We start from the raw sequence: 55,422 nt of genomic DNA on the forward strand, positions 1-55,422 counted from the left end.
CGAGGACGGCCTGCCGCTCATCGGCAGCGGCACGCTCGGCGAGCGCCTGTGGAGCGGTCCCGCGATCACCGTCATCGGCCTCGACGCCCCCGCCGTCGAACACGCCGCGTCCGCCGTCGTGCCGTACGCCCGCGCCAAGCTCAACCTCCGCTTCCACCCGCTCCAGGACCCGAAGGAGGCGCAGGCCAGGCTCGTCGACCACCTGAGCTCCCTCAAGCCCTTCGGTATCCCGCTCACCATCACCCCCGGCGACACCGGCCCCGGCTACGAGGCCGCGACCGGCGGCCCCGCCTACCGCGCCGCGCTCACCGCGCTGAAGGAGGCCTGGGGCACGGACGCCTCCTACGTCGCGACCGGCGGCTCCATCCCGCTCGTCAACGGCCTCGCGAAGGCCGCCCCCGGAGCCGAGGTCCTCCTCTTCGGCGCCCAGGACAGCATGTGCAACCTGCACGCTCCCAACGAGCGCGTCCTGTTCTCCGAGCTGCGCAGCACCGTCGTCGCGATGTGCGCGTTCGTCCGCGAGTACGCCGCCGGCTTCCGCGCCGGAGCCGCCTCATGAGTGCGCCCACCGACACGAAGGCACCCCAACAGCCGCAGCCGAAACGCAAGTTCACCTTCCCGAGCGCCCTGACCGTCCTCGCGATCGTCACGATCGCCGTCTGGGCGCTCGCCTTCCTCATCCCCTCGGGCCAGTACGACCGCAACGACTCGGGCGCCCCCATCCAGGGCACGTACCACCGCGTCGACTCCGGGCAGACCATCGTCGACCGCCTCAACGACCTGTTCCTGTCCCCGGTCAACGGTCTCTACGGCATCCTGGACCCCGAGACGGCCGTGGTCGCCCCGGACAACACCGGTGACCTGTACGGCAGCGCGGGCGTCTTCCTCTTCGTGCTCGCCATCGGCGCCTTCATCACCGTCGTCTTCGCGACCGGGGCCCTCGACCGCGGCATCGGCAGGCTCGCCCACCGGCTGCGCGACCGAGGCGCACTGCTCATCGCGGGCATCATGGTCGTCTTCTCCGTCCTCGGCACGGTCGAGGGCTTCGCCGAGGAGACTCTCGGGTTCTACGGCCTGATCGTGCCGCTGATGCTCGCGCTCGGCTACGACCGGATGACCGCCGTCGGCGCGATCATCCTCGGCGCGGGGGTCGGGGTGATGTGCTCGACGGTGAACCCGTTCGCCACCGGCGTCGCCTCCTCCGCCGCCGACATCTCGCTCGGCGACGGCATCATCCTGCGCTTCATCATGTGGATCGTGCTGACTGCCGTCACCGTCGCCTACGTCATCCGCTACGCGAAGCGCGTGGAGAAGGACCCCGAGCGCTCCCTGTCAGGGTTCCTGCCGGGGGACCGGGACCAGGCGCAGGCCGAGGCCCACGCGGTCGAGGTGCCGGAGCTGACCGGCCTGCACAAGGCGGTCCTGACCGTCACCGCCCTCGTGTTCGCCTTCATGATCTTCTCGGTCGTGCCGTGGTCGAGCGCGCTCACCGGGAAGGCCGACGCGACCCCGTACGGGTTCGAACTCGGCTGGTCCTTCCCGCAGTTGGCGGCCCTGTTCCTCGTCGCGGCCGTGCTCGTCGGGATCGTGGCGCGGATGGGGGAGCAGAAACTCAGCGCGACGATCATCCAGGGCGCGGCCGACTTCATCTCACCCGCGCTCGTCATCCTGCTGGCCCGCGGTGTCACCGTGATCATGAACAACTCGAAGATCACCGACACGGTCCTGCACTCCATCGAGGGCGTCGTGAAGGGCACCTCGTCCGGCGTCTTCGCGATCATCGTCTTCGTCGTGAACCTGCCGCTCGCCTTCCTGATCCCCTCGACTTCCGGCCACGCCACCCTCGCCATGCCGATCCTGGCGCCGCTCGCCGACTTCGCGGACGTCTCGCGCGCGGTCGTCGTCACCGCGTGGCAGGCCGCCAGCGGCTGGATGAACCTGTGGGTGCCGACCACGGCCGTGACGATCGGTGGCGTGGCCCTCGCGAAGGTCGGTTACGACAAGTACCTGCGGTTCATCTGGCCGCTGCTGGCCATCCTGTTCGTGCTGATCTGCGGTTTCGTGGCGGCGGGGGCGGCGTGGACCTGACGTGACGTGACGGGTACGCGTTGTTCCAATGGGCCATGGGCCATGGGGCTACGGGCCATCGGGCCTTCGGCCGTCAGCGGCGCGTGCGGCGGCGGGTCCGTTCGCCCGGGGTCTCGATGAACTGCAGCTCCAGGGCGGCCGGGGCAGGCGCGATCCCGGGTCCGCCCGCCTCGGCCCAGCGCAGGATCTCGTCCGTCGCGTCGTCCCCCATCGACCAGCCGATCCACGCCGGGCGCCCGCCCCGCCGCCGGCCCTCACCCGAAGGCTGCACGACCATGACGTTCGCCTGGTCGCACGGGCCCAGACAGTCCGTCACCCGCACCGCGACCCGCCCACCGGACGAGCCGGCCGCGGCCCGCAGCCGCTCCAACTGCCACGCGTGGTCGTAGCCGGGGTACTTCGCCGCATTGCCGCAGCAACAGCCCCGGCAAACGACCAGGGTGCAGGGGCGGACGCGGGCGGCGCCTATCGGTGTGCGGGTGGGCACAGAACTCCTCTTCGTCCGGGCAGGTTCCGGAAGAGCGGTGCTCAATCGGCCGTGCGCAGCAGCAACTTGCCGGTCGATGTTCGTCCGCCCATCAGCCGGTGGGCCTCGGCCGCGTCCGGCAGGGCGAACTCCGCGGTGACCGGAAGGATCACAGTACCGTCGGTGACCGTGCGGAAGGCACGCTCCGCCAGCGAGCGCAGCGCCTCGGGTGCCGTCTGCGCGACAGTCAGGATGGAGAAGCCCGCGACGGAACGGCCCTGCGCGTCATGGCGAACCGGACTGCAGGCGGCAGTCACCGCGCGGCGCCGGTGCACACGGATCCCGATGAGGTTTCCATCCTGGCCGCGCTGTCCGCGCTCGCCGACCCCGTACGCATCCAGCTGGTCCGCGAGCTGGCGGGCTCCACGGACTGGACGCGCAGCTGCGGCAGCTTCGACGTACCGGTCGGCAAGGCCGCACTCAGCCACCACTTCTCGGTCCTGCGGGGCGCCGGACTTGTCGAACAGCGCGACGCGGGGCCGAGGCGGGTCAACCGACTGCGCCGCGAGGAGTTCGAGGCGCGCTTCCCCGGGTTGCTCGCTCTGCTTCTCCGCGACGATCTCGCCAACTGAGCAATCGGCCCGTGCGCCCGCCTGAGCGCTCAGGCCGGCCCCTTCCGCTGGGTGGAGTGCGGCCCAGATCGTCTTCCCGGGGGCGGACGGGCGAGGACTGACGCCCCAGTCGTCCGCGAGCGCGTCGACGAGGAGGAGGCCGCGGCCCGACTCGCCCTCCGGGTCCGGGATTCCCGTGACGGGGAGCCTCTCGGCGCGGGTGTCGGTGACTTCGACACGTAGGGCACCGTCGGCTTCGGCGGTCAGCCGGAGGTGGAAGTCCCGGCCGGGGACATGGCCGTGCCGGACCGCGTTCGCGGTCAGCTCCGCAGTGATGAGGGTGACGGTCTCGTTGGTGGGCGAGGTGTAGGGGTGGCCCCAGTCGTTCAGGCGGTGCGAGATGAGACGGCGGGCGAGTCGTGCGCCGCGTGGGGTCGAAGTGAACCGCATGGCGAACTCGTGTACGGGCACTGTGGGTTGGGGCATATGCCTTTGTGGGGGAGTCACGGGCTTCATGCCGTCAACGGTCGTGGCCCGTGCGTAGCTTTGAACAGGCACGACGCGCTGACCGGTGGTCGTTGTACGTGGCCGGCGCGCCGTTGTACGCGCGCTGAGGCGTGACCGGCCCTCCGTACGGCGCGTTGATCGCGGGAGCGGTTGCAGTGACGGTTGCGTGGTGTTCGGTGGCGGCGGTGGAACGTACGGGAGGTGCCGGGCGTGGGGGAGCAGCAGGCGGAGGGGGAGTACGAGTCCGGGGCGGGGATTCTGCATGTGTTCGGGCGTCAGTTGAAGCTGTGCCGGGAGCGGGCGGGTTTGGACCGGGCGGAGTTGGGGGCGCGGACGGGGTACTCGGCGTCGACGATCGCGTCGTTCGAGCAGGGCAGGAGGATTCCGCCGCCCAAGTTCATCGACCTCGCCGATGAAGTGCTTGACGTGGGCGGGGTGTTGAGGGTGGGGAAGGAGGAGGTTGCTCGGGCGCAGTATCCGGCGTTCTTTCGGGATGCGGCCAGGTTGGAAGCGGGCGCGATTGAGCTTCACGTGTACGCGAGCCAGGTGGTACCGGGCCTCTTGCAGACGGATGAGTACGCGCGTGCTGTGTTCACCATGAGGCGCCCACTGCTGGACGAGGTGATCGTTGACCGGCGTGTTGCGGCACGCCTGGCCCGGCAGGAGATCTTCTCCCGGGCGCCGTTGCCCACCATCAGCTTTGTGATCGAGGAGTCCGTTCTGCGGCGTCCACTGGGCGGCAGGGCAGTGATTCGTGGCCAGTTGGAGCAGATGCTGCTTCACGGCCATCGGCGTAACGTCGAGATCCAGGTGATGCCCACGGAGCGCGAGGACCACGCCGGACTGGCAGGTCCGTTCACCTTGATCGAGACCAGGGAAGGGCGGAGGATCGCGTATGCAGAGGTGCACAAGGACAGCCGCCTCTACACGGAGCGGAAGTCGGTCCGGGAACTCGAAGAGCAGTACGGGATCCTGCGCGCCGAGGCACTCACTCCGCGCGAATCGCTGGCCTTCATTGAGAAGTTGCTAGGGGAGAGATGAGCGTCGAAGACTCTGTCGGGACCGTGCCTGAGTCGGCCTGGGTCAAGAGCAGCTACAGCAGCGGGGAGGGCGGCGAGTGTGTCGAGGTCGCGTCCCGGCTCGGTCTCACACACGTCCGTGACTCGAAGGACAAGACAGGTCCCGTAGTGAGCCTGACGGCGACCGCTTGGACCGAGTTCGTCGGGTTTGCCGCCCGGCACACCGCGTCATGCCCGTAGCGCGCACCATGACCGATGACGTCTTCCCCGACCACGTCGCCGAGCGGCTCGCCGCGCTTCCCGGTGTGCGGGCCGTCGCGCTCGGTGGGTCGCGGGCCCAGGGGACTCAACGGCCCGACAGCGACTGGGACTTCGCGGTCTACTACCGGGGTGATTTCCGGCCGGACGACCTGCGGGGCGTCGGGTGGGAAGGGGAGGTCTCCGAGCTCGGCGGGTGGGGCGGCGGGGTCTTCAACGGTGGGGCCTGGCTGACCGTCGACGGGCGGCGCGTGGACGTCCACTACCGGGATCTCGACGTGGTGGAGCGGGAGCTGGCCGAGGCCGAGCGGGGGCGGGTCCGCTGGGAGCCGCTGATGTTCCATCTGGCCGGGATCCCGACCTACCTCGTCGTCGCCGAGCTCGCCGTCAACCAGGTGCTGCGCGGTACGGCGCCCCGCCCCGACCGCTACCCCGAGGCCCTGCGCAAGGCCGCCCCCGAGATGTGGTGGGGCCGGGCCTCCGGCACGCTGCACTACGCGAAGGCCAACAACGCGCCCATGGGCGGAAGGGCCGAGGTCCACGGAGCGGTCGCTGTGGCCACGATGTCGGCCGCGCACGCCGTCCTCGCCGCCCGCGGCGAGTGGGTCACCAATGAGAAGCGGCTCCTGGAGCGGGCGGGCCTGCTGGGCGTCCACAGCCTGCTCGCGGGCGCGTCGGGCGACCTGACGGACGTGGTCGACCGGACCCAGCTCCTCCTGGAGAGCGCCGTCGACTCCGCGCGCAGGACCTGAGCGGGCGGTGCGAGGGGAGCCGGGCCGCGTCCCGGAGCAGCACGCCGAACGGACCGACGTGCTGCTCGCGGAACTAACCGTCCAGGAAGGGATGTTCAGGACGGCGAGTTGCGGCTACGGCTACGGCTACGGCTTCGGCAGTTCGCAGCCCGCCGCGCTCAGGTCGATCTTGTTGCCGATCCCGACGCACGGCACGATCCCGTACGTCTCCTGCGCGTAGTTGATGCCCTTGCGGACCGTGACGTTGCCGTTCTCGTCGACCTCGCACGGGTTGTTGTCCGTGCAGCGGGCGCCGTCCTCGTTGCCCGTGTTGTTGACCGCGACGACCTTGCCGGACGCCTGGTCGACGACGGGGGAGCCCGAGGTGCCGCCGATCGTGTTGCAGGTGGAGGTGTAGCGGACCGAGTCCTTCCAGGTCCACTCGCCCTCCTTGAGGCGGTACGCGAAGCCGTCGACGTTGCAGCTGTAGGTCTTCTTCCAGTAGCCGGAGACGACCGTGATGGCCGTGCCCGCCGTGGGGTGCGAGGCCGACAGTTCGAGGGCCTTGATGCCGTACGAGCTCTCGATCTGCTTGTAGGTGCTGGTGAGTTGGTAGAGCGAGACGTCCGTGTCCGTCATCGTGCCGTACGCGATCTTGTTCGCGCGGAGCGTCGCGACCTTGCTGCCCGCGGAGTTGAGCAGGCTGAAGGTGCGGGACGACGGCTGGTCGACGATGACCTCGCCCGGGCCGGGGAAACCGCTCTCGAGGCAGTGCCCGTTGGACATGACCAGGGCCGGGTCCGTGGGCTGGGAGTCCGGCACGCGGACGACCGAACCGGAACAGTTGCTGAGCGCCACCGTCCCGGCGAAGGTGACCGCCTTGGCCTTGGCCTTCGCCTCGTGCTGGGCTCCGACTGCCGTGGCGGGCGCGGCTGTTGCTCCTATGAGGAGCAGGCCGAACACCGCACCGACGAGAGGCTTGTTCATGTGGGGGTCCTCTCCCGTTGCTTGCTGAAACCGTCAACTACCGGCTTTGACATGTGCATTGTGGTGGTGTCGGCGTCAGCGGACAACAGTGCATGCTCAGCGAACACAGCGGATCCCCCGGAAGAAGTTCGAAAGTTTTCTGCCGCCGAGCGATGAGTTCGGCGAAGACCCCCGGTCAACCACCTGAGGAGTGCCAACCCGAGGAGGACCCATGGGGCTGCCGAACGTCGTCACCCGCGAGGAGTGGCTCGGCGCGCGCCAAGAACTGCTCGCCAGGGAGAAGGCGGCGACCCGCGCCCGCGACGCGCTCAACGCACAGCGCCGCGAACTGCCCATGGTGGAGATCGAGAAGCTGTACGCCTTCGAGGGGCCCGACGGCAAGGCGGAGCTCCTCGACCTGTTCGAGGGCCGCTCCCAGCTCGTCGTCTACCACTTCATGTTCGGCCCGGACCAGGACGCGGGCTGCCCCGGCTGCTCCGCGTTCCTCGACCAGATCGGCCACCTCTCCCATCTGCGCGCCAGGAGCACGGAGTTCGCCGCCGTGTCGCGCGCCCCGTTCACCAAACTCCTGCCGTTCAAGGCCCGCATGGGCTGGACCGTGCCCTGGTACTCCTCGGCCATGAGCGACTTCAACCAGGACTTCGGCTTCGCGTCCGAAGGAGAGTCGCGCGACCTGCCCGGACTCAGCTGCTTCCTGCGCGACGGCGATCGGGTCTACCACACGTACTCCACGACGGGCCGGGGCCTCGAAGGCGTCGGCTCCATCACGAGCCTGCTCGACCTGACCGCGCTCGGCCGGCAGGAGGAGTGGGAGGAGCCGCGGGGGCGCGCGTCGGCGCTCGGGGCCCCGGCGGGCAGCGCGCGGGTCCGCCACCACGACGAGTATCTGGACTGACGCGGCGGCCGGTCGGCCTGACGCGGCGGCCATCTGCTGTTCACGCAGCGGCGCCGTGCGTCTCAACTCGGTTTCATTGTCGTCATGTTGCGAGCCCTCGGGCGCCTCGCGGGCGTTCTTCTCCGTAAGAACGCGCGACAGCGCACGTACGACGACGGGGGCAGGGGTGCACGATGATCGACGGACGAGTGGTACTTGAACGCTTTCCCGCGGGGGGACCGCGCGGGTCGTGGCCGGCCGAGGAGTTCGCGCAGGACCGGCGCTTGGAGGGCCAGTCCGCGGAGGTCGTCATGGACCTCGCGACGGACGCCTTCCTGGTGATCGTGCCCTGCGCCGAGTCCGTCGCGGGCTGAGCCGGGAGGGTGGAGCCTGCGGCTCAGGCGGCGTCGGCCGCGCCCGCGCCGATCGAGCGGGACCAGGCGGGCGTCGCACCGGTGACCCGGCACAGCGCGAGATAGAGCGGGATCGGCGGGGTGTACGGGACGCTGCCGTCGGGCCGGTGGATCAGTCCGGGCGCGCGCCGCGCGTCCGGCACCAGGGCCCCGGCCGCGTAACTGGCCGGAGCCGGCCACTCCAGGGCGACGTCCGAGTCCGACGGAACGATCCACCACCAGCGGTCACCGTCGGCGTACACACACCCCATGCGCGGCAGCCGCGCGACCATGGCGCGCCCGTATGCCTCGGGGACCGCCACGGCGTCGCAGCCGAGCGGGGCGGTCATGCCGTCGGGGACGGTGAGTCTGAGCGGGGCGTTCCGCAGGATCTGCCGCTGCCGTGAGAAGCGGACCAGCGAGTCGAGATCCATCGTGCGCGTCGTCACCACACCCATCCGGTTCCCGCCCCTGTCCCCGTACCGGAGTCGGTGGCCGGGCCGAAGCCGGTGCCGAACCCCGTGTCGAACTCTGACTCGAACTCTTGCGTGTCGAAGTCCGGGCTCTGTCCGGCGCCCGGTCCCGCACCGGCGGAGTCGGACGCTCCACCGGCGTGGGATTCACTGCTGTGGTGCGGCCCGGGAATGCCAGGGGGTTCCGCGACGGCCGACTGTCCTGGGGCGTCGGTGGCGCCCGTGTCCTGCGTGCTGCTCCCGTCGCGTGCGAGCTCGGCCCACACGACGAGTCCGGGGCCGGTCTCCTGCGCGCCCCACGCCGTACTCACCGCCGCCACGAGCAGCAGGCCCCGCCCGTGCTCCTCCTCCGGCGCGACGCGGCGGGAGGGATGCGGCTCACCGGGGGCCCAGCCCTCGTCACGCACAGCTATCCGGACCCGGTCGGCACTGTCGTGGAGCTCGCACACTATGCGGCTGCTCGCGGTGTGGACGATCGCGTTCGTGACCAGTTCGGAGATGATCAGGGCGGCCGCGTCGCAGGTGTCATCGCACACTGCCCAGCCGCTGAGGTGGGCGCGCGTCAGCTTCCGGGCCTGAGCGGCGGAGCCCGGGTGGGGAGCCAGTTCGAAGCTGCTGCGGCGCACGGACGCGGCGCCGGAGCGCGCCTCGGTTTCGTCACCGAGCGTAGCTTCGCCGACTTCTGTTCCTAACGGCACGGACGGAGTCACGCTTGCCACTATCTCCCCGTCGTGAACACTTGGCAAGAGCCACTCTGAAAAGTGCAGAGTGCAGTGTGCTCGGACACCGAGCCATGGCACACTGCTGACGGCGGTGTGCCGTACGGCGCCCGCCATGGCGAAATTGCCTACGATTTCAGGGAAGTTGCCCGGAATGAGCGGGCGTCGGGGCAGCCCGGCTTCACCTGGGAGCGCGACCACACGCGCGACCGCAACAGGACCACAGCACCAAAGGGACGACTGGGAGGTTGAGGGGCGTGAGCGAACCGCGGTCCGCTCCGACCGTTGGCCAGGTCGTCCTCGGCCGGCGCCTCCAGGACCTGCGTGAACGCGCCGGGCTCAAGCGCGAGGACGCCGCCAAAGTCCTCCGCGTCGCCCCCGCCACCGTCCGCCGCATGGAAATGGCCGAGGTCGGCCTGAAGATCCCGTACCTCCAACTGCTCCTGAAGTCCTACGACGTCACCGACGAAGAAGCGGAATCCTTCGTCAGACTCGCCGAGGAGGCCAACAAGCCCGGCTGGTGGCAGCGGTTCCACGACATCCTGCCCGGCTGGTTCTCGATGTACGTGAGCCTGGAGGGCGCCGCCAGCCTCATCCGGTCGTACGAGCCCCACTTCGTTCCCGGGCTCCTGCAGACCGAGGACTACGCGCGTGGCGTGCTGCTCTCCGGAGCCGTCGGCCGCGCCCTCGCGGAGGACCCCGACCTCGTCGAGCGGCACGTCGCGCTCCGGATGCAGCGCCAGGCGCTGATCACCCGCGAGGATGCCCCGCGCCTGTGGATGGTCATGGACGAGACCGCGCTGCGCCGCCCCGTCGGCGGCCCCGACGTGATGCGCGGCCAGATCGACCGGCTCCTCGAAGTCACGGAGCTGGCCAACGTGACACTGCAGATCGCCGAATTCGCCTCCGGCCCGCACCCCGGCACGTACGGCCCCTTCGTGTTGTTCCGATTTGCCATGTCAGAACTGCCGGACATGGTCTACAGCGAGTACCTGACCGGCGCGGTCTACCTCGACGCGCGCCCCGAGGTGGCCACCCACCTGGAGGTCATGGACCGCATGGCGGCGCACGCCGCGACGGCACATCGCACAAAGGACATCCTCCGGGATTTCCGCAAGGAGCTGTGAATGGATCGGATCAAGGCCCGCATACGAGGTGTCGACGGGGAGGTCATCTACAACGGGATGCCCGCCCGCGAACTCGGCACCGAGGGCTGGCACAAGCCCTGGAGCGGGGGCAACGGGGGCAACTGCGTGGAAGCGATGAAGCTGGCCGACGGCCGGGTCGCGATGCGTCAGTCGGCCGACCCGGACGGGCCCGCCCTGATCTACACCCCGGGCGAGATCACCGCGTTCATCGAGGGCGCGAAGGCCGGGGCGGCGGACTTCCTGCTTTCGTGAGCCGGTGGAGTCTGCGCTTTCGTGAGCCGGCGGGGTGCGCGGGCCGTGGGTCCGGCGGCCGATGTCGGGGTCTCAGTCCGGTGGCAGCACCCCACACAGGGCGTCCAGCGCGGCGCCGTAGGCATGGTCCGACGGCGTCGAGTACCCCACCACCAGGCCGTCCGCGTGCGGCATCGTCGCCTCCGGGTGGCGGAACTCCGCGAGGCCGTCGAGGGCGACACCGCCCCACGAGGCGGCCTTGACCACCGACCGCTCGGTCCCCGGGGGCAGCCGCAGCACCGCGTGCAGTCCGGCCGAGATCCCGGTGACCGCCACTCCGGGCGCCCGTTCGGCGAGCGCCTCCACCAGACGGTCGCGCCGTCCCCGGTACCGCTGCCGCATCCGGCGCACATGCCGGTCGTACGCCCCCGAGAGCAGGAAGTCCGCGAGCGCCAGCTGGTCCGGCACGCTCGCCCAGGCCTCCCGCTCCCCCTTCACCGCGACGGCGTCCCCCACCAGACCCCGCGGCAGCACCATCCAGCCGAGCCGCAGCGCCGGCGACAGGCTCTTGCTCACCGAGCCGACATAGACCACCCGTTCGGGGTCCAGGCCCTGTACCGCGCCGACGGGCCTGCGGTCGTAGCGGAACTCGCCGTCGTAGTCGTCCTCCACGATCAGCCCGCCACGCGCGCGTGCCCAGTCGACGGCCGCCGCACGCCGCTCCGCGTGCAGCGGGCCGCCCGTGGGGAACTGGTGCGCGGGCGTCAGCAGCGCCGCCCTCGCCCGGCCCGCGCCCGCCGTCAACTCCCCGACGCGCGCGCCGTGTTCGTCGAGCGTCAGGGGCAGCGTCCGTACCCCGGCCGCCGCCAGGATCTCGCGGTGGAAGCCGAGCCCGTACGACTCCACGGCGAGCGGCCCGCGCAGCACCCGGCCGTCGAACAGAAGCCGCAGGGCGTGTGCGAAGCCGGAGCAGATCACGATGCGGTCCGGCTCCGTGCGCACGCCGCGCGCGCGGGCCAGATACTCCGTGAGCGCCTCCCGCAGCTCGACGCGGCCCTGCGGATCGCCCGGCCCGAACGCCTCGTTCGGCGCGGCCTGGAGTGCGCGCCGGTACGCGGCCGTCCACTCCGCGCGCGGGAAGGACGACGCGTCGGGGGTGCCCTGGCGGAGGTCGTGCCGCGGCCCGTGTGCGCGGGCCGGACCCTTCTTCGGGACGCGGCCGGGGGAGGGTGGCCCGGCCCGCTCGGCGACGCGCGTCCCCGAGCCCTGCCGCGCGGTCAGCCAGCCCTCGGCGACGAGCTCCGCGTACGCGTCGGCGACCGTGTTGCGAGCGACGCCGAGGTCGGCGGCGAGCGAACGGTAGGGCGGCAGCCGGGTGCCGGGAGCGAGCCGCCCCGAGCGGACGGCATCGCGCAGCGCCCCCATGAGAGCGGCCCTGCGGCTGCCCGCCCCGGACAGGTCCAGATGCAGGTCGGCGCCGATGCGCTCCGCGGAATTGACCCATGAATCTGCCATGGAAATGCACCCTACAAGAGGTCTTTCCGGCCCGTAGATTCATGGTCATGACGACGAACACGAACACCGCAGCGAACACCACCGCCCACACGCACACCACCGGCCGCATCGACTTCGCGAAGGCCGCCCCCAAGGTCTTCCGCGCGCTCATCGGCTTCGACGCCGCAGCCCGCGAGGGCCTCGACCCGGCCCTGGTCGAGCTGATCCAGATCCGCTCCTCGCACCTCAACCACTGCGCGTACTGCCTCCACATGCACACCAACGACGCGCGCAAGGCCGGCGAGAGCGAGGACCGGCTGCACATGGTGGCCGTGTGGCGCGAGGCCCAGCACTTCTTCACCGCCCGGGAGCGCGCGGCACTAGCGCTCACCGAAGCCGTCACGCTGATCGCCGACGGCGGCGTCCCCGACGACGTCTACGCCGAGGCCGCCGCCCAGTTCGACGAGCAGGAGCTGGCCCACGTCCTGTCCCTGATCCTCACGATCAACACCTGGAACCGGGTCGCCCTGGCGACCGGCAAGGTCGCGGGGACCGACGAGCGCCGTTGAGCGGCGAGCGTGACCGGCTGCGAGCGCCAGCCGGCTGCGGGCTCAGGTCGTCATCGGACGGTCGTACGGCCCGATCGGCGCGGGCAGCTGCGTCGAGCCGGTCAGCCAGTGGTCCACCGCGGCGGCGGCCGAGCGGCCCTCGGCTATCGCCCATACGATCAGCGACTGGCCGCGGGCCGCGTCACCGGCCGCGAACACGCCGGGCACCGAGGTCGTGAACCGCGCGTTCCGGGCGAGCGTGCCGCGCGCCTCCACGGTCAGGCCGAGCTGGCCGACCGGGCCGTCGGCGCCGCGCTCGGGCCCCGAGAAGCCGAGGGCGAGCAGCACGAGATCGGCGGGCAGCTCCCGGGACGTGCCCTCCCGGGGCCGCCGCGCCTCGTCGACCTCGACGAGATGCAGCGCTCTCACCCGGCCCCACTCGTCCCCCTCGAAATGGAGCGTGGACGCCGCGAACAGGCGCGCGTCGGCGTCCGCCGCGGGCGCGGTCCGCAGCTCCCCGGCCTCCTCGTGGGCGGCCGAAAGCCGGTAGATCTTCGGATACGTCGGCCAGGGCTCGGTCAGCTCGTCGCGCTCGGCGCCCGGCTGCCCGTAGATGTCCAACTGCGTGACGGACGCGGCGCCTTCGCGCACCGCCGTGCCCAGGCAGTCGGCGCCGGTGTCGCCGCCGCCGACGATCACGACGTGCTTGCCGGCGGCCGACAGGGGAGAGGCGTCGAGGTCGCCCTGGCACACGCGGTTGGCCAGCGGCAGATACTCCATCGCCTGCACGATCCCGTCCAACTCCCGCCCAGGCACGTCCAGTTCACGCCACGCCGTGGCGCCGACCGCGAGGACCACCGCGTCGTAGCGGGACCGCAGCTCGGCGGCGCCGATGTCGCGGCCCACCTCCGTCGACGTACGAAAATGCACCCCCTCGTCCCTCAACTGCGCGAGCCTGCGGTCCAGATGGTGCTTCTCCATCTTGAATGCGGGGATGCCGTATCGCATCAGTCCGCCCAGCCGGTCGTCCCGTTCGAACACCGCGACCGTGTGTCCGGCCCGCGTGAGCTGCTGGGCGGCCGCGAGTCCCGCCGGGCCAGAGCCGACCACGGCGACGGTGCGGCCGGACAGTCGGTCGGGCGGCTTGGGCGGGGTGAGGCCGTCCTGCCACGCGCGGTCGGCGATGGCGACCTCCACGTTCTTGATGGTCACGGCCGGCTGGTTGATCGCCAGGACACAGCCCGCCTCGCACGGCGCGGGGCACAGGCGCCCGGTGAACTCCGGAAAGTTGTTCGTGGCGTGCAGCCGGTCGCTCGCCGCCCGCCAGTCGTCGCGCGACACGAGGTCGTTCCACTCAGGGATCAGGTTCCCGAGGGGACACGCCTCGTGACAGAACGGGACCCCGCAGTCCATGCAGCGGTCGGCCTGCGCCTCGATGATCGGAAGGAGCGCCCCGGGGACGTACACCTCGTCCCAGTCATGGACCCGCTCGCCGACAGGGCGGCGCGGCCACTCCTGCCGCGGGGTGGTGAGGAAGCCCTTGGGGTCGGCCATGGCCGTCTCCCTTGCCGTGTCCTTCTCGCCACGATACGTCCGTTTCCTTTGGTGTGCAGAGGTGTCGGTAGCGGCATCGGTAGAGGCATTGGTAGAGGTGCGGCAGGGCGCGGAGGGTCAGGTCAGAGCCAGGATGAACGAGGCCGACGCGGCCAGCGACGCACCACCCCTGATGTGGTTCCACATCAGCCACTCGGACACGTACGTACGCCACGGTCCCGCGCTCTCCGGCGCCTCGGGGTCGAGCTTCGCGAGCGCGTCGTTGCGCGGAATGTTCGCGGCGACGGTCACGCCGAACGCGCCGACGAGCTGGAGCGCGCTGCCGAGCAGCAGCTCCACGGTGCCCTGCTCCGGCCAGAGCACGAACGTCACGACGGCGAGCACCAGACACAGCACCGCGGCCCCCATGAACACCACCATGAACGCGGGGCTGACCGCCGCGACGTTGATCGCCTGCATCGCCGCGATGCCCTGCGCGGGCGGCAGCGCCGCGAGCCCCTTCATCACGAAGGCCGAGAACGCGATGAAGACGCCCGCCGACACCCCGCAGGCGAGCGCGCCCAGGACGGTGAGCACGAAGTACGGTCCCTCGATCATCACAACTCCCCCCGCCGGCGGCGCCGTTGGCGTCGCGGTCCGGTCAAGATCCTGCCGCACGGGGGAGACGGCCGCCACCGTGCCGTGTACACGTACGTGTATGTGTACATGTACGTGTGCATGTTGGTGTATGTGTACGTGCGCATGTTGGTGTACGTGTACGTACGCATGTACGTGTATGCGTGTCTCACGATTCCCGCGCGCGCCAGGTGGCCAGTACGGCCTCCATCGGTGCGTCGATTCTCCGCCTGGCCTCGCCCCGCCGCACCCCGCTCATCAGCAACGCGTCGTACTCGGTCTCCGTGTGCCGCACCGCCGCCCGCACCGCCGCCGTGACCGCGGCACGGGACAGGGCGCGGCCCGCCGCGCTGCGCCCCACCCGGCCGCTGCCGCGCAGGGACGCATGGGCCGCGATGGCCTGCGCGCGGTCCGGCGGGCAGCCGGGGAAGAGCCGCAGGATCTCCCGCGCGAACGCGGCCGTGAAGGACGCGTCCTGCGCCGCCCTGCGCGCCGCGTCCCGCGCCCGGCGCCTGGTCCGCGCGTCGGCGTCCGCCAGGCACCGTTCCTCGGCACGGGCCAGCGCCGCCTCCTCCACGAGGACGCCCTGACGCTCGTAACGGCCGCGCCGCCGATGGAAGCGCACGACCACCGCCGACAGCGAACTGCCTTCCCTGGCGCGGCGGGTGAGCGCCCAGTCGCCGCGCGGCAGATACACGAGATGCCCGAGGTCCGCGCAGTCCAGACAGCGCGGCGCCCCGTCCTCCAGGGTCAGCAGGTCCAGTGGCCCCCGCCGGCACTCCGCGCACTGCCGGCGCTTCAGCGGCTGTACGACGACCGGCCCGCCGGGTCCGGTGTGCGGCGGGGGAGTCCGGTGGTGGGGGACCCGGTCGGGCCCGGCCGTGGTGGTCATACGCGGTTCATTCCCCGCGTGCGGGCGCGAACGCGTCGCAGGGATCCGGGGTTCGGGGTGCGGGGCCCGGGGCTCGGGGCTCGGGTTTGAGGTTCGGGGTCAGGATCCCCTTCGGCTCCCGTGCGGCGTGCGAGGCATCATGAGGCGCGTGCGACTCGAAGCGATCACCTGGGAACGGCTCGGCGACGCCCTCGCCGAGCGGCTGCTCGAACTGAAGCCGGCCGAAGGGAGCCCGTGGCCCCGGATCGCCGTCGACGGCCCGCCGGCTGCCCGCCCCGGTGACCTCGCCGAACTCGTCGGCGAGGCGCTGCGCGTGCGCGGCCGCCCCTCACTCGCCGTCGGCACGGGCGGATTCCTGCGGCCCGCCTCGCTGCGCTTCGAGTACGGGCGCGAGGACGTGGAGGCCTACTACAGCGGCTGGTTCGACACGGCCGCACTGTGGCGCGAGGTCTTCGGGCCCCTCGAACCGGGCGGCACGGGACGGGTCCTGCCGGACCTGTGGGACCCGGCGGCCGACCGCGCGACACGCAGCGCCTACGTCGAACTGCCGCCAGGCGGCGTCCTGTTGCTGCACGGGCCGCTGCTGATGGGGCACTGGTTCCCGTTCGACCTGACCGTGCACCTGAGTCTGTCGCCGGGCGCCCTGCGGCGGCGTACGGCCGACGACGAGCAGTGGACGCTGCCGGCCTTCGAGCGCTACGAGAGCGAGACGGACCCGGTCGGCACGGCGGACGTGGTCGTACGGGCGGACGATCCCCGGCATCCGGCCTGGAACGGGCTGCCGTCGTAACGGGCTGCTGCCGCCCGGGTACGGGGCCGCACCCAGGTGCGAGCCCTGGGCAGCCCGGAGAGAATGGATTGCGCCGGGACCTGCGGCGCCTCCGTGCCGCGCCGGCCACCGGCACCGGGAGGTACTCATGACCACCGCCGGAGACATCATGCACCGGGGTGCGCAGTGGATCCCCGCCCACGAGACCCTGGACCGCGCCGCCCAGCTCATGCGTCAGCTGAACGTGGGAGCGCTGCCCATCAGCGACGAGAACGAACGCCTCTGCGGGATCCTCACGGACCGCGACATCGTGGTCGGCTGCGTGGCCATGGGCCACGACCCCTCCAAGATCACCGCCGGCGACCTCGCCCAGGGGACGCCCCGCTGGATCGACGCGGGCGCCGACGTCGACGACGTCCTCCAGGAGATGCAGGACCACCAGATCCGCCGGCTCCCCGTCATCGAGAACAAGCGCCTCGTCGGCGTGATCAGCGAGGCCGACCTCGCGCAGCATCTGACCGACGACCAGATGTCGCACTGGGCCGAGAGCGTCTACGCCAGGAGCTGACCTTCACGATCATGTGCCGGCGGCGGCTCCCAGAGCACGACCGCTAGGAGCGGCCCGCCGCCACCGAGAACGGTCCGCTGTCCGTCACCGCGTACAGAACCCCGCCCACGGACAGGGGAGCGACCGGGCTCTGTGACCGCTCGTCCACCGTGCCGCTCTCCCTGCCGTCCGCAGCCACCGCGGGCTTCGTCCGCCAACGCTCCCTGCCCGTACGGGTGTTGATCGCGACGATGCTGCTGTCCGGCGTCGTCGCGTAGAGCGTCGTGCCCCGCACCGACGGCTCGCTGAAGACGGGCAGCTCCCGCGACGTCGTCCACGGCGCCTTGCCGCGCTTCAGGTCGAGGGCGAGCACCATCTCGTTCGCGTCGTGTGTACGACCTTGACCGGCGACCGCTCTGCCCGAGGCGGACCGGCCGAGGTAGCCGACACCCATACCGCCGGTGCCGATCCGCGACTCGATCGCGTACTCGCCGATCGACTCGGGATTCCCCTCGCGCAGAGGCATCGGCCGCCCTCCCCGTGGCTGACATGGACGGTTCAGGGTAGTGGCCCCACGGTACGGGGTCACAACCACCCGTTGCGCCGGAAGGCGCGGTAGAGGATGAAGCAGATGCTCGTGATCACGGCCAGGAACAGCGGGTACCCGAACTGCCAGTGCAGCTCCGGCATATGGTCGAAGTTCATCCCGTACACGCCGCAGCCCATCGTCGGCACCGCCACGACCGCGGCCCAGGCTGTGATCTTGCGCATGTCCTCGTTCTGGGCGACCGTCACCTGGGCGAGATGGGCCTGCAGGATCGAGTTCAGCAGCTCGTCGAAGGACGCTATCTGTTCGACGGCCCTCATCAGGTGGTCGGAGACATCCCGGAAGTAGGCCTGTATCTCCGGCGCCACCACCTGGAAGGGGCGGCTCGAGAGCTCCGCTATCGGCCGGGCGAGCGGCGCCACGGCCCGCTTCAGCTCGAGCAGCTCGCGCTTGAGCTGGTAGATCCGGCCCGGGTCGGCGTGCGCCCCGTCCTCGGTGAACACATCCGTCTCGACCTGGTCGATGTCGGACTGGACGGCGTCGATCACGGTGAGATAGTCGTCGACCACATGGTCGGCGATCGCGTGCAGCACGGCGGCCGGCCCCTTGGCGAGCTGCCCCGGGTCCGCCTCGAGACCCTCGCGCACCGGACCGAGCGAGCCGTGCCGCCCGTGCCGCACGGTGATCACGAAGTCCCGGCCGATGAACACCATGATCTCGCCGGTGTCGACGACCTCGCTGGTCGCGGTCAGCTCCGCGTGCTCCACGTAACAGACGGTCTTGAACACGGCGAACAGCGTCTGGCCGTACCGCTCGACCTTCGGCCGCTGGTGCGCGTGCACCGCGTCCTCGACGGCCAGCGGGTGCAGGTCGAACAGCTCGGCGATGTCCACGAACTCCAGCTCCGTCGGCTCGTGCAGGCCCAGCCAGACGAAGCCGTCGTCGGACTTGCGGACCCGGTCGACGGCGTCCACGAGATCGCGCCCGGCCTCCTCACGGACTCCGTCCCGATACGTCACGCACTTGACGACGGCCGAACCCAGCGGCGAGCGGGCGGGGTGGCTCAGGTCGACGCGGGGGCTCCGCCGAGCCAGGCGCGCCACTCTTCTCAGGCCTCCGACCTTGCGCAGGTCGGACACCTTCCGGAGGTCTCCGACCTTCCGCAGGTTGCCTGCCATCGACATGCGGGGCTCCTCGCGCGGCTTGACGTCGTGTTTCGGTGACTCGGCGGGCCAGTCTGCCAGCTCATGGCGACAAGGCCTACGGCCCCTGGGGGAACGGAACCCTCCCCTTCGGAACGCGCGGAACCGCCTCCCTGGACCGGGCCGGACAACTGGGATGATCGCGCCATGACGCGATCCGAGGGCTATCTCCTGGACAACCGGCAGCAAGAGGCGGGCCGGCGCTTCGACGCCTTCTCCACCCTCTTCGACCCCACGACGTTCCGGCACATCGAACGGCTCGGCATCGGTCCCGGCTGGCGCTGCTGGGAGGTCGGCGCGGGGGGCACGTCCGTGGTGTCCTGGCTCGCCAAGAAGGTCGGCCCCACCGGCCGGGTCCTCGCGACCGACATCGACACCTCGTGGCAGACGTCCGCCGCCCGTTCACCCGTCGAGGTCCGCCGTCACGACGTGGCCGCCGACGAGCCGCCCGCCGAGGGATTCGACCTCGTCCACGCCCGGCTCGTCCTCGTCCATGTGCCCGACAGGGAGCGGGCGTTGAAGTCCATGCTGCGCGCGCTGCGGCCGGGGGGACGGCTGCTCGTCGAGGACGCCGATCCCGCGCTCCAGCCGCTGGCCTGCCCCGACGAGCACGGCCCCGCCGAGGAGCTGGCGAACCGGCTGCGCCGCGGCTTCCGCAAGCTGCTCGCGGAGCGCGGCGCCGACCTGTCGTACGGCCGCAGGCTGCCGAGGCTGCTGCGGGAGGCGGGCCTGCGCCAGGTGGAGGCCGACGCGTACTTCCCGCTGACGTCGGAGGCGTGCGGGGCCCTGGAGACGGCCACGTTCCAGCAGATCCGCGAGTCCCTGGTCCGCGCGGGCCACGCCACGGACGAGGAGGTCGACCGCCACCTGGCCGATGTCGCGACCGGCACGATGGACCTGGCGACGGCGCCGCTGATCTCGGCGTGGGGGCGGAAGCCGGCCTGACCGAACGAGACAGCCCTAGGTGACGAGAGAGCCCTAGGCAACGAGAGAGCCCTAGCTGTAGCGACCCTGAACCTACGTGCGTCCTCGGCCCGTTCGCGCAGGTGGGGCCCGTCGGTCGTCACGAGGCCGTCCGGTGCTCAGCGGGACCAGTTGCCCCGTTGCCCCGTTGCCCCGGGCCATCAGCCATCAGCCATCAGCCACCAGGTCCGTGGCCCGGCGCATGTCGCCGACGACCAGGAGCGTTCCGCTCACGGCCGCGCCCAGGCCGCCGCGACGCGCCCCGCGAGCCGTACGTTGCCGCGTACCGCCGCGAGGTTGGCCTCCAGCGAGGCGCCGTCCGTGTGCCGTACCAGATAGTCCAGGAGGAACGGGGTGACCGCCTGCCCCGTGACGCCCTCGGTGTCGCACGCCCGCAGCGCGTCGTCGAGCACGCGCGCGTGGAGCGCGGGATCGAGCTGCTCCGCCTCGGGTACCGGGTTCGCCACGATCAGTGCCGCCTCTGGCCCGCCCAGCGCGTCCTGCGCCCGCATCACCGCGGCCACCTCGGCCGGGTCGCGCAGCGTCCAGTCCACCGGATGGCCCGAGTCGGAGAGGTAGAAGCCCGGGAAGCGGCCTGTCCCGTACCCGGCCACCGACACCCCCAGGGTCTCCAGGCGCTGAAGGGTCGCCGGTACGTCCAGGATCGACTTGACGCCCGCGCACACCACGGTGATCCGCGTCCGCGCGAGCAGCCCGAGGTCCGCCGACTCGTCCTGGGTCTCGGTCCACCGCCGGTGCACCCCGCCGAGCCCACCCGTAGCGAACACCCGTACCCCCGCGCGCGCCGCGAGCAGCGCCGTCGCCGACACGGTCGTCGCCCCGCTCGCCCCCGTCGCCACCGCGAGCGGCAGATCACGGTGGCTCAGCTTGCGGATGCCGTCCTCCGTCGCGACCCGCTCCAACTGGCCCTTGTCCAGGCCGACCTGAGGCCGCCCGTCCAGCACGGCGATCGTCGCGGGGACGGCGCCCTCGGCGCGCACCAGCTCTTCGAGTTCGAGCGCCACGCGCAGATTGCGCGGGCGCGGCAGCCCGTGCGCGATGATCGTCGATTCCAGGGCCACGACCGGCCGGCCCGCCGCCACCGCTTCCCGCACCTCTTCGGACACCAGCACCACGCGCCTGCCTCCTGCCTGTCGGGTCTCTCCTCATCCCTGGCGAGCGGCGCGCACGCCCAAACCCCCGCGGCGTGACGGTAAACACTTGCGGCGTACCGGCAAGCACTTGCGGCGCGACGGCGGGCCGAGCAGCCTGAGCGCATGACGGACAACGCTGAGCGCATGACGGACAACACGGCACGCCTCGACCATGTCGTGCTCTGGGTCACCGACCCGGTGGCCGCGGCGGACTTCTACGAGCAGGCCGTCGGCCTCGAACCCCTCAGGGTCGCCGAGTTCACCGAGGGCAAGGTCTCGTTCCCCTCGGTGCGGCTCAACGAGGAGACCATCCTCGATCTCGCGCCACTGCCGATGGCGGCCCGCATGAACATGGTGCCGGGCGGCGACAAGAGCGCCGGCCACCCGGTCAACCATGTGTGCATCGCCCTCACCGAAGGCGGCTACGACAGCCTGCGCGCCCGCCTGGAGGAGCGCGAGGTGCCGGTCTCCGACCACGGCCGCCACTCGTACGGAGCCCGCGGGCCGGCCGTCCGCAGCTTCTACTTCCGCGACCCTGACGGGAACGTCTTCGAGGCGCGCTACTACGAAGAGGCCTGAGGGACCTGGTACGCAGCCCTGCTCATACGGGTGCCCCGTACGGGGAGTGTCCCGTACGGCGGTGTCCTGTACGGGAGTGTCCCGTACGGGGGTTGAGGTTCAGCGGCGTGCGCGGCCCCATGCGCGGCCGCGTGACCGGCCGCCCGTCCGGCCGCGGTCGAGCAGGGACACGCCCAGGGCGGCCAGGCCGATCTGGATCAGCCACTCCACCCAGTCGACCCCCTTGGTGTCCGCGACGCCGACGCCCGCGGCGATGGCCGAACCGAGCAGCGCGGCCACGATGCCGACGACGACCGTCGCCAGGATTCCGATGCGCTGACGGCCCGGCAGGGCGAGCCGGCCCAGGACGCCGATGACGATGCCGATCACGATCGCGCTGATGACGCCGGAAATCTCCATGTCCCCACGACTCCCTAGAACCCGGGCACGCGGCGCCCGGGAGATCTGTCTCCAGGTCTCTTCCCCTTGACGAGCCGTCCAGTCCGGACCGCGACCTGGGTACGGGTCGTCCAGTGAACAGTGGGGTCCGCGCTGCCTAGAGTGACCGTTCATGACCACGAACGATCAGGCCACTGCTTCTTTTGCCGTACACATCCCGCACGTCGAACTCGATCCGGAGCCCCTCGATCCGGAGCAGATCGTCTCGGGCGCCCCCGTCGTCACGGGCAAGGTGCTCTGGGAGTCCGCCGACGGCAAGCAGCTGCGGGGCATCTGGCAGATCACGCCGGGCGTGGTGACGGACACGGAGGCGAACGAGCTGTTCGTGGTCGTCTCCGGTCGCGCCACGGTCGAGGTCGAGGGCGGGCAGACCCTGGAGGTGGGCCCCGGCGACGCTGCGGTACTGCGCGAGGGCGACCGCACGACGTGGACGGTGCACGAGACCCTGCGGAAGGCGTACCACATCACGTTGCCCTGACGGCGCCATGTCGGCCTGACGAGCGTCATGTCGAGCTGATGACCGGCTACCGCCACGCCGCGATGATCACGGCGTCGCGGGCCGCCGGCTGAAGAGGGTGAGCGCGGCGAGCGGCAGCAGGAGGCAGGCCGCGGCCAGGTTGAGCCAGGCGTAGCTCGCCGTCGCGACGACCAGGCCCGCGGCCGCGCCGCCGACGCCCGCCGCCGTGTTCATGGTCAGGTCGGACAGGCCCTGTGCGGCGGCCCGCGCGGCTTGCGGCACCGAGTCGGTCAGCAGGGCCGAACCGGAGACGAGGCCCGCGGACCAGCCGAGCCCCAGGACGAACAGGCCCGCGGCGGTCTGCCCGTGGCTGCCGCCCGCCGTGCCCGCGAGCAGCGCCGCGCAGGCGAGCAGGCCCACGGCGATGCCGATCACGGAGAGCCGCCCGAGCCGGTCCGACAGTCGGCCCATCACCGGCGAGAACGCGTACATGCCCGCGATGTGCCCGCTGATGACCAGGCCGATGAGGTCGATGCTCGCACCGTGGTGTCCGAGGTCGACCGGCGTCATCGACATGATCGACACCATCGCGGTGTGCGATACGGCGACGGTGACGAGGGCGAGCCGGGCCCGCGGCGACGCGGCCACCGCGGTGAACCCGGCACGGATCGACCGTCCCGCCGCCGACTTCTCCTCCGCGGGCGCCAGGGCGCGGGCGGTCAGAAGCGGGTCGGGACGCAGCAGGAGCTGCACCATGACGGCCGAGACGAGGAAGACTCCGGCCGCCCACAGGAAGGGCCCCGCCGCCGCCGGGATGCCGAGTCCGGTGACGCTGCGGCCCGCGGGCGCCGCGATGTTGGGCCCGAGCACCGCGCCGATCGTGGTGGCCCACACGACGTTCGAGATCGCCCGCGCCCGGCGCTGCGGCTCGGCCAGATCGGCGGCCGCGAACCGCGCCTGGAGATTGGCCGACGAGGCGGCGCCGAACCCGGCCATGCCCATGAGCAGCAGCGGGAAGCTCCCCAGGACGGCGGCCAGCACGACGACCCCGGCCCCCAGCGCGCCGATCAGATACGCCAGGACGAGCCCGGGCCGCCGCCCGCGCGAGGTCATCAGGGCGGCGAGCGGAACGGACAGCAGGGCGGTCCCGGCGACCGTTGCGGTCGGCGCGAGCCCGGACAGCGCCTCGTCCCCGCTGACCTGCTTGGCGAGCACGGCGGCGAGCGCGACGCCGGTGGCGACACCGAGCCCGCCGAGTATCTGGCTCGCGACGAGCACGGCGGTGACACGGCGGCGCAGGCCGGCCACTCCCTCGGGCGTCACGGGGACGGAAGACCGGCGGCGCGCGGCGGAATCGGGTATGAGCACCGGCGCAGTGTGCCAGCCGGCACCCCTGCGCGAACACCGTGCATCCCCGCGCGCCCGGCGCAGCCCGGTGCCCGGGGCTCAGCACGACAGCTCCCGCGGCTCCGAACGGCCGGCTCCCGGGGCTCAGCACAACGGCCCCCTCGGCTCAGAGGAGGCCGCTCCCGCGACTAGAAACAGGTCGCCCCCACAGCTCAGAACAGCGGTTGCGGAAGGACTCCCTCCAGCACGAGCAACTGCCGCTTCGTCTCCACGCCGCCGCCGAATCCGCCGATGCCGCCGTCGCTCTCCACGACGCGGTGGCACGGCACCACGAGCGGCAGCGGATTGGCGCCCATCGCCATGCCCACCGCCTGCGCCGCCCCTGGCTGTCCGACGCGGCCCGCCAGATCGCCGTAACCGACGACCGTGCCGAACGGGACGCCGGACGCCAGCTCACGCAGGACCTGCCGGTTGAACCCGGAGATCAGCGACCAGTCGAGCGGCAGCTCGAAGTCGCGCCGCTCACCGGCGAAGTAGGCCTTCAGCTGACGTATGGGCTCGGCCAGGAGCGGCGAGTCCAGGGCCTCGACCGGCTCGGTCCCGAGCCGGGAGCCGAGCCGCTCGACCGCCGAGTCCCGCACGGCGGGGGAGGCGTGGAAGACGACGTTCACCAGGCCGGCGTCCGTCGCGGCGAGGAGCAGCGGCCCGATGTCCGTGCCGACGACGGCCCAGACGACCGTGAGCCCGGCCCCGTCTTCGGCTCCGGCGGCGCTGTCCCCAGCGGATTTCTGCCCATTGGCGTTCATGCCGACCACGGTACGGGGAGCCACTGACAACGGTCCGCGCCGTCCGCCGACCCCGCCTCCCCCTGCCCGGCGGCCGCTCTACTCGCCGCCGCCCACGGCCTTACGTACGACGTCCGGGACGTTGCTGATGATGCCGTCCACGCCGAAACCGGCCATGCGCCGCGCCGTCGCCGCGTCGTTCACGGTCCAGGTGAAGAGCTGCAGGCGCTTGCCGTGCGGGCCCCTGAAGGCGTGCACCGCGGCGACGTATCGGGCCGAGATCGTCCCGTTGCCGGGGTTGATCAGGTCGGCGAACCGGGCGTACCGGGGCAGGTCGTCCTTGGCGGGGGTGCCGAGGAAGCCCGTCGTGATGTCCGGGCGGCGCTCGTGCACGGTCCGTACGCTGGCGGCGCTGAAGCTCTGGATCACCAGCCGGTTGCGGACGTGATCGCGGTTGAGCCAGCCCTCCTTGCCGAGCAGGCGCAGGACGTCCTTCTCGATGCCCGGGTAGAGTTCTGGATCCTTGATCTCCATGAGGAGCTTCTGGTGGTTGTGGTCGACCCGGTCCAGGTACTGGGTGAGGGTCGGGATGCGGGCGCCGGTGAACTTGGCACCCTTCCAGCTGCCGGCGTCGAGCTTGGCGATCTGCGCAGCGGTGAAGTCGCGGACGTTGTACGGGGCGCGGCCGGGGAAGACCTTCTCCACGTTCGTGGTGCGCGCCAGATTCGTGTCGTGGATGACGACGAGCCGGCCGTCCTTGGTGCGCTGTACGTCGTTCTCGACCCAGTCGAAGCCGAGCTTGTCGGCCTTGTCGATGGCCTGCAGGGTGTTCTCGGGCGCGTACTGGGAGCCGCCGCGGTGTGCGACGACGACGGGCCCTTCGTGCTGCTGGGCCGCCTCGGCGGCGCCGGGGAGGGCCAGGATGCCGACGAATCCCACCAGGACGGCGGTCGCGGTGACTGCGCGTGCGGACACGTGTACTCCTCGCGTCGAGGATCAAGGACTGGACGAGAGTGACAGTCGGTGGCCAACAGGAGACAGGTGAAGGATGTCCACACACTGAACGGAGTGGTGGGAGGACGTGCACCCCGCGGGCGGGTGTCGTGAGGCTTTGCCGGAAAATCGTTCAGACGTTCCCGCCGGAGCCTTAATCTCTGCTCCAATCGCGGTCGCTCCGGCAGCCGTTGCCAGGGGCGTAAACAGAACACATCAGGAACATCAGGGCGGAAAGGCTGCAGCGAATGCAGGGCACGGTCGACGGATTCAGCTATGGACTGGTCACGCCGCTGGTGGCGTTCTTCATGGCCTGCCTCGGCGGAGCGCTGGGTCTGCGTTGCACGACCAGATCGCTGCTCGTCACCCAGTCCTGGCGGCCCGGCTGGCTAGCGCTCGGCTCGGCGGCGATCGGGTCCGGAATCTGGACGATGCACTTCATCGCGATGATGGGCTTCCGCGTACAGGGCACCCCGATCCACTACGACAAGGCGACGACGTTCGCGAGCCTGGGCGTCGCCATCGTCATGGTCGGGGTAGGGATCTTCATCGTCGGCTACCGGGGCGCTACGGGGACGGCCCTGTTCACCGGCGGCACGGTCACCGGACTGGGCGTCGCGTCGATGCACTACCTCGGAATGGCCGGCATGCGCCTGCACGGGGCGCTTCAGTACAACACCTTCACCGTCGGTGTCTCCGTAGTGATCGCCATGGCCGCCGCCACCGCCGCGCTCTGGGCCGCGGTCCAGGTCAGAGGGTTCAGCTGGAGCGTCGGCGCGAGCCTCGTCATGGGCCTCGCGGTCACCGGCATGCACTACACCGGAATGGCCGCCCTCAGGGTCCACGTGCACGCGAGCGGCGGCACCCCTGCCGGTGACGCCCCCGCGGAACTCCTCGCGCCCCTGATGATCGGCCCCCTGTGCTTCCTGCTCCTGGCCGGCGTCGTGGTGGTGTTCGACCCGATGATGATGACGGGCAGACCCGACCGGCGGGACGCCGTCGAGGCCGCGGGCAGGGCGGGCCGGACCGTCCGTCCCCTGCGGCGGGCAGGCTGATCCGACCCCGTTGTCAGTGCGGGGTCGTACGGTTGATTCCATGCGGCCCGTATCCAAGATCGAACGCACGGTGGCGCCTTTCGAGGTCGTCAGTCCCTACCAGCCAAGCGGCGACCAGCCGGCAGCCATCGCCGACCTGGAGCGGCGCATCACCGCAGGCGAGAAGGACGTCGTCCTCCTCGGCGCGACGGGAACAGGTAAGTCCGCCACCACCGCGTGGATGATCGAGAAGCTCCAGCGCCCCACCCTCGTGATGGCGCCGAACAAGACGCTGGCTGCCCAGCTGGCCAACGAGTTCCGCGAGCTGCTGCCGAACAACGCGGTCGAGTACTTCGTCTCGTACTACGACTACTACCAGCCCGAGGCGTACGTCCCGCAGTCGGACACCTACATCGAGAAGGACTCCTCGATCAACGAGGAGGTGGAGCGCCTGCGCCACTCCGCGACGAACTCGCTGCTCACCCGGCGCGACGTCATCGTGGTCGCCTCCGTCTCCTGCATCTACGGCCTGGGCACGCCGCAGGAGTACGTCGACCGCATGGTGTCGCTCAAGGTCGGCGACGAGATCGACCGGGACACGCTGCTGCGCCGCTTCGTCGACATCCAGTACACGCGCAACGACGTGGCCTTCAGCCGCGGCACGTTCCGCGTCCGCGGCGACACCATCGAGATCTTCCCGGTCTACGAGGAGCTCGCCGTCCGCATCGAGATGTTCGGCGACGAGATCGAGTCCCTCTCCACCCTCCACCCCCTCACCGGCGAGGTCATCAGCGACGACGAGTCGCTGTACGTCTTCCCGGCCACGCACTACGTGGCGGGCCCCGAGCGCCTGGAGCGCGCGGCCAACGACATCGAGAAGGAGCTCGGGGAGCGCCTCGCGGAGCTGGAGAAGCAGGGCAAGATGCTCGAGGCCCAGCGGCTGCGCATGCGCACCACGTACGACCTCGAGATGCTGCGTCAGATCGGCTCCTGCTCCGGCGTGGAGAACTACTCGATGCACTTCGACGGCCGCTCGCCCGGCTCCCCGCCGAACACCCTGCTCGACTACTTCCCGGACGACTTCCTCCTCGTCATCGACGAGTCGCACGTCACCGTGCCGCAGATCGGTGCCATGTACGAGGGCGACGCCTCCCGCAAGCGCACCCTCGTCGACCACGGCTTCCGGCTCCCGTCCGCTCTGGACAACCGCCCCCTGAAGTGGGAGGAGTTCCAGGAGCGCATCGGCCAGACCGTCTACCTGTCGGCCACCCCGGGCAAGTACGAGCTCGCGCGGGGCGACGGCTTCGTGGAGCAGATCATCCGCCCCACGGGCCTCATCGACCCCGAAGTCGTGGTCAAGCCCACCGAGGGCCAGATCGACGACCTGGTGCACGAGATCCGCAAGCGCACCGAGAAGGACGAGCGCGTCCTCGTCACCACGCTCACCAAGAAGATGGCCGAGGACCTCACCGAATACTTCCTGGAGCTGGGCATCCAGGTGCGCTACCTGCACAGCGACGTCGACACGCTGCGCCGCGTCGAGCTGCTGCGCGAACTGCGCGCGGGCGAGTACGACGTCCTCGTCGGCATCAACCTCCTCCGTGAGGGCCTCGACCTGCCCGAGGTCTCCCTGGTCGCGATCCTCGACGCCGACAAGGAGGGCTTCCTGCGCTCCGGCACGTCCCTGATCCAGACCATCGGCCGCGCCGCGCGCAACGTGTCCGGCCAGGTCCATATGTACGCGGACAAGATCACCCCGGCGATGGAGAAGGCCATCGAGGAGACCAACCGCCGCCGGGAGAAGCAGATCGCGTACAACACGGAGAAGGGGATCGACCCCCAGCCGCTCCGCAAGAAGATCAACGACATCGTCGCGTCCATCGCGCGCGAGGACGTCGACACCGAGGAACTCCTCGGCTCCGGCTACCGCAAGGGCGCGAAGGACGGCAAGGGCGCCAAGGCGCCCGTGCCCGCGCTCGCCAAGGCGGGTGCCAAGAAGACCGGCGGCAAGGCCGCCAAGGGCAAGGCGGCGCAGACGGTGCCCACCGACCGTCCCGCGGCCGAACTCGCCGAGCAGATCGAGGAGTTGACCGACCGGATGCGGGCGGCCGCCGCGGATCTCCAGTTCGAGATCGCCGCGCGCCTGCGTGACGAGGTGTCGGAGATGAAGAAGGAGCTGCGCCAGATGAAGGAGGCCGGGCTGGCCTGACGCACCGCGCACCCCGCACGCCCCACGGCATGCCGGACGGATCCGGCATGCCGCGCGGTGTGTTGCAAGACCGACACAAAGTCCTTGCCGGTGTGCGGCGTTGTCAGTGGCCCTGCATAGGGTTCCCTCAGCCGTCCGGACGGGCGGTGACGAGCACAGTTCGAGAGGGGACGGACGCGTGACGGCCAACTTTTCCAAGGGTCCTGGTGTCAACCTGAGCAAGGGCCAGGCGATCAGCCTGCAGAAGGCGGACGGGGGCACTCTGACGGCCGTCCGGATGGGACTCGGCTGGCAGGCCGCCCCCCGCCGCGGCCTCTTCGGGTCCCGTACGCGGGAGATCGACCTCGACGCCTCGGCGGTCCTGTTCGCGGACAAGCAGCCGGTGGACGTCGTCTTCTTCCGCCACCTCGTCAGCGACGACGGCTCCGTGCGCCACACCGGTGACAACCTCGTCGGCGGCGCCGGCCAGGGCGGCGACGACGAGGCGATCCTCGTCGACCTCCAGCGCGTCCCGGTCCACATCGACCAGATCGTCTTCACGGTGAACTCGTTCACCGGCCAGACTTTCCAGGAGGTGCAGAACGCGTTCTGCCGCCTGGTCGACGAGACCAACGGCCAGGAGCTGGCGCGCTACACGCTCGACGGCGGCGGCCAGTACACCGCCCAGATCATGGCGAAGGTGCACCGCGCGGGCGCCGGCTGGCAGATGACCGCCCTGGGCTCCCCGGCCAACGGCCGCACGTTCCAGGACCTCATGCCGGCGATCCTGCCGGGCCTGTGAGGTAGCGAGACCGCGAGAGCAGACGGACGGAACGAGGGGGAGAAGGCGATGACGGCCGAGCTGGTCCGGGGGCAGAACCACCCCCTCACCCAGACCCGTCTGGAGATCCGCGTGTCGGCGGGAGCGCCGATCGTGGCGGGCGCGACGCTCAGCGACGACCAGGGCAAGGTGCACGGCCGCGACTGGGTCGCGCACCCTGGCGCCCCCGCGCTGCCGGGCCTCGAGGTCCCCCGGCAGGCGGCGGCCGACCATCGCCTGGCCGTCGACCTGGACGCCGTGCCCGAGGCCGCCCACCGCGTCAGCGTGCTGCTCGCACTGCCCACCGCGCCCGGCGACCCCGACCGCTTCGGCGCTGTCGCGGCCCCCTTCCTCGCCGTCACCGGACTCGACGGCTCCGAGGTGGCCAGCTACACCATCACCGACCTCGACACCGAGTCCGCGGTCGTCGCCCTGGAGCTCTACCGCCGCCAGGGCGCGTGGAAGGTCCGCGCGGTGGGCCAGGGGTACGCGGGCGGCCTCGGCGCACTGCTCACGGACCAGGGGCTCCCCGACGCGGGGGCCCTCGCGGGCGAGATCGGCGAAGCGGTGGCGCGGGGGCGCGCGCGTACGGTGGCGCCGCCTCCGCCCCGGACGGCACCCTCCGGGGCGAGCGCGATGGCGGACGCGACGGGCGCGACCGCCACCTCCCACGCCACATCACCGGGCACACCCCCGTCCGCCGGTCCGCCCCGCTCCCACCAGCCCCAGGCATCCGAACCCCAGCCACCCCCCGGCCCCCGGCCGACGCACGACCCCCAGCCGCAGACCCGCCCCTCCAGCCAGACGGGCGGCACTGGCCCCGTCAACTACACGCACCCCGGCCGCCAGGCCCCCGCACCTCCCACCCCGGCGCCCACCGCGTCTCCCGGGGCGCCGGGGCAGCCCGCCGTCCCCGTCGCCGGTGACGCGACCGGATGGTCCATGGACGAGCGGCTCTACAACCAGGTGTGGGGCATGTTCGAGGACCTGGCCCGCTGCGTCGCCGCGTACCGCAGCGCCGTCGACTTCGCGGACTCCCGTATGGAGCAGGAGCTCGACAAGGCACTGTCCGACCCGCGCAGCCGGATCGGCGGCCAGGGCGACGCCGCGCGGGAGGCGGCCCGCGCCAAGCACGGACAACTCGTCGACCGGGCGAGGGAGGTCCTCGACCGTGACCTCGCCCAGCTCGCCGCCGAGTCCGCGGTCGTCGAGCCGGCCCTGCCCCCGGCCTACGCGGGCTGGGGCAACCCGGTCTGGCACGCGTACCGCAGTCCCATGGAGATCCCGATGGCCCTGCGCCTGGGCGACCTCCAGCTGCCCGAATCCCGCAGTGTGGGCCTGCGCATCCCGATGCTCGTGCGGCTGCCCCTGGAGCGCGGCATGTGGATCGACAGCGGCCACTCCGGGGCCGACGCGCTGACCGAGTCCGACGAGCTCCGCCGCCGCGCCATGCGCAGCGCCGTCGAGCACGCGGCGCGCCTTCTCGCGGTCTACCCGGCCGGCGAGTTCGCCGTCCATGTCATCGACCCCGCCGGATCGGCCGCGGGAGCGCTCGCCCCGCTCGTGCGGGCCGGAGTGCTCGCCGGGCCGCCGGCCGCGGGAGCGGCGGGCGTCTCCGAGGTGCTCGCCCGGCTCACACAGCGCGTGGACCTCGTACAGATGGCGGTCCGCGGCGGGGCGGCCGACGCGCTGCCGCCCGACCTGGACACGGCCGAGCAGCTGCTGATCGTCAACGACTTCCCGCACGGCTTCGACGACCGCGCGGTGACCCAGCTGCGCTACCTCGCCGACGAGGGCCCCGCCGTCGGCGTCCATCTCCTGATGGTCGCCGACCGCGAGGACGCCGCCGAGTACGGACCGGTCCTCGACCCGCTCTGGCGCGCGCTGCTGCGGCTCACGCCGGTGCCCGGCGACCACCTCGCCGACCCCTGGGTGGGGCACGCGTGGACGTACGAGCCGCCGGACGTCCCGCCCGGCAGCCGGATCCTGGAGCAGGTCCTCGAAGAGGTCGCCAGAGCGCGACGAGAGCAAGGGATCTGACGCCCCTGAGCACTGATTTTGAACTTATCTTTACCAAACCCTTTACGTTTCATGGTGTTTCCCGTAGGCTCCGACGAGCGGAGGGGAGTACTCCCGAACGCGGCGTTCCCGTCAATACGGACCGACATCGGTCCCGGGGCGTCGGCCCGAGGCGAGCTGAGGCCGCCCGGGTGGAAGAGACCTCCGGCAGCGACGACGCTGATCAGTAGCCGTACGACGCCGGAGGCGCAGTGGACGTATCGATGACCCTTTGGGTGCTGACCATTCTTGGTCTGGTCGCCCTGATCGCGGTCGACTTCTTCATCGGGCGCAAGCCCCACGACGTATCGATCAAGGAAGCCGGAATCTGGACGGTCGTCTGGATCGTGCTGGCGGCCCTCTTCGGGGTCGGCCTGCTGGTCTGGGGGAGCGCACAGGCTTCCGGCGAGTTCTTCGCCGGCTTCATCACCGAGAAGTCGCTGAGCGTCGACAACCTCTTCGTCTTCATCCTGATCATGGCGAAGTTCTCGGTGCCTTCCCAGCTCCAGCAGCGCGTCCTGCTGTTCGGTGTGCTGATCGCTCTGGTACTGCGCGCGATCTTCATCGCGGCCGGTGCCGCGGTCATCGCCAACTTCTCGTGGATCTTCTACATCTTCGGCGCGTTCCTCATCTACACCGCCTGGAAGCTCATCCAGGAAGCGATGTCGGACGACGAGGAAGACGAGTTCGAGGAGAACCGCCTCCTCAAGTCCATCGAGAAGAGGTTCGGCGTCGCCGACCGGTACCACGGCACGAAGCTGTTCATCCGGGTCAACGGCAAGCGGATCCTGACGCCGCTCATGGTCGTCATGCTCGCGATCGGCACGACCGACGTGCTGTTCGCGATGGACTCGATCCCCGCGATCTTCGGCCTGACCCAGGACCCGTACATCGTCTTCACGGCCAACGCGTTCGCGCTGATGGGTCTGCGCCAGCTGTACTTCCTCATCGGCGGACTCCTCCGGAAGCTGGTCTACCTCAGCTACGGCCTCTCGGTGATCCTCGGCTTCATCGGCGTGAAGCTCGTCCTGCACGCGCTGCACGAGTCCGGGGTGCACGTGCCGGAGATCTCCATCCCGGTCTCCCTGGCCGTCATCTGCGGCGTCCTGGCGGTCACCACCATCGCCAGCCTCATCGCCTCGAAGAAGCAGGCCGTCGCCGGCGGGGACGACGGTGACCAGGGCGGCGACTCGGCCGACGGCGCCCGCAAGGACAGCATCAAGGCCTGACCGCCGGACCGGCACGGGGAAGGAGCGCGCGGCTGCCGGCCGCGCGCTCCTTCCCCCGTTCGGGCCCCACGCGCACGTGCCCGTCCCGAAGTCGCGGCCCCCGCACCGCCGGTGCACCATCAAAGGCATGATCGCTGGGCTTCGGAGACTGGTCTCGCAGTGGACGGCCGTCGTCCCCGTCCTCGCGGTCGTCCTGCTGGTGTTCACCTGGGGCCGCTCACTGCCGGGCCTCGTCGTGGCCGTCGTCTCCGTCGTGCTCGCCGCGTCCGTACTCGCGGCCGTCCACCACGCCGAGGTGGTGGCCCACCGCGTCGGCGAACCCTTCGGCTCCCTCGTCCTGGCCGTCGCCGTCACCGTCATCGAAGTGGCCCTGATCGTCACCCTGATGGCCGACGGCGGCGACAAAGGCGCCACGCTCGCCCGCGACACCGTCTTCGCCGCCGTCATGATCACCTGCAACGGCATCGTCGGACTGAGCCTGCTCACCGCCGCCTTCCGGCACCGCGTCGCCGTCTTCCAGCCCGAGGGCACCGGCGGCGCGCTCGCCACGGTCGCCACCCTGGCCACGCTCTGCCTGGTCCTGCCGACGTTCACCACGAGCAAGCCGGGCCCGGAGTTCTCCACCTCGCAGCTGATCTTCGCGGCCGCCGCCTCGCTCGCCCTGTACGCGATCTTCGTGGCGACCCAGACCGTGCGGCACCGCGACTACTTCCTGCCGGTCACCAGGCAGGGCAACGTCATCGACGGCGACGACCACGCGGACGCGCCCACCTCCCGCACCGCCCTGATCAGCCTCGGCTTCCTCGGTCTCGCCCTCGTCGCCGTCGTCGGCCTCGCCAAAGGCGTGTCCCCGACCATCGAGACGGGCGTCGAAGCGGCCGGGATGCCGCAGTCCGTCGTCGGCGTGATCATCGCGCTCCTCGTCCTGCTGCCCGAGACGATCGCGGCCCTGCGCGCGGCCCGCCGTGACCGCGTCCAGACGAGCCTCAACCTCGCGCTCGGCTCCGCGATGGCCAGCATCGGACTGACCGTCCCGGCCGTCGCCATCGCCTCGTTCTGGCTGTCGGGTCCACTCGTCCTCGGACTCGGCGCCACACAGATGGTGCTGCTCGTCCTGACGATGCTGGTGAGCACGCTGACCGTCGTCCCCGGCCGCGCCACCCCGCTCCAGGGCGGCGTCCACCTCGTGGTGTTCGCCGCGTACCTGGAGCTCGCCGTCACGCCGTGACGGTCACGGTGATACGGCCGGGCAGCGCCGTGACCCCTCGTGATAGACCGTGGGGGAGCAGCCGCCCGACGCACGGAGGTCCCCTGTGCCCCGCACCCTCGCCAACGCCCCGATCATGGTTCTGAACGGCCCGAACCTGAATCTTCTCGGTCGCCGGCAGCCGGAGATCTACGGGTCCGACACGCTCGCGGACGTCGAGGCCGTCTGCGCCAAGGCGGCCGCCGCGCACGGCGGGAGCGTGGACTTCCGGCAGTCCAACCACGAGGGCGAGCTGGTGGACTGGATCCATGAGGCACGCCAGAACCACGTGGGCATCGTGATCAACCCGGCCGCCTACTCGCACACCTCGGTCGCGATCCTGGACGCCCTCAACGCGTGCGACGCCCTGCCCGTCATCGAGGTCCACATCTCCAACATCCACCAGCGCGAGGAGTTCAGGCACCACTCCTACGTGTCCCTCAGGGCGGACGGCGTGATCGCCGGATGCGGTGTCCAGGGATACGCGTTCGCGGTGGAGCGGGTGGCGGCCCTGGCCGAGCCCGGCGTGGCCACGGTCTAGTACCGCCGGACTCTCATGACCTGTGGAGTGAACACGCCCGGCGCGGCCGGGCGTTGACTCACCAGCCGCGCTCGCGCCACTCCTGCAGATGCGGACGCTCGGCGCCGAGCGTCGTGTCGTTCCCGTGCCCGGGGTAGACCCACGTCTCGTCGGAGAGCTGGTCGAAGATCTTCGACTCGACGTCGTCGATCAGGCTCGCGAAGGCCTTCGGGTCCTTCCAGGTGTTCCCCACGCCGCCCGGGAACAGGCAGTCCCCGGTGAACACATGGGGGTGGCCGTGCGGGTCGTCGTAGATCAGGGCGATCGAGCCGGGCGTGTGGCCGACCAGGTGCCGGGCGGTCAGCGAGACCCGGCCGACCTTGATCGTGTCCCCGTCCTCGACGGGCACGTCCGTGGGCACCGGGATGCCCTCCGCGTCGTAACGGCCCGCGTACGTACGCGGGCCCGTGACCTCCACGATCCGGCCGAGTGCCTGCCAGTGGTCCCCGTGCTGATGCGTCGTGACGACGGACGCGATGCCGTCGTCCCCGATCAGGGTCAGCAGCGTCTCCGCGTCGGCGGCCGCGTCGATCAGGAGCTGCTCGCCGGTGGCGCGGCAGCGCAGCAGGTACGCGTTGTTGTTCATCGCGCCGACCGCGACCTTGGAGATCATCAGGTCCTGCAGCTCGTGCACATCCGCCGGGCCGCCGACCTTCACCGCTCCGCTGTACGTCATGGACTCAGCCTATAGCGGGGGTACGACAGGCAGCCCGCCGCCTTCGACGGTGAGCCCGGAGCCGTCGCGCCGCCCGGAGAGCCAGCCGAGCAGCTCGGGGGCGGGGCCCGCGACGCCGACCGGACCCGTCCCGGCGCCGCCGCCCGTCCTCCACACCTGGCCGCCGTCGGACTTCAGACCGGTCGACGGCATGTCCGGGTGCCCCGCGAAGCGCTCGGCGAGAAAGGCGATCTCCCGCTCGGTGAACTCCGCCGGCAGATCCTCCAGCTCGTACCCGATCCCGAGGTCGACGTGGTGCAGGTCGACCTCGGCCCAGCGCCGGAAGGGGATCCGGGAGGCCGAGTCCTTGACGCCGTTGCGCAGCTCGACGGTGCGCGCCCAGTCGCCCGGGGCCGCGGCCTGGCGCTCGAAACCCGTGGCGCTGGTCCGCAGGTCGTCGAGCTGCTCGCGCAGGCCGCGCGGCGCGTCCCGCTCGATGTCCGCGTCGCGCGCCTCGGCGCTCGGATACATGGGCCGGCCCGCGAGCACGTTCGCGAGTGCGTCCGCGTTACGGGCGAGGTGGGCGAGGACATGGCCCCGGGTCCAGCCGGGAAGCCGTGACGACTCGGCCACAGCCGCGTTGTCCAGCGTGCCGACAGCGGTGAGCAGCCGTTCGGTCGCTTCACGTACAGAGGCCAGGTCGCGCGCATGATCGCTCATGGCGCAGACGATAGCGCCGCCACTCGATCGGGTGAAGGCGGCCGACCGTGACCGGGAATCGAATGTACGTGCTATAAGCTCGGGAGCGGCATCGGGCATTCTTGGTGGTCCGGGTTTGTTACCAACCATGGAAAACAGTCCATCGCTGACGGTGGCCCCCCTAGTGTCGAAAGACAGGGGCCCCGCCCCTGTTGCTTCTCTCAAGAAAGGTGCGGACCGGCGTGGCCGACCGTCTCATCGTCCGTGGCGCGCGCGAGCACAATCTCCGTAACGTCTCGCTCGACCTCCCGCGCGACTCGCTCATCGTCTTCACGGGTCTGTCGGGGTCCGGCAAGTCGTCGCTCGCCTTCGACACGATCTTCGCCGAGGGGCAGCGGCGGTACGTCGAGTCGCTCTCCTCGTACGCCCGGCAGTTCCTCGGCCAGATGGACAAGCCGGACGTCGACTTCATCGAGGGCCTCTCTCCGGCCGTCTCGATCGACCAGAAGTCGACCTCGCGCAACCCGCGCTCCACGGTCGGCACCATCACCGAGGTCTACGACTACCTGCGCCTGCTCTTCGCGCGCATCGGCAAGCCGCACTGTCCCGAGTGTGGCCGCCCCATCTCGCGCCAGTCGCCCCAGGCGATCGTCGACAAGGTCCTCGCCCTGCCCGAGGGCAGCCGCTTCCAGGTCCTCTCGCCGCTCGTGCGCGAGCGCAAGGGCGAGTTCGTCGACCTCTTCGCCGACCTCCAGACCAAGGGGTACAGCCGCGCCCGGGTCGACGGGCAGACGATCCAGCTGTCGGAACCGCCCACGCTGAAGAAGCAGGAGAAGCACACCATCGAGGTGGTCGTCGACCGCCTCACGGTGAAGGGATCCGCCAAGCGCCGCCTGACCGACTCCGTGGAGACCGCGCTCGGCCTCGCCGGAGGCATGGTCGTCCTCGACTTCGTCGACCTCCCCGAGGACGACCCCGAGCGCGAGCGCATGTACTCGGAGCACCTGTACTGCCCGTACGACGACCTGTCCTTCGAAGAGCTGGAGCCGCGCTCCTTCTCCTTCAACTCGCCCTTCGGCGCCTGCCCGGACTGCAGCGGCATCGGTACGCGCATGGAGGTCGACCCCGAGCTGATCGTCCCGGACGAGGACAAGTCCCTCGACGAGGGTGCCATCCACCCCTGGTCGCACGGGCACACCAAGGACTACTTCGGGCGCCTCATCGGTGCCCTCGCGGACGCGTTGGGATTCCGGACCGACATTCCCTTCGCGGGCCTGCCGCAGCGCGCCAGGAAGGCCCTCCTGTACGGCCACAAGACGCAGATCGAGGTCCGCTACCGCAACCGGTACGGCCGCGAGCGGGTCTACACGACCCCCTTCGAAGGCGCCGTCCCGTTCGTCAAGCGGCGGCACAGCGAGGCCGAGAGCGACTCCAGCCGCGAGCGCTTCGAGGGCTACATGCGCGAGGTGCCCTGCCCCACCTGTGAGGGCACGCGCCTCAAGCCGATCGTCCTCGCCGTCACGGTGATGGAGAAGTCGATCGCCGAGGTCTCCGCGATGTCCATCAGCGACTGCGCGGACTTCCTGGGCGAGCTGAAGCTCGACGCGCGCGACAAGAAGATCGCCGAGCGGGTCCTCAAGGAGGTCAACGAGCGGCTGCGGTTCCTCGTCGACGTAGGCCTCGACTACCTCTCGCTCAACCGCGCGGCCGGCACCCTCTCCGGCGGCGAGGCCCAGCGCATCCGCCTCGCCACGCAGATCGGCTCCGGCCTCGTCGGTGTGCTCTATGTCCTGGACGAGCCCTCGATCGGCCTGCACCAGCGCGACAACCACCGCCTGATCGAGACCCTCGTACGGCTGCGCGACATGGGTAACACGCTCATCGTCGTCGAGCACGACGAGGACACCATCAAGGTCGCCGACTGGGTCGTCGACATCGGCCCCGGCGCGGGTGAGCACGGCGGCAAGGTCGTCCACAGCGGCCCCTTGAAGGAGCTGCTCGCCAACGCAGAGTCGATGACCGGCCAGTACCTGTCGGGCAAGAAGTCCATCCCGCTGCCGGACATCCGGCGCCCCGTGGACCCGACCCGCAGGCTGACCGTGCACGGCGCGCGCGAGAACAACCTGCGCGACATCGACGTGTCGTTCCCGCTCGGCGTGCTGACCGCCGTCACCGGTGTCTCCGGCTCCGGCAAGTCGACCCTGGTCAACGACATCCTGTACACGCACCTCGCCCGCGAGCTGAACGGGGCGCGCAGCGTTCCCGGGCGGCACACGCGCGTGGAGGGCGACGACCTCGTCGACAAGGTCGTGCACGTCGACCAGTCGCCCATCGGCCGTACCCCGCGCTCGAACCCGGCGACGTACACCGGAGTCTTCGACCACGTCCGCAAGCTGTTCGCCGAGACGACCGAGGCGAAGGTCCGCGGCTATCTGCCGGGACGCTTCTCCTTCAACGTCAAGGGCGGCCGCTGCGAGAACTGCTCCGGCGACGGCACCATCAAGATCGAGATGAACTTCCTGCCGGACGTCTACGTCCCGTGTGAGGTCTGCCACGGAGCGCGCTACAACCGCGAGACCCTGGACGTCCACTACAAGGGCAAGTCCATCGCCGAGGTCCTGGACATGCCCATCGAGGAGGCCCTCGGCTTCTTCGAGGCGGTCCCGGCCATCGCCCGCCACCTGCGCACGCTGAACGACGTCGGCCTCGGCTACGTCAGGCTCGGCCAGTCCGCGCCGACCCTCTCCGGCGGCGAGGCGCAGCGCGTGAAGCTCGCCAGCGAGCTCCAGAAGCGGTCCACGGGACGCACCGTCTACGTCCTCGACGAGCCGACCACCGGCCTGCACTTCGAGGACATCAGCAAGCTCATCACCGTCCTGTCGGGCCTTGTCGACAAGGGGAACTCGGTGATCGTCATCGAGCACAACCTCGACGTCATCAAGACCGCCGACTGGGTCGTCGACATGGGTCCCGAAGGCGGTAACGGCGGTGGCCTCGTCGTCGCCGAAGGGACCCCCGAAGAGGTCGCGGGCGAACCGGCCAGCCACACCGGCAAGTTCCTGCGCGACATCCTCGGCGCCGACCGGTTCAGCGACGCGACGGTGCCCGCGGCGCGCACCAAGAAGACGGTGGCCACGGCGAAGAAGGCCGCGGCTGCGAAGAAGACCGTCTCGGCGAACGCGAAGTCCCCGGCGAAGAAGGTGGCCACGGCCAACACCACCACGGTCCGCAAGACCGCCACGAAGGCCGCGGCGAAGAAGGTCACGGCCGCGAAGAAGACCGCGGCCAAGTCCACGCGGGCCCGCAAGGCCTGAGCGCGGGCGGTCCGCGACCGTACGAAAGACGTCCGGCGCCCCACGGGAACTCCCCGTGGGGCGCCGGACGTTCATCTGTCAGCCACCCTGGCCCTGCGGCTCGATGAACTGCATGTCCAGCTGAATCTTGACAACATCACCAAGAAGCCCGGCCCCGAAGTCCAGGCCGAAGTCGCTCCGCCGGATCTCACCCGTCGCCTCGAACCCCGCGTGCCGACTCCCGTCCATCGGCACGTCCACCAGCCCGCCGAACTCCACGGCGAGCGCCACCGGCCGCGTCACGTCACCGATGGTCAACTCGCCCTCAAGGGACCAGTCGTCGTCCTTCCCCGACACCCCGTGCGAGACGTACGTCATCGTCGGACGGCGCTCCACGTCCAGCAGATCGGCCTGGCGGACGTGCGCGTCGCGGTCGGCGTTGCCCGTGTCGATCGAGGCCAGTGCGATGGTGGCGCTCACCCTGATGTCGTCCACCCTCTCGCCGACGTGCAGCGCGGCCTCCACCTGCGCGAAGCGCCCCCGCACCTTCGCGATCCCGAGGTGCCGGATGGTGAAGTTCACTGCCGAGTGCAGAGGGTCGAGCGTCCAGTCGCCGGCCGCCAGCGGGAGTGCGGTGGCCGAAGTCGTAGCGGCGGTGGCGGAGTTGTCGTCATAGGTCATGCGCCCACCCTGCGGTCAGCGGCGGACCGGAGGAAGGCCGGGCCAAGACTGGTAGTGACAGGGCCACGATCCGCGACCCCTGCCGTTGATACGTTCCATGGGTGAGCCACAACGAGTTGGGCACCTTCCTGCGCACCCGGCGTGAAGCCGTCACACCCGCCGAAGTAGGGCTGCCCGCCGGCGTCCGGCGCCGCACCCCGGGCTTGCGCCGCTCCGAGCTGGCCACGCTCGCCGGTATCAGCGTCGAATACCTCACCCGCCTCGAACAGGGCCGCGACCGCAATCCGTCACCCCCGGTCCTCGGCTCCCTCGCCGACGCGCTGCTCCTGACCATCGACGAGCGCTTCCTGCTGCGGCGCCTCGCCAAGGAGGCCGACGAGGGCGCCATGTGCTGCGCCGGCGCCGCGACCGCTCCCCCCTCGCGCACGATCCGGCCCACTGTGCGCGCCCTCCTCGACCGCCTCGAATCCACCCCGGCCGTCCTGGTCAACTGGATCGGCGACGTCATCGCCCACACCGACGCCTACGACCGGTACGCCCGCCCGCTCGGCATCCTCGACGCCCGGCAGCCGAACATCGTGCGGTACGTCTTCACCGACGAGCGCGCCCGCACCGCGTACCCCGAATGGGACCGCGTGGCCGACGAGCAGGTCTCCCACCTCCGGCACGGGGCGTCCATCCACGACCCGCACGTCGCCGCGCTCGCCGACGAGCTGACCGTCACCGCGGGGGCGCCCTTCGCCGACCGGATCGCCGCCGTTCCCTCCCTGCCCCGGCGCACCGGCGTGGACGTCGTCGCGCACCCCGAGGCCGGCACACTGCGCTTGGCGTTCGAGACACTGTCCCTGCCCGACGCCGACGGTCAGCGCCTGGTCGTCCACCTCCCGGCCGACGACGCCACCGCGGCCGCCCTCGACCGCCTCAACGGCCGCAGGCCCGGGGCGCTGCGCGCGGTCAACGGCTGACCGAGGGCGGGTGAACGGCCGCTACAGCAGCGGGAGTTCGGACGCGTACGGGGGTTCCGCACCCGCCCGCGAGCAGGTGACCGCGGCCGCGCGCGCGGCGAACCGCAGCAGCCGCCGCCACTCGCTCTCCCCGAGGCCCGCCACCGCCTCCACGGACAGCGCGTCCAACGCGGCCAGCCCGTGCAGCAGCGCCGCGTTCACGGTGTCGCCCGCGCCGATCGTGTCCACGACGTCGACCCGCTCACCCGGTACGTCGTACCGCGCGCCGCCCCGCGTGAAGACCGTCAGACCGTCGCCGCCCTGCGTGATCACGACGGCCGCGGGACCCGAGGCCAGCCACTCCTGCGGGGTGCCGCCCAGCCACTGCGCGTCCTCCGCGGACAGCTTGAGCAGCCCGGTCGAGGGGAGCCAGCTCTTGAAGCGCGCCCGGTACGCGTCCGGGTCGGGGATGAGGACGGCCCGGATGTTCGGGTCGAGCGCGGTGAACACGCCCTGGGCCGAGGCCGACCTCATCAGCTCCTCGTACGCGCTCGCCCCCGGCTCCAGGACCAGCGAGCACGTACCGAACGACACCGCGCGCGTGCCCGGCGGGAGCCGGTCGGGCACCGAGAAGAGCCGGTCGGCCGTGCCCTCGACGTAGAACGAGTAGCCGGCCGAGCCGTCCGCGCCGATCGTCGCGACCGCCAGCGTCGTCGGTTCGTCGCCCCGCTGGACGTACGACACGTCCACACCCGCCCGGGTGAGCCCGCCGAGCAGCGCCTCGCCGAACGCGTCGCGCGAGACCCGTGAGCAGAAGGCCACGGGGGAGCCGAGCCGGCCGACGGCCACCGCGGTGTTGTAGGGGCCGCCGCCGAGCCGGGGCGCGAGCGCGGGCAGGTCGCCACCGTCATCGGCGCCCCCGCCCTGCGGCACGAGGTCGATCAGGGCCTCTCCGGCGACGACTATCACGGGTGGTTCCTTTCGGGCTGTGCTGCGGTGCGGTGGAGTGGGGGATCGGAGCGCGAGGGGCGAGGCACAGGCTAGAGGCTCGCGGACTCGGGCACACCGCCCCGGTCGGAAACGGGCACGTCCGGGACCGAATCGGGCAGAACTTTCGCGCCGGGACGCAGCGGGGCCGGCAGGAGGAAGAACGGCGCGGAAGGCGTGGGCGTGGTCGGCGCCAGGGTCCCGGCAGGCGTCACCAGCCCCACCGGTATGGTCGGATCTGTCACTGATGTGCGCCCTGGCATGCAGTGCCCCACCCCGTCTGACCTACCCCCTGGAGTCCCCATGCCCGGCACGTCGCCCGCCCGTCGAACCGTGTTGCGGGGTGTCGCCCTCGCCGGGACCGCGGGGCTCGGGATCGCCGCCTGCTCGACGGGCGGATCGGACGACGGCGCGGACTCGGCGCCGACGGCCCCCGTCGACCTCGGTCAGGCCGACGAGGTGCCCGTGGGCGGCGTCAAGCTGTACCGGGACGAGAACGTGGTGGTCAGCCGTCCGGCGGCCGACAAGTACGCCGCGTTCAGCACCATCTGCACGCACGCGGGGTGCCCCATCAGCATGCTGGAGGGCACGGAGCTCACCTGCTCCTGCCATGGCAGCAAGTTCGACGCCGAGACCGGAAAGGTGCTGCACGCTCCGGCGACGCAGCCGCTGTCGAAGGTGCCGGTCGAAGTGAAGAACGGCAAGATCGTCGCGGGCCCCGCGGCCTGATCCGGACCCGGGCCCCTCACTCCCAGTCCCACCCGATCCCCAGGATCCCCGCCCGCACCTGCGGCTCCGCCACATGGACGACGCGATGGCTCGCGCTGAGCGGCAGGTCCTGACGGCCGCCGCGCGGGGCCGCCGCCGAGTGCTGGGTGAAGCGATGGCAGCGCGCGGGCAGGACGCCCTCGGTGAACCTGACCTGGAGCGCGTACTGCCCGCCCGCGTAGCCGAAGCCGCGCAGATACTCCGACGAGGGGCCCGCGGTGCCGTCCTCGAAGCCGTAGCGGAAGAGGAACGTGTCGCCCGCCCGCAGCCGCGCGTCGAAGAGCAGCTCCGCCACGACGACGCCTGTCCCGCGGTGCCGGCGCACCCGCCCCGTGCGGCAGTTCTCCAGGGCGCGCACCGAGACGTGCTCGGTGCTGCATCCCGGGTCCCCATGGTGGACGGCCACGTAGCGGTCCACGCCGTCCTGGTGGGCGCGCACGATGTGCTGGGAGTCGACGCCGAGGAGCTCGCGGCGCGCCCCGATCCGCACCCGCTCGTGGTGACCGATCGTGTGCAGGCCGCCGTCCGTGGGCGAGCCGAGCTCGGCGAGGAGCTGTTCGAGGACGCCCGACGCCTCGACGAGCGAACGGTAGGAGCGGGTCGAGGGGCGCTGCCGGGCCGCGTGCTCGTCTTCCTTGGCGAGCAGCCGGATGAGGGACTCGTCCGGCAGGTCCAGGATCTCCTCCAGAGCGCGCACGGCCCGCAGGGACTCGGTGCGCTGCGGGCGCCTCGCCCCCTGCTGCCAGTAGCTCAGACTGGTGACGCCGACGGACACGCCGCGCCGGGTCAGATGGTGCTGCACGCGGTGCAGCGGCAGCCCGCGCGCGGTGATCGCGGCCCGCAGGGCGACGTGGAAGGGCCCCGCCCGCAGGGCCGTCTCCAGTGCGGGCGCGCCGGTGTCCGCGTGCTGTGTGCCGTACGACATCCAGGGCCCTCCCCCGTGCATCCTCACTACGGCCGTCCGGTCGGGGCGTGCGCGGCCCCAATTCACCCGGCATTGAAGCGTGTTGATCTGACCCGGACAAGACTCGATGCGTAACCGTCTCGTCCGGCGGGTGGCGGACCGCTCCGGGAAACGCGTGGGCAACCTCACTGTCGGTGGCCGCAAGTAGGGTGTCTGACATGGCCGACCCCTCCAGCTACCGCCCCCAGCCGGGACAGATCCCGGACTCCCCAGGGGTGTACAGGTTCCGTGACGAGCACCGCCGGGTGATCTACGTCGGGAAGGCGAAAAGCCTGCGCCAGCGCCTGGCCAACTACTTCCAGGACCTGGCGAACCTGCACCCCCGCACCCGCACGATGGTCACCACGGCCGCGTCCGTGGAGTGGACCGTGGTGTCCACGGAGGTCGAGGCGCTCCAGCTGGAGTATTCCTGGATCAAGGAGTACGACCCCCGGTTCAACGTCAAGTACCGCGACGACAAGAGCTATCCGTACCTCGCGGTGACGATGAACGAGGAGTTCCCGCGCGTGCAGGTCATGCGCGGCCAGAAGAAGAAGGGCGTGCGCTACTTCGGTCCCTACGGGCACGCCTGGGCCATCCGCGACACCGTCGACCTGCTGCTGCGCGTCTTCCCGGTCCGCACCTGCTCCGCCGGCGTCTTCAAGAACGCCGCCCGCACCGGCCGCCCCTGCCTCCTCGGCTACATCGGCAAGTGCTCGGCCCCGTGCGTCGGCCGCGTCTCGCCCGAGGAGCACCGCGAACTGGCGGAGGACTTCTGCGACTTCATGACCGGCCGCACCGGCACGTACATCCGCCGTCTCGAGAAGGACATGACGGACGCCGCCGAGGAGATGGAGTACGAGCGCGCCGCGCGCCTGCGTGACGACATAGAGGCGCTGCGCAAGGCCATGGAGAAGAGCGCCGTCGTCCTCGCCGACGCCACTGACGCCGACCTGATCGCCCTCGCCGAGGACGAGCTGGAGGCCGCCGTGCAGATCTTCCACGTGCGGGGCGGGCGCGTGCGCGGCCAGCGCGGCTGGGTCACGGACAAGGTCGAGGCGGTCACCAGCGGTGACCTCGTCGAGCACGCGCTCCAGCAGCTGTACGGCGAGGAGCGCGGGGACGCCGTGCCCAAGGAGGTCCTCGTGCCCGCGCTGCCCGAGCCCCTGGAACCCGTACAGGAGTGGCTCACGACGCGCCGCGGGTCGAGCGTGTCGCTGAGGATCCCGCAGCGCGGCGACAAGAAGGCGCTCATGGAGACGGTCCACAGGAACGCGCAGCAGGCACTCGCGCTCCACAAGACCAAGCGCGCCTCCGACCTCACCACACGCTCGCGTGCTCTTGAGGAGATCGCCGGGGCCCTGGAGCTGGACAGCGCGCCGCTGCGCATCGAGTGCTACGACATCTCCCACCTCCAGGGCGACGACGTCGTGGCCTCCATGGTCGTCTTCGAGGACGGTCTCGCCCGGAAGAGCGAGTACCGGCGCTTCCAGATCAAGGGCTTCGAGGGGCAGGACGACGTCCGCTCGATGCACGAGGTGATCACGCGCCGCTTCAAGCGGTATCTGGCGGCGCAGGAGAAGTCGGGGGAGTGGTCCGACGCCGAGCTGGCGGACGAGGACGGCCCGGTCGAATCCCGTCTCACGGAGGACGACGGCCGCCCCAAGCGGTTCGCGTACCCGCCCCAGCTGGTCGTCGTCGACGGCGGGCAGCCGCAGGTCGCGGCGGCCAAGCGGGCGCTCGACGAGCTGGGCATCGACGACATCGCGGTGTGCGGCCTGGCCAAGCGCCTCGAAGAGGTCTGGGTGCCCGACGAGGACGATCCGGTGATCCTTCCGCGCACCAGCGAGGGGCTCTATCTTCTGCAGCGTGTACGTGACGAGGCGCACCGCTTCGCGATCACGTACCAGCGCACCAAGCGGGCCAAACGCTTCAGGGCCGGGCCGCTCGACGAGGTGCCCGGTCTCGGCGACGCGCGCAAGCAGGCCCTGATCAAGCACTTCGGTTCGGTGAAGCGCCTGCGATCCGCCACAATCGATCAGATCTGCGAGGTTCCCGGCATAGGCCGCAAGACGGCAGAGACGATCGTGGCGGCCTTCGCGAGCGCGGAGCCGGCGGCACCGGCCGTGAACACGGCCACAGGAGAGATCATTGAAGACGAGGACCCCACGGCCACGGCCGCGGTCACCTCGGAAGGACGACGGGGGCAGGAGCCATGAACGAGAACGAGCAGGGCGCACACGCACCACAGCCGGCCCCCGATGACCGGGCAGGCCAGGCGGCGGAGACAGACGGAGCACAGGTGAGTACGGGTACGACGAGCGAGACCCCCGCGGCGTCCGAAGCGGCCATCCCCGAGCTGGTGATCATCTCCGGGATGTCCGGCGCCGGGCGTTCCACGGCCGCCAAGTGTCTGGAGGACCTCGGCTGGTTCGTCGTCGACAACCTGCCGCCCGCGCTGATTCCCACGATGGTCGAGCTCGGCGCCCGCTCCCAGGGCAATGTCGCCCGGATCGCCGTCGTCGTCGACGTGCGCGGCCGCCGCTTCTTCGACGACCTCCACCAGTCCCTCGCCGACCTGGAGTCCCGCCAGGTCACCCGGCGCATCGTGTTCCTGGAGTCCTCCGACGAGGCCCTGGTGCGCCGCTTCGAGTCGGTGCGCCGCCCGCACCCCCTCCAGGGCGACGGCCGCATCGTCGACGGCATCGCGGCCGAGCGCCAGCTCCTGCGCGAGCTGCGCGGCGACGCCGACCTGGTCATCGACACCTCCAGCCTGAACGTGCACGAACTGCGCGCCAAGATGGACGCCCAGTTCGCCGGCGACGAGGAGCCCGAGCTGCGGGCCACGGTCATGTCGTTCGGCTTCAAGTACGGCCTGCCCGTCGACGCCGACCTGGTCGTCGACATGCGCTTCCTGCCGAACCCGCACTGGGTCCCCGAGCTGCGCCCCTTCACCGGCATGAACGAAGAGGTGGCGAACTACGTCTTCGGCCAGCCCGGCGCCAAGGAGTTCCTCGACCGGTACACCGAGCTGCTCCAGCTCATCGCCGCCGGATACCGCCGCGAGGGCAAGCGGTACGTGACGATCGCGGTCGGCTGCACCGGAGGCAAGCACCGCTCCGTCGCCATGTCGGAGAAGCTCGCCGCGCGCATCGCGGCGGAGGGCGTGGAGACCGTGGTCGTCCACCGGGACATGGGCCGCGAATGACCGGTCGCACACTCCGGCTCGGCAGCAGGCTCCGCCGGGTCACGCCTCCCACGGGCCGCCGGCGCGGCGCCCAGCCCAAGGTCGTCGCCCTCGGCGGCGGCATGGGCCTGTCCGCGTCCCTGGCCGCGCTGCGGCGCATCACCGGCGACCTCACCGCCGTGGTGACGGTCGCCGACGACGGCGGCTCCAGCGGCCGGCTCCGCGACGAGCTGGGCGTCCTGCCGCCCGGCGACCTGCGCAAGGCCCTCGCGGCCCTGTGCGGCGACGACGACTGGGGCCAGACCTGGGCCCGCGTCATCCAGCACCGCTTCCAGTCCCAGGGCGACCTGCACGAACACGCCGTCGGCAATCTGCTCATCGTCGCCCTGTGGGAGCAGCTCGGCGACCATGTGCAGGCCCTCGACCTGGTCGGCAAGCTGCTCGGCGCGCACGGGCGCGTACTGCCCATGTCCGCGGTCCCGCTGGAGCTCCAGGCCCTGGTCAAGGGGCACGACCCGGCCCGCCCGGACGACGTCGACACGGTGCGCGGCCAGGCCACGGTGGCCCTCACTCCCGGCGAGGTGCAGTCCGTGCACCTCGTGCCGCACGACCCGCCGGCCGTCCCCGAGGCGGTCGCCGCGGTGCTCGACGCCGACTGGGTGGTGCTCGGCCCCGGCTCGTGGTTCTCCTCCGTGATCCCGCATCTGCTGGTCCCCGAGCTGCTCGACGCGCTGATGACGACGAAGGCCCGCAGGGTCCTCTCGCTGAACCTCGCGCCACAGCCCGGAGAAACCGAGGGCTTCTCACCGCAGCGTCATTTGGAGGTTTTGGGACGACACGCCCCTAAACTCGCCCTGGACGTGGTGCTGGCCGACGAGGCCGCCGTGCCCGACCGCGAGTCCCTGACCGACGCCGCCAAGGAGGGCTTCGGCGCTGCGGTCGAGCTGGCGCCTGTGGCCAGGCCCGACGGGACTCCGAGGCACGATCCGGAGCTGTTGGCCGCCGCGTACGACCGTATTTTTCGGATGCATGGAAGGATCGGCCCATGGCGATGACGGCAGCGGTGAAGGACGAGATTTCCCGGCTTCCCGTCACCCGGACCTGCTGCAGAAAGGCAGAGGTCTCGGCCATCCTGCGCTTCGCGGGCGGGCTCCACCTGGTGAGCGGCCGCATCGTGATCGAGGCGGAGCTCGACACGGCGATGGCGGCGCGACGGCTGAAGCGGGACATCCTCGAGATCTTCGGGCACAGCTCGGAACTGATCGTGATGGCGCCCGGCGGGCTGCGCCGGGGCTCGCGCTTCGTCGTACGCGTCGTGGCCGGCGGTGACCAGCTGGCGCGCCAGACCGGTCTTGTCGACGGCCGCGGCCGTCCGATCAGGGGTCTTCCGCCGCAGGTGGTCTCGGGGGCCACCTGCGACGCCGAGGCCGCCTGGCGCGGAGCCTTCCTGGCGCACGGCTCGCTCACCGAGCCCGGCCGCTCCTCCTCCCTGGAGGTGACCTGCCCCGGCCCGGAGGCCGCGCTCGCCCTGGTCGGGGCCGCGCGCCGGCTCCAGATCGCGGGCAAGGCCCGTGAGGTACGCGGTGTGGACCGGGTCGTCGTCCGGGACGGGGACGCCATCGGCGCCCTGCTCACCCGTATGGGGGCCCACGAGTCGGTGCTCGCCTGGGAGGAACGGCGGATGCGGCGCGAGGTCCGCGCCACCGCCAATCGCCTGGCCAACTTCGACGATGCGAACCTGCGCCGCTCGGCGCGCGCCGCCGTCGCCGCCGGGGCCCGCGTGCAGCGCGCCCTGGAGATCCTCGCCGACGAGGTGCCGGAGCACCTCGCGGCCGCCGGGCGGCTGCGCATGGAGCACAAGCAGGCCTCCCTGGAGGAGCTGGGCGCGCTCGCCGACCCGCCGCTGACGAAGGACGCCGTAGCGGGCCGCATCCGCCGCCTGCTCGCGATGGCCGACAAGCGGGCCCAGGACATGGGCATCCCGGGCACGGAGTCGAACATCACCGAGGAGATGGCCGACAACCTCGCCGGCTGACCCCGGAGCGGAATGCCACACGCCGGTGCCGGCGCCCTGCCGGGGCTCGGGCACCGGCGTTTTCGCTGCCCATGGGGACCCTGACAGGCCTGTCGGGACCCCTGCGACGCGCCCTTGACTTGACCATGAACTGTCATGAGTCTGGCGTCTGTTCGCTTCTGCGGTGAACAGCCGCTTCTGCGGTTCACCACAGCTTCTGCGGTACTCACCTGCTTCTGCGGTACACAACTGCAAGGGGGGCTCATGAGACGAAGAGCGAGATCGATCCTCGCGGCCACGGCACTCATTCTGGGCGGACTGGGAGGAGCGGGACTGACACCCGTCGCCCAGGCACAGAGCGGCGGTGCACCCCGGTCGGACTCCGATCCGGTCAAGGTGTTCCGGGCCGAGGTCACGAAGGAGCAGGTGCCCCTGCTCCTCGCGGCCGGACAGGACGGGCACGAACTCGGTGAACAGGCCCCCGAGAAGGGGAAGGCCGAGGTCGAGGTCTACCTCACCGACAAGCAGGCGAAACAGCTGGAGAAGAAGGGCGTCGAGCTCATCGAGCACACGCTCTCCGCCAAGGCGCGAGCGCGCGTGGCGGCCGCGGGCGACGGCGTGTTCCGCCCCTACAGCGGCAAGGGCAATCTCCAGGAGGAGATCGTCAGGACGGGCCAGGCCCACCCCGGCCTCACCAAGGTCGTCTCCATCGGCAAGACCCTTCAGGGCCAGGACATCCTCGCGGTCAAGCTCACCAAGGGCGCCCGTACGACCAGGGACGGTTCGAAGCCGTCGGTGCTCTACATGTCCAACCAGCACGCCCGCGAGTGGATCACCCCCGAGATGACCCGCCGCCTGATGCACTACTACTTGGACAACTACTCCAAGGACAAGCGCATCAAGAAGATCGTCGACTCGACGGAGATGTGGTTCGTGCTGTCGGCGAACCCCGACGGGTACGACTGGACGTTCAACCCCGACGGTGACCGCCAGTGGCGCAAGAACATGCGGGACGTGAACGGCGACGGCGCTATCACCACGGGCGACGGCGTCGACCTCAACCGCAACTTCGCCTACAAGTGGGGCTACGACGACGAGGGTTCGTCCCCGAGCCCCGCCAGTGAGACCTACCGCGGCGCGAGCCCCGGCTCCGAGCCCGAGACGAAGGCCCTCGACGCCTTCGAGAAGCGCATCGGCTTCCGGTACGCCATCAACTACCACTCCGCCGCCGAGCTGCTGCTCTACGGGGTGGGCTGGCAGGTGGCCACACCGACGCCGGACGACGTGCTCTACAAGGCACTCGCCGGGACCCCCGAGAACTCCGCGATCCCCGGCTACCACCCGCAGGTCTCCTCCGAGCTGTACACCACCAACGGCGAGGCCGACGGACACGCGGGCAACGTCAACGGCACCGGGATGTTCACGCCCGAGATGAGCGAGTGCCAGACCGCGTCGGCCGTCGACCCGGACGACCAGTGGCGCCCCGAGGACTGCGAGTCGGTCTTCACCTTCCCGGACGACGAGAAGCTGATCCAGCAGGAGTTCACGAAGAACGTCCCGTTCGCGCTCTCCGTGGCCGAGACCGCGGCGCACCCGGACCAGCCGTCGTCCTCGGTCGGCCTCGACGCCCCCGACTTCACCCCGGCCGCCTTCAGCACCTCGTACGCGCGCGGCGCCGACCAGGAGGTCTCCGTGACCGCCCGCAAGTCGGTGCGCGACAAGGAGCTCAACTACCGTGTGGACGGCGGCCGTACGCACGACGAGGACCTGCGCGCCTGGAAGGGCGGCGAGACCTACGGCGGCGACGACAACCTCCACTTCGACGCGTACCGCGCGAGGATCGAGGACGCGGATCCGGGCGACAAGGTCGAGGTCTGGTTCACCGGACGCACGAGGTCCGGGAAGCGCACCTCCAGCGAGCACTTCACGTACACCGTGGCCGAGCGCCCCAGGGCCGACACCCTCGTGGTCGCCGAGAACGACGCCACAGGACAGCAGAGCAAGGCCTACGTGGACGCGCTGAGGGCCAACGGCCGTACCCCGCTCGTGTGGAACGTCGCCACCCAGGGCGCCCCGGACGCACTCGCGGTCCTCGACCACTTCAGGACGGTCGTCCACTACACGGGCGCCGACCGCCCCGGCCTCACCACCCAGCTCGCCCTGCGCGACTACCTCAACGAGGGCGGCAAGCTGATCGAGGCCGGTGAGCAGGCGGGCGGCTCCGTCGCCATCGGGGACACCACCACGAACGACTTCAGCCAGTACTACCTGGGCGCGTACTCGCGTACCTCGACACCCGGAGCCACGAAGTTCGCCGGATCCGGCGTGCTCACCGGTGCCGCCGCCGGCCTCGGGGACGCCCCCGGCAACCCGCTGAACATCGCCGCGACCTACCAGGCCACCTCCGACGTGCTGTCCAAGACCGACTACCCGCAGTTCACGAGCGCGGGCGCCGGTGAGTACGCGGGCACGCCCAACCCCTACAGCCCCTTCGAGGGCAGCTCCATGGCCGCCGCCGTGCACACGGACGACGGCTGGAAGCGGCTGACCCGCACCGTCGACCTCACCGGGGTCTCCGCCGCCGACAAGCCGTCCCTGAAGTTCCAGCTCCTGTGGGACACCGAGCCCGGCTACGACCACGCGGTGCTGGAGGCGCACACGGCGGGCGCCGAGGACTGGACGACGCTGCCCGACACCGGCGGCGCCACCACGAACGCCGTCCCCGCCGAGTGCGAGGCCGGATTCCTGATCAAGGAGCACCCGGCGCTCAAGCGCTATCTGACGCCCGGCTCCGCGGGCTGCACGGCCACCGGCACCTCCGGCTCCTGGAACAGCTTCACGGGCGCCTCGGACGGCTGGAAGCCGGTGACCTTCGACCTGAGCGCCTACGCGGGAAAGACGGTCGAGGTCTCGCTCAGCTACATCACCGACCCCGGCAGCGGCGGCCACGGCGTCCTCGCCGACAACGCGTCCGTCGTCACCGGCGGCGCCGCGAAGGAGACCGAGGGCTTCGAGTCGTCGTTCGGCGCCTGGAAGGTCGCGGGCCCGCCCCCGGGCAGCCCCGTCGTCACCAAGGACTGGGCCCGCGCGGGTGAACTGTTCAAGACGTACGGAGCCGTCAGCACCAAGGACACCGTGCTCCTCGGATTCGGTCTCGAACATGTCGCCACGGCGGCCGAGCGCAGCATGCTCCTGGGGAAGGCGCTGGCCTCTCTGAGGAGCTGAGAAGGGCCGGGCAGAAAACCGGACGAAATACCCCGCTCACTTTTCGCGAAAAGCGCCAGATGAGCGGGAATCCCGGCGGTCCGTACCCCTACTGGGCGGTACGGGCCGCCGGGCCGCACAAGGGCCCACTCAATGTCACTCGGAGGCCTTCGGAGAGGTAGGGTCGGAGGCGGTCGGGGACATCCCATACAACTCGCCGGCGTCTAAAACCGGCGTACCAACGAGGAGATCGGTTCGTGACGATCCGCGTAGGCATCAACGGCTTTGGCCGCATCGGGCGTAACTACTTCCGCGCGCTGCTTGAGCAGGGTGCAGACATCGAGATCGTGGCTGTCAACGACCTCGGTGACACCGCGACCACCGCACACCTTCTGAAGTACGACACGATCCTCGGCCGCCTCAAGGCCGAGGTCACGCACACCGCCGACACCATCACCGTCGACGGCCACACCATCAAGGTCCTTTCCGAGCGCAACCCCGCCGACATCCCGTGGGGCGACCTCGGTGTCGACATCGTCATCGAGTCGACCGGCATCTTCACGAAGAAGGCCGACGCCGAGAAGCACATCGCCGGCGGCGCCAAGAAGGTCCTCATCTCGGCTCCGGCCAAGGACGAGGACATCACCATCGTGATGGGCGTCAACCAGGACCAGTACAACCCGGCGACGGACCACGTCATCTCGAACGCGTCCTGCACCACCAACTGTGTGGCGCCGATGGCCAAGGTTCTCGACGAGAACTTCGGCATCGTCAAGGGCCTGATGACCACGGTCCACGCGTACACGAACGACCAGCGCATCCTGGACTTCCCGCACTCGGACCTGCGCCGCGCCCGTGCCGCCGCCGAGAACATCATTCCCACCACCACCGGTGCCGCCAAGGCGACCGCCCTGGTCCTCCCGCAGCTCAAGGGCAAGCTCGACGGCATCGCGATGCGCGTCCCGGTCCCGACCGGCTCGGCCACCGACCTGGTCGTCACCCTGGCGCGCGAGACCACCAAGGACGAGGTCAACGCCGCGTTCAAGAAGGCGTCCGAGGACGGCGACCTCAAGGGCTACCTCGCCTACACCGAGGACCCGATCGTCTCCTCCGACATCGTCGGCGACCCGGCGTCCTGCACCTTCGACTCCTCCCTGACCATGGTCCAGGAAGGTAACTCGGTGAAGATCCTCGGCTGGTACGACAACGAGTGGGGCTACTCCAACCGTCTCGTCGACCTCACGGTCTTCGTCGGCGGCCAGCTCTAAATCCAGAGTCGGCATCTCGATGTGAGCACAGGGTCCGGACCGCGCAACGCCGCGCCGTCCGGGCCCTGTTGTGCGTCAGCCCAACCAAGGAGTCCAGGAGTCCAGCCATGAAGACGATCGACGAACTTCTCGCCGAAGGGGTCGAGGGCAAGCGGGTCTTCGTCCGCGCCGACCTCAACGTGCCTCTCGCCGACGGCCAGATCACCGACGACGGCCGCATCCGCGCCGTCCTGCCCACCGTCAAGGCCCTGGCCGACGCGGGCGCCAAGGTGATCGTCGCCTCCCACCTGGGCCGCCCCAAGGGAGCCCCGGACCCGGCGTTCTCGCTGCTGCCGGCCGCCGAGCGCCTCGCCGAGCTCCTCGGCAAGCCGGTCGCGTTCGCCCAGGACACCGTCGGCCCCGCCGCCCACGACGCCGTGGACGGTCTGGAGCCCGGCCAGGTCGCCGTCATCGAGAACCTCCGCTTCAACGCCGGCGAGACGTCGAAGGACGACACCGAGCGCGGCGAGTTCGCCGACCAGCTGGCCGCCCTGGCCGATGTCTACGTGGGCGACGGCTTCGGCGCCGTGCACCGCAAGCACGCCTCCGTGTACGACCTGCCGGCCCGCCTGCCGCACTACGCCGGCTACCTCATCGCCACCGAGGTCGGCGTCCTGAAGAAGCTCACCGACGAGGTCAAGCGGCCGTACGTCGTCGCGCTCGGCGGAGCCAAGGTCTCCGACAAGCTCGCCGTCATCGACCAGCTGCTCGGCAAGGCCGACCGCCTGCTCATCGGCGGCGGCATGGCCTACACCTTCCTCAAGGCCCAGGGCCACGAGGTCGGCATCTCCCTCCTCCAGGAGGACCAGATCCCGGTCGTCAAGGAGTACATCAAGCGCGCCGAGGACAAGGGCGTCGAGCTGGTGCTCCCCGTGGACGTGCTGGTCTCGCCGGACTTCCCCGACCTCAAGACCAAGGCCCCGGCCAACCCCACCACCGTGGCCGCGGACGCCATCCCGGCCGACCAGGAGGGTCTCGACATCGGCCCGGAGACCCGCAAGCTGTACGCATCGAAGCTCGCCGACGCCTCGACCGTCTTCTGGAACGGTCCGATGGGCGTCTTCGAGCACCCCGACTACGCCGAGGGCACCAAGGCGGTCGCCCAGGCGCTCCTCGACTCCCCGGCCTTCACGGTCGTCGGCGGCGGCGACTCAGCCGCGGCCGTCCGGCTCCTTGGCTTCGACGAGAATGCATTCGGCCACATCTCGACCGGCGGCGGCGCCTCCCTCGAATACCTTGAGGGCAAGACGCTCCCCGGCCTTGCCGCACTGGAGGACTGACCTCAATGACCACCCGCACGCCGCTGATGGCGGGCAACTGGAAGATGAACCTCAACCACCTCGAGGCCATCGCCCACGTCCAGAAGCTCGCCTTCGCGCTGGCCGACAAGGACTACGACGCCGTCGAGGTCGCGGTCCTGCCGCCCTTCACCGACCTGCGCTCCGTACAGACCCTGGTCGACGGCGACAAGCTCAAGATCAAGTACGGCGCCCAGGACATCTCGGCCCACGACTCCGGTGCCTACACTGGTGAGATCTCGGGCCCGATGCTCGCCAAGCTCAAGTGCACGTACGTGGCGGTCGGCCACTCCGAGCGTCGGCAGTACCACGACGAGACCGACGAGATCTGCAACGCCAAGGTGAAGGCCGCCTTCAAGCACGGCCTGACCCCGATCCTGTGCGTCGGCGAGGAGCTCCACGTCCGCGAGGCGGGCGAGCACGTCGGGCACACGCTGTCGCAGGTCGAGGGCGGCCTCAAGGACATCCCGGCCGAGCAGGCCGAGAACATCGTGATCGCGTACGAGCCGGTCTGGGCGATCGGCACCGGCAAGGTCTGCGGCGCGGACGACGCCCAGGAGGTCTGCGGGGCGATCCGCGGCAAGCTCGCCGAGCTGTACTCCCAGGAACTGGCCGACAAGGTCCGCATCCAGTACGGCGGCTCGGTGAAGTCCGGGAACGTCGCGGAGATCATGTCGAAGCCCGACGTCGACGGCGCCCTCGTCGGCGGCGCGGCGCTCGACGCCGAGGAGTTCGTCAAGATCATCCGGTTCCGCGACCAGTGAGTATGCGGTAGCGGCGTTACGTCGTACCCTTGCGGGGGCCGGGTGGCTTTCCACCGGGCCCCCGCAGCACGTATAAGTCGCAGTACAGATTCACATCGCAACACAGACATCGCAGTACGTATTAGTCCGAGAGAA

The 55,422-nt window shown here is 70.8% G+C and carries 54 protein-coding genes and 1 pseudogene (1 of these 55 running past the window's edge); 34 read left to right on the forward strand and 21 right to left on the reverse strand.

Going from position 1 to position 55,422, the window contains the following annotated elements:
• Together ACIPWY_RS26730 and ACIPWY_RS26735 are read left to right on the forward strand one after the other, a co-directional pair.
• Nucleotides 1–559, forward strand: partial view of a M20/M25/M40 family metallo-hydrolase gene (locus ACIPWY_RS26730; protein WP_362905634.1) — the final stretch only. 812 nt of this gene lie to the left of the window's left edge; 559 of the gene's 1,371 nt are visible here — the last part of the coding sequence; the start codon falls outside the window, past its left edge; the stop codon is at nucleotides 557–559.
• A complete protein-coding gene (locus ACIPWY_RS26735) occupies nucleotides 556–2,088 on the forward strand; it encodes a YfcC family protein (protein ID WP_393705867.1) in 1,533 nt (510 codons plus the stop codon). The genes ACIPWY_RS26730 and ACIPWY_RS26735 overlap by 4 nt, the downstream gene beginning before the upstream one ends.
• Before the next feature lie 73 nt (nucleotides 2,089–2,161).
• Here ACIPWY_RS26735 and ACIPWY_RS26740 read toward each other — a convergent pair whose 3' ends face one another.
• A complete protein-coding gene (locus ACIPWY_RS26740) occupies nucleotides 2,162–2,575 on the reverse strand; it encodes a (2Fe-2S) ferredoxin domain-containing protein (protein ID WP_362905637.1) in 414 nt (137 codons plus the stop codon).
• Between the two features lie 266 nt (nucleotides 2,576–2,841).
• Between ACIPWY_RS26740 and ACIPWY_RS26745 the strand changes: the two genes are divergently transcribed.
• Nucleotides 2,842–3,186, forward strand: a complete 345-nt coding sequence (locus ACIPWY_RS26745; protein WP_362905741.1) for a transcriptional regulator — start codon at nucleotides 2,842–2,844, stop codon at nucleotides 3,184–3,186.
• Between the two features lie 123 nt (nucleotides 3,187–3,309).
• On the opposite strand, the pseudogene ACIPWY_RS26750 reads toward ACIPWY_RS26745, so the two are convergent.
• Nucleotides 3,310–3,936, reverse strand: a pseudogene (locus ACIPWY_RS26750) (ATP-binding protein); the annotation flags it as partial.
• Here ACIPWY_RS26750 and ACIPWY_RS26755 point away from each other — a divergent pair.
• The 3 genes from ACIPWY_RS26755 to ACIPWY_RS26765 are packed head-to-tail and all read left to right on the forward strand — an operon-like array spanning nucleotide 3,883 to nucleotide 5,701.
• Nucleotides 3,883–4,713 carry a Scr1 family TA system antitoxin-like transcriptional regulator gene (locus tag ACIPWY_RS26755; RefSeq protein WP_393705866.1) on the forward strand — a complete coding sequence of 277 codons (831 nt, stop codon included), beginning with the start codon at nucleotides 3,883–3,885 and terminating at the stop codon, nucleotides 4,711–4,713. The pseudogene ACIPWY_RS26750 and the gene ACIPWY_RS26755 sit on opposite strands and share 54 nt — an antisense overlap.
• A complete protein-coding gene (locus ACIPWY_RS26760; RefSeq protein ID WP_393705865.1) occupies nucleotides 4,710–4,931 on the forward strand; it encodes a DUF397 domain-containing protein in 222 nt (73 codons plus the stop codon). The genes ACIPWY_RS26755 and ACIPWY_RS26760 overlap by 4 nt, the downstream gene beginning before the upstream one ends.
• 8 nt (nucleotides 4,932–4,939) lie before the next feature.
• Complete coding sequence (locus ACIPWY_RS26765) at nucleotides 4,940–5,701, forward strand: nucleotidyltransferase family protein (protein WP_393705864.1); 762 nt, start codon at nucleotides 4,940–4,942, stop codon at nucleotides 5,699–5,701.
• Between the two features lie 126 nt (nucleotides 5,702–5,827).
• Here the strand turns inward: ACIPWY_RS26765 and ACIPWY_RS26770 are convergent, their stop codons facing one another.
• A complete protein-coding gene (locus tag ACIPWY_RS26770; protein WP_393705863.1) occupies nucleotides 5,828–6,667 on the reverse strand; it encodes a serine protease in 840 nt (279 codons plus the stop codon).
• A gap of 211 nt (nucleotides 6,668–6,878) precedes the next feature.
• On the opposite strand from ACIPWY_RS26770, the gene ACIPWY_RS26775 reads away from it, so the two are divergent.
• Nucleotides 6,879–7,562, forward strand: a complete 684-nt coding sequence (locus tag ACIPWY_RS26775; RefSeq protein ID WP_393705862.1) for a DUF899 domain-containing protein — start codon at nucleotides 6,879–6,881, stop codon at nucleotides 7,560–7,562.
• Nucleotides 7,563–7,735: 173 nt separating this feature from the next.
• On the forward strand, nucleotides 7,736–7,915 hold the full coding sequence (locus tag ACIPWY_RS26780; protein WP_362905649.1) for a hypothetical protein: 180 nt from the start codon (nucleotides 7,736–7,738) through the stop codon (nucleotides 7,913–7,915).
• A 23-nt stretch (nucleotides 7,916–7,938) separates the two neighbouring features.
• Here ACIPWY_RS26780 and ACIPWY_RS26785 read toward each other — a convergent pair whose 3' ends face one another.
• Complete coding sequence (locus ACIPWY_RS26785) at nucleotides 7,939–8,391, reverse strand: hypothetical protein (protein ID WP_389546534.1); 453 nt, start codon at nucleotides 8,389–8,391, stop codon at nucleotides 7,939–7,941.
• The gene (locus ACIPWY_RS26790; protein WP_393705861.1) at nucleotides 8,379–9,104 is read right to left on the reverse strand and encodes an ATP-binding protein; all 726 of its coding nucleotides are present in this window, start codon (nucleotides 9,102–9,104) and stop codon (nucleotides 8,379–8,381) included. Before ACIPWY_RS26790 ends, ACIPWY_RS26785 begins: the two co-directional genes overlap by 13 nt.
• Nucleotides 9,105–9,382: 278 nt before the next feature.
• Between ACIPWY_RS26790 and ACIPWY_RS26795 the strand changes: the two genes are divergently transcribed.
• Both ACIPWY_RS26795 and ACIPWY_RS26800 read left to right on the forward strand, forming a co-directional pair.
• Entirely contained in the window at nucleotides 9,383–10,252 is an 870-nt protein-coding gene (locus tag ACIPWY_RS26795) for a helix-turn-helix transcriptional regulator (protein ID WP_362905652.1), read from the forward strand.
• Nucleotides 10,253–10,525: a DUF397 domain-containing protein gene (locus ACIPWY_RS26800; protein WP_127830477.1), complete on the forward strand. Its 273-nt coding sequence runs from the start codon at nucleotides 10,253–10,255 to the stop codon at nucleotides 10,523–10,525.
• A 72-nt stretch (nucleotides 10,526–10,597) separates the two neighbouring features.
• Here the strand turns inward: ACIPWY_RS26800 and ACIPWY_RS26805 are convergent, their stop codons facing one another.
• A complete protein-coding gene (locus tag ACIPWY_RS26805) occupies nucleotides 10,598–12,019 on the reverse strand; it encodes a PLP-dependent aminotransferase family protein (protein WP_362905654.1) in 1,422 nt (473 codons plus the stop codon).
• A 47-nt stretch (nucleotides 12,020–12,066) separates the two neighbouring features.
• On the opposite strand from ACIPWY_RS26805, the gene ACIPWY_RS26810 reads away from it, so the two are divergent.
• Nucleotides 12,067–12,567, forward strand: coding sequence for a carboxymuconolactone decarboxylase family protein (locus ACIPWY_RS26810; protein WP_393705859.1), 501 nt, complete (start codon nucleotides 12,067–12,069; stop codon nucleotides 12,565–12,567).
• Between the two features lie 42 nt (nucleotides 12,568–12,609).
• On the opposite strand, the gene ACIPWY_RS26815 is transcribed toward ACIPWY_RS26810, so the two are convergent.
• From ACIPWY_RS26815 to ACIPWY_RS26825, 3 genes are all read right to left on the reverse strand, one after another.
• Nucleotides 12,610–14,100, reverse strand: coding sequence for a glutamate synthase subunit beta (locus ACIPWY_RS26815; RefSeq protein WP_393705858.1), 1,491 nt, complete (start codon nucleotides 14,098–14,100; stop codon nucleotides 12,610–12,612).
• Between the two features lie 117 nt (nucleotides 14,101–14,217).
• Nucleotides 14,218–14,697, reverse strand: coding sequence for a DUF1772 domain-containing protein (locus tag ACIPWY_RS26820; RefSeq protein WP_393705857.1), 480 nt, complete (start codon nucleotides 14,695–14,697; stop codon nucleotides 14,218–14,220).
• 187 nt (nucleotides 14,698–14,884) lie between these two features.
• Nucleotides 14,885–15,607 carry a DUF2293 domain-containing protein gene (locus tag ACIPWY_RS26825; RefSeq protein WP_393705856.1) on the reverse strand — a complete coding sequence of 241 codons (723 nt, stop codon included), beginning with the start codon at nucleotides 15,605–15,607 and terminating at the stop codon, nucleotides 14,885–14,887.
• Between the two features lie 139 nt (nucleotides 15,608–15,746).
• Here ACIPWY_RS26825 and ACIPWY_RS26830 point away from each other — a divergent pair, with 139 nt between their 5' ends.
• Together ACIPWY_RS26830 and ACIPWY_RS26835 are read left to right on the forward strand one after the other, a co-directional pair.
• Entirely contained in the window at nucleotides 15,747–16,397 is a 651-nt protein-coding gene (locus ACIPWY_RS26830) for a uridine kinase (RefSeq protein WP_393705855.1), read from the forward strand.
• Nucleotides 16,398–16,524: 127 nt separating this feature from the next.
• A complete protein-coding gene (locus ACIPWY_RS26835; protein ID WP_362905665.1) occupies nucleotides 16,525–16,944 on the forward strand; it encodes a CBS domain-containing protein in 420 nt (139 codons plus the stop codon).
• A gap of 43 nt (nucleotides 16,945–16,987) precedes the next feature.
• Here the strand turns inward: ACIPWY_RS26835 and ACIPWY_RS26840 are convergent, their stop codons facing one another.
• Both ACIPWY_RS26840 and ACIPWY_RS26845 read right to left on the reverse strand, forming a co-directional pair.
• Complete coding sequence (locus tag ACIPWY_RS26840; protein WP_393705854.1) at nucleotides 16,988–17,299, reverse strand: PQQ-binding-like beta-propeller repeat protein; 312 nt, start codon at nucleotides 17,297–17,299, stop codon at nucleotides 16,988–16,990.
• A 209-nt stretch (nucleotides 17,300–17,508) separates the two neighbouring features.
• Nucleotides 17,509–18,654, reverse strand: coding sequence for a magnesium and cobalt transport protein CorA (locus ACIPWY_RS26845; protein ID WP_362905669.1), 1,146 nt, complete (start codon nucleotides 18,652–18,654; stop codon nucleotides 17,509–17,511).
• A 165-nt stretch (nucleotides 18,655–18,819) separates the two neighbouring features.
• Between ACIPWY_RS26845 and ACIPWY_RS26850 the strand changes: the two genes are divergently transcribed.
• A complete protein-coding gene (locus tag ACIPWY_RS26850; RefSeq protein WP_362905671.1) occupies nucleotides 18,820–19,617 on the forward strand; it encodes a methyltransferase domain-containing protein in 798 nt (265 codons plus the stop codon).
• A 248-nt stretch (nucleotides 19,618–19,865) separates the two neighbouring features.
• Here the strand turns inward: ACIPWY_RS26850 and ACIPWY_RS26855 are convergent, their stop codons facing one another.
• Nucleotides 19,866–20,771 carry a pseudouridine-5'-phosphate glycosidase gene (locus tag ACIPWY_RS26855; protein WP_393705853.1) on the reverse strand — a complete coding sequence of 302 codons (906 nt, stop codon included), beginning with the start codon at nucleotides 20,769–20,771 and terminating at the stop codon, nucleotides 19,866–19,868.
• A 162-nt stretch (nucleotides 20,772–20,933) separates the two neighbouring features.
• Between ACIPWY_RS26855 and ACIPWY_RS26860 the strand changes: the two genes are divergently transcribed.
• Nucleotides 20,934–21,368 (forward strand): VOC family protein, encoded by a 435-nt coding sequence (locus ACIPWY_RS26860; protein ID WP_362905745.1) that lies wholly within the window; start codon nucleotides 20,934–20,936, stop codon nucleotides 21,366–21,368.
• Nucleotides 21,369–21,467: 99 nt separating this feature from the next.
• Here the strand turns inward: ACIPWY_RS26860 and ACIPWY_RS26865 are convergent, their stop codons facing one another.
• On the reverse strand, nucleotides 21,468–21,767 hold the full coding sequence (locus tag ACIPWY_RS26865) for a GlsB/YeaQ/YmgE family stress response membrane protein (RefSeq protein WP_362905674.1): 300 nt from the start codon (nucleotides 21,765–21,767) through the stop codon (nucleotides 21,468–21,470).
• Nucleotides 21,768–21,918: 151 nt separating this feature from the next.
• On the opposite strand from ACIPWY_RS26865, the gene ACIPWY_RS26870 reads away from it, so the two are divergent.
• Nucleotides 21,919–22,284: a cupin domain-containing protein gene (locus ACIPWY_RS26870; protein WP_393705852.1), complete on the forward strand. Its 366-nt coding sequence runs from the start codon at nucleotides 21,919–21,921 to the stop codon at nucleotides 22,282–22,284.
• Between the two features lie 66 nt (nucleotides 22,285–22,350).
• Here ACIPWY_RS26870 and ACIPWY_RS26875 read toward each other — a convergent pair whose 3' ends face one another.
• The 3 genes from ACIPWY_RS26875 to ACIPWY_RS26885 all read right to left on the reverse strand — a co-directional run bounded on the left by ACIPWY_RS26875 (nucleotide 22,351) and on the right by ACIPWY_RS26885 (nucleotide 25,370).
• Nucleotides 22,351–23,625, reverse strand: coding sequence for an MFS transporter (locus ACIPWY_RS26875; RefSeq protein WP_393705874.1), 1,275 nt, complete (start codon nucleotides 23,623–23,625; stop codon nucleotides 22,351–22,353).
• 197 nt (nucleotides 23,626–23,822) lie between these two features.
• Nucleotides 23,823–24,416 (reverse strand): methylated-DNA--[protein]-cysteine S-methyltransferase, encoded by a 594-nt coding sequence (locus ACIPWY_RS26880; RefSeq protein ID WP_393705851.1) that lies wholly within the window; start codon nucleotides 24,414–24,416, stop codon nucleotides 23,823–23,825.
• Nucleotides 24,417–24,494: 78 nt separating this feature from the next.
• A complete protein-coding gene (locus ACIPWY_RS26885) occupies nucleotides 24,495–25,370 on the reverse strand; it encodes a glycerophosphodiester phosphodiesterase (protein WP_393705850.1) in 876 nt (291 codons plus the stop codon).
• Nucleotides 25,371–25,636: 266 nt separating this feature from the next.
• Here ACIPWY_RS26885 and ACIPWY_RS26890 point away from each other — a divergent pair, with 266 nt between their 5' ends.
• The 7 genes from ACIPWY_RS26890 (at nucleotide 25,637) to aroQ (ending at nucleotide 34,504) form a co-directional block, all read left to right on the forward strand.
• On the forward strand, nucleotides 25,637–26,443 hold the full coding sequence (locus tag ACIPWY_RS26890) for an MHYT domain-containing protein (RefSeq protein ID WP_362905682.1): 807 nt from the start codon (nucleotides 25,637–25,639) through the stop codon (nucleotides 26,441–26,443).
• A 40-nt stretch (nucleotides 26,444–26,483) separates the two neighbouring features.
• Nucleotides 26,484–28,631 carry an excinuclease ABC subunit UvrB gene (gene uvrB / locus ACIPWY_RS26895; RefSeq protein ID WP_362905684.1) on the forward strand — a complete coding sequence of 716 codons (2,148 nt, stop codon included), beginning with the start codon at nucleotides 26,484–26,486 and terminating at the stop codon, nucleotides 28,629–28,631.
• A 178-nt stretch (nucleotides 28,632–28,809) separates the two neighbouring features.
• On the forward strand, nucleotides 28,810–29,412 hold the full coding sequence (locus ACIPWY_RS26900; RefSeq protein WP_362905686.1) for a TerD family protein: 603 nt from the start codon (nucleotides 28,810–28,812) through the stop codon (nucleotides 29,410–29,412).
• A gap of 48 nt (nucleotides 29,413–29,460) precedes the next feature.
• Nucleotides 29,461–31,470: a TerD family protein gene (locus ACIPWY_RS26905; protein WP_393705849.1), complete on the forward strand. Its 2,010-nt coding sequence runs from the start codon at nucleotides 29,461–29,463 to the stop codon at nucleotides 31,468–31,470.
• Nucleotides 31,471–31,700: 230 nt separating this feature from the next.
• Nucleotides 31,701–32,717, forward strand: a complete 1,017-nt coding sequence (locus ACIPWY_RS26910; protein WP_362905690.1) for a TerC family protein — start codon at nucleotides 31,701–31,703, stop codon at nucleotides 32,715–32,717.
• Between the two features lie 127 nt (nucleotides 32,718–32,844).
• Entirely contained in the window at nucleotides 32,845–33,945 is a 1,101-nt protein-coding gene (locus ACIPWY_RS26915; protein WP_393705848.1) for a calcium:proton antiporter, read from the forward strand.
• An 85-nt stretch (nucleotides 33,946–34,030) separates the two neighbouring features.
• Nucleotides 34,031–34,504 (forward strand): type II 3-dehydroquinate dehydratase, encoded by a 474-nt coding sequence (gene aroQ, locus ACIPWY_RS26920; protein ID WP_362905694.1) that lies wholly within the window; start codon nucleotides 34,031–34,033, stop codon nucleotides 34,502–34,504.
• Nucleotides 34,505–34,562: 58 nt separating this feature from the next.
• Here aroQ and ACIPWY_RS26925 read toward each other — a convergent pair whose 3' ends face one another.
• Nucleotides 34,563–35,219, reverse strand: coding sequence for an MBL fold metallo-hydrolase (locus ACIPWY_RS26925; RefSeq protein WP_362905696.1), 657 nt, complete (start codon nucleotides 35,217–35,219; stop codon nucleotides 34,563–34,565).
• 9 nt (nucleotides 35,220–35,228) lie between these two features.
• Nucleotides 35,229–35,918, reverse strand: a complete 690-nt coding sequence (locus ACIPWY_RS26930; protein ID WP_401535392.1) for a maleylpyruvate isomerase family mycothiol-dependent enzyme — start codon at nucleotides 35,916–35,918, stop codon at nucleotides 35,229–35,231.
• A 221-nt stretch (nucleotides 35,919–36,139) separates the two neighbouring features.
• Between ACIPWY_RS26930 and uvrA the strand changes: the two genes are divergently transcribed.
• Complete coding sequence (uvrA, locus tag ACIPWY_RS26935) at nucleotides 36,140–39,211, forward strand: excinuclease ABC subunit UvrA (protein ID WP_401535394.1); 3,072 nt, start codon at nucleotides 36,140–36,142, stop codon at nucleotides 39,209–39,211.
• 78 nt (nucleotides 39,212–39,289) lie between these two features.
• Here uvrA and ACIPWY_RS26940 read toward each other — a convergent pair whose 3' ends face one another.
• The gene (locus tag ACIPWY_RS26940; RefSeq protein WP_362905702.1) at nucleotides 39,290–39,871 is read right to left on the reverse strand and encodes a YceI family protein; all 582 of its coding nucleotides are present in this window, start codon (nucleotides 39,869–39,871) and stop codon (nucleotides 39,290–39,292) included.
• 101 nt (nucleotides 39,872–39,972) lie between these two features.
• On the opposite strand from ACIPWY_RS26940, the gene ACIPWY_RS26945 reads away from it, so the two are divergent.
• The gene (locus ACIPWY_RS26945) at nucleotides 39,973–40,836 is read left to right on the forward strand and encodes a helix-turn-helix domain-containing protein (protein WP_390011597.1); all 864 of its coding nucleotides are present in this window, start codon (nucleotides 39,973–39,975) and stop codon (nucleotides 40,834–40,836) included.
• Between the two features lie 21 nt (nucleotides 40,837–40,857).
• Here ACIPWY_RS26945 and ACIPWY_RS26950 read toward each other — a convergent pair whose 3' ends face one another.
• Nucleotides 40,858–41,784, reverse strand: coding sequence for a carbohydrate kinase (locus ACIPWY_RS26950; protein ID WP_401535397.1), 927 nt, complete (start codon nucleotides 41,782–41,784; stop codon nucleotides 40,858–40,860).
• A gap of 321 nt (nucleotides 41,785–42,105) precedes the next feature.
• Between ACIPWY_RS26950 and ACIPWY_RS26955 the strand changes: the two genes are divergently transcribed.
• Nucleotides 42,106–42,531 carry a Rieske (2Fe-2S) protein gene (locus tag ACIPWY_RS26955; protein WP_393705843.1) on the forward strand — a complete coding sequence of 142 codons (426 nt, stop codon included), beginning with the start codon at nucleotides 42,106–42,108 and terminating at the stop codon, nucleotides 42,529–42,531.
• A 16-nt stretch (nucleotides 42,532–42,547) separates the two neighbouring features.
• Here ACIPWY_RS26955 and ACIPWY_RS26960 read toward each other — a convergent pair whose 3' ends face one another.
• On the reverse strand, nucleotides 42,548–43,495 hold the full coding sequence (locus ACIPWY_RS26960) for a hypothetical protein (RefSeq protein ID WP_401535399.1): 948 nt from the start codon (nucleotides 43,493–43,495) through the stop codon (nucleotides 42,548–42,550).
• 197 nt (nucleotides 43,496–43,692) lie between these two features.
• Here ACIPWY_RS26960 and uvrC point away from each other — a divergent pair, with 197 nt between their 5' ends.
• The 8 genes from uvrC to tpiA all read left to right on the forward strand — a co-directional run bounded on the left by uvrC (nucleotide 43,693) and on the right by tpiA (nucleotide 55,287).
• Nucleotides 43,693–45,732, forward strand: coding sequence for an excinuclease ABC subunit UvrC (uvrC, locus tag ACIPWY_RS26965; protein WP_401535401.1), 2,040 nt, complete (start codon nucleotides 43,693–43,695; stop codon nucleotides 45,730–45,732).
• Nucleotides 45,729–46,721 (forward strand): RNase adapter RapZ, encoded by a 993-nt coding sequence (gene rapZ, locus ACIPWY_RS26970; RefSeq protein WP_362905712.1) that lies wholly within the window; start codon nucleotides 45,729–45,731, stop codon nucleotides 46,719–46,721. The genes uvrC and rapZ overlap by 4 nt, the downstream gene beginning before the upstream one ends.
• Nucleotides 46,718–47,755 (forward strand): uridine diphosphate-N-acetylglucosamine-binding protein YvcK, encoded by a 1,038-nt coding sequence (yvcK, locus tag ACIPWY_RS26975; protein WP_362905714.1) that lies wholly within the window; start codon nucleotides 46,718–46,720, stop codon nucleotides 47,753–47,755. The genes rapZ and yvcK overlap by 4 nt, the downstream gene beginning before the upstream one ends.
• Nucleotides 47,746–48,735, forward strand: coding sequence for a DNA-binding protein WhiA (gene whiA / locus ACIPWY_RS26980; RefSeq protein WP_116502730.1), 990 nt, complete (start codon nucleotides 47,746–47,748; stop codon nucleotides 48,733–48,735). The genes yvcK and whiA overlap by 10 nt, the downstream gene beginning before the upstream one ends.
• Before the next feature lie 243 nt (nucleotides 48,736–48,978).
• Nucleotides 48,979–51,939, forward strand: a complete 2,961-nt coding sequence (locus ACIPWY_RS26985) for a M14 family zinc carboxypeptidase (protein WP_401535404.1) — start codon at nucleotides 48,979–48,981, stop codon at nucleotides 51,937–51,939.
• Nucleotides 51,940–52,175: 236 nt separating this feature from the next.
• Nucleotides 52,176–53,186: a type I glyceraldehyde-3-phosphate dehydrogenase gene (gap, locus tag ACIPWY_RS26990; protein WP_362905718.1), complete on the forward strand. Its 1,011-nt coding sequence runs from the start codon at nucleotides 52,176–52,178 to the stop codon at nucleotides 53,184–53,186.
• Nucleotides 53,187–53,293: 107 nt separating this feature from the next.
• On the forward strand, nucleotides 53,294–54,505 hold the full coding sequence (locus tag ACIPWY_RS26995) for a phosphoglycerate kinase (RefSeq protein WP_383886136.1): 1,212 nt from the start codon (nucleotides 53,294–53,296) through the stop codon (nucleotides 54,503–54,505).
• Nucleotides 54,506–54,510: 5 nt separating this feature from the next.
• Nucleotides 54,511–55,287, forward strand: coding sequence for a triose-phosphate isomerase (gene tpiA / locus ACIPWY_RS27000; protein ID WP_362905722.1), 777 nt, complete (start codon nucleotides 54,511–54,513; stop codon nucleotides 55,285–55,287).
• Nucleotides 55,288–55,422: the final 135 nt, after the last annotated feature.

This window comes from Streptomyces sp. NPDC090032 (assembly GCF_044748025.1).
Classification (GTDB): Bacteria; Actinomycetota; Actinomycetes; order Streptomycetales; family Streptomycetaceae; genus Streptomyces.

Coding starts and splice junctions, on each gene's coding strand:
- ACIPWY_RS26735 (WP_393705867.1), top strand. CDS start 556: ATGAGTGCGCCCACCGACACGAAGGCACCCCAACAGCCGCAGCCGAAA.
- ACIPWY_RS26745 (WP_362905741.1), top strand. CDS start 2,842: ATGGCGAACCGGACTGCAGGCGGCAGTCACCGCGCGGCGCCGGTGCAC.
- ACIPWY_RS26760 (WP_393705865.1), top strand. CDS start 4,710: ATGAGCGTCGAAGACTCTGTCGGGACCGTGCCTGAGTCGGCCTGGGTC.
- ACIPWY_RS26765 (WP_393705864.1), top strand. CDS start 4,940: ATGACCGATGACGTCTTCCCCGACCACGTCGCCGAGCGGCTCGCCGCG.
- ACIPWY_RS26770 (WP_393705863.1), bottom strand. CDS start 6,667: ATGAACAAGCCTCTCGTCGGTGCGGTGTTCGGCCTGCTCCTCATAGGA.
- ACIPWY_RS26775 (WP_393705862.1), top strand. CDS start 6,879: ATGGGGCTGCCGAACGTCGTCACCCGCGAGGAGTGGCTCGGCGCGCGC.
- ACIPWY_RS26780 (WP_362905649.1), top strand. CDS start 7,736: ATGATCGACGGACGAGTGGTACTTGAACGCTTTCCCGCGGGGGGACCG.
- ACIPWY_RS26785 (WP_389546534.1), bottom strand. CDS start 8,391: ATGGGTGTGGTGACGACGCGCACGATGGATCTCGACTCGCTGGTCCGC.
- ACIPWY_RS26800 (WP_127830477.1), top strand. CDS start 10,253: ATGGATCGGATCAAGGCCCGCATACGAGGTGTCGACGGGGAGGTCATC.
- ACIPWY_RS26805 (WP_362905654.1), bottom strand. CDS start 12,019: ATGGCAGATTCATGGGTCAATTCCGCGGAGCGCATCGGCGCCGACCTG.
- ACIPWY_RS26810 (WP_393705859.1), top strand. CDS start 12,067: ATGACGACGAACACGAACACCGCAGCGAACACCACCGCCCACACGCAC.
- ACIPWY_RS26815 (WP_393705858.1), bottom strand. CDS start 14,100: ATGGCCGACCCCAAGGGCTTCCTCACCACCCCGCGGCAGGAGTGGCCG.
- ACIPWY_RS26820 (WP_393705857.1), bottom strand. CDS start 14,697: ATGATCGAGGGACCGTACTTCGTGCTCACCGTCCTGGGCGCGCTCGCC.
- ACIPWY_RS26825 (WP_393705856.1), bottom strand. CDS start 15,607: ATGACCACCACGGCCGGGCCCGACCGGGTCCCCCACCACCGGACTCCC.
- ACIPWY_RS26830 (WP_393705855.1), top strand. CDS start 15,747: ATGAGGCGCGTGCGACTCGAAGCGATCACCTGGGAACGGCTCGGCGAC.
- ACIPWY_RS26835 (WP_362905665.1), top strand. CDS start 16,525: ATGACCACCGCCGGAGACATCATGCACCGGGGTGCGCAGTGGATCCCC.
- ACIPWY_RS26840 (WP_393705854.1), bottom strand. CDS start 17,299: ATGGTGCTCGCCCTCGACCTGAAGCGCGGCAAGGCGCCGTGGACGACG.
- ACIPWY_RS26845 (WP_362905669.1), bottom strand. CDS start 18,654: ATGTCGATGGCAGGCAACCTGCGGAAGGTCGGAGACCTCCGGAAGGTG.
- ACIPWY_RS26850 (WP_362905671.1), top strand. CDS start 18,820: ATGACGCGATCCGAGGGCTATCTCCTGGACAACCGGCAGCAAGAGGCG.
- ACIPWY_RS26860 (WP_362905745.1), top strand. CDS start 20,934: ATGACGGACAACACGGCACGCCTCGACCATGTCGTGCTCTGGGTCACC.
- ACIPWY_RS26865 (WP_362905674.1), bottom strand. CDS start 21,767: ATGGAGATTTCCGGCGTCATCAGCGCGATCGTGATCGGCATCGTCATC.
- ACIPWY_RS26870 (WP_393705852.1), top strand. CDS start 21,919: ATGACCACGAACGATCAGGCCACTGCTTCTTTTGCCGTACACATCCCG.
- ACIPWY_RS26880 (WP_393705851.1), bottom strand. CDS start 24,416: ATGAACGCCAATGGGCAGAAATCCGCTGGGGACAGCGCCGCCGGAGCC.
- ACIPWY_RS26890 (WP_362905682.1), top strand. CDS start 25,637: ATGCAGGGCACGGTCGACGGATTCAGCTATGGACTGGTCACGCCGCTG.
- uvrB (WP_362905684.1), top strand. CDS start 26,484: ATGCGGCCCGTATCCAAGATCGAACGCACGGTGGCGCCTTTCGAGGTC.
- ACIPWY_RS26905 (WP_393705849.1), top strand. CDS start 29,461: ATGACGGCCGAGCTGGTCCGGGGGCAGAACCACCCCCTCACCCAGACC.
- ACIPWY_RS26915 (WP_393705848.1), top strand. CDS start 32,845: ATGATCGCTGGGCTTCGGAGACTGGTCTCGCAGTGGACGGCCGTCGTC.
- ACIPWY_RS26925 (WP_362905696.1), bottom strand. CDS start 35,219: ATGACGTACAGCGGAGCGGTGAAGGTCGGCGGCCCGGCGGATGTGCAC.
- ACIPWY_RS26930 (WP_401535392.1), bottom strand. CDS start 35,918: ATGAGCGATCATGCGCGCGACCTGGCCTCTGTACGTGAAGCGACCGAA.
- ACIPWY_RS26940 (WP_362905702.1), bottom strand. CDS start 39,871: ATGACCTATGACGACAACTCCGCCACCGCCGCTACGACTTCGGCCACC.
- ACIPWY_RS26955 (WP_393705843.1), top strand. CDS start 42,106: ATGCCCGGCACGTCGCCCGCCCGTCGAACCGTGTTGCGGGGTGTCGCC.
- ACIPWY_RS26960 (WP_401535399.1), bottom strand. CDS start 43,495: ATGTCGTACGGCACACAGCACGCGGACACCGGCGCGCCCGCACTGGAG.
- uvrC (WP_401535401.1), top strand. CDS start 43,693: ATGGCCGACCCCTCCAGCTACCGCCCCCAGCCGGGACAGATCCCGGAC.
- rapZ (WP_362905712.1), top strand. CDS start 45,729: ATGAACGAGAACGAGCAGGGCGCACACGCACCACAGCCGGCCCCCGAT.
- yvcK (WP_362905714.1), top strand. CDS start 46,718: ATGACCGGTCGCACACTCCGGCTCGGCAGCAGGCTCCGCCGGGTCACG.
- whiA (WP_116502730.1), top strand. CDS start 47,746: ATGGCGATGACGGCAGCGGTGAAGGACGAGATTTCCCGGCTTCCCGTC.
- ACIPWY_RS26985 (WP_401535404.1), top strand. CDS start 48,979: ATGAGACGAAGAGCGAGATCGATCCTCGCGGCCACGGCACTCATTCTG.
- ACIPWY_RS26995 (WP_383886136.1), top strand. CDS start 53,294: ATGAAGACGATCGACGAACTTCTCGCCGAAGGGGTCGAGGGCAAGCGG.
- tpiA (WP_362905722.1), top strand. CDS start 54,511: ATGACCACCCGCACGCCGCTGATGGCGGGCAACTGGAAGATGAACCTC.